The organism is Duganella sp. AC917 (genome assembly GCF_979258245.1).
The window spans coordinates 6,691,508-6,745,082 of sequence record NZ_OZ409848.1 but is presented as its reverse complement, the minus strand read 5'-3'; the positions used below and the strand labels follow the sequence as shown (position 1 = coordinate 6,745,082).

At 65.1% G+C, this 53,575-nt stretch carries 51 protein-coding genes; 22 read left to right on the top strand and 29 right to left on the bottom strand.

All coding sequences use genetic code 11. The features are described 5' to 3' along the window. Positions 1-400: DJ-1/PfpI family protein (locus ACZ0BA_RS29495; RefSeq protein ID WP_463454680.1), on the bottom strand; the 400-nt coding region annotated here is incomplete at its 3' end. A gap of 96 nt (positions 401-496) precedes the next feature. Between ACZ0BA_RS29495 and ACZ0BA_RS29490 the strand changes: the two genes are divergently transcribed. The 3 genes from ACZ0BA_RS29490 (at position 497) to ACZ0BA_RS29480 (ending at position 1,830) form a co-directional block, all read left to right on the top strand. Then, the gene (locus tag ACZ0BA_RS29490) at positions 497-1,123 is read left to right on the top strand and encodes a cysteine hydrolase family protein (protein ID WP_463454679.1); all 627 of its coding nucleotides are present in this window, start codon (positions 497-499) and stop codon (positions 1,121-1,123) included. Positions 1,124-1,209: 86 nt separating this feature from the next. Beyond that, a complete protein-coding gene (locus ACZ0BA_RS29485) occupies positions 1,210-1,389 on the top strand; it encodes a type II toxin-antitoxin system HicA family toxin (RefSeq protein ID WP_315218649.1) in 180 nt (59 codons plus the stop codon). Positions 1,390-1,413: 24 nt separating this feature from the next. Next, entirely contained in the window at positions 1,414-1,830 is a 417-nt protein-coding gene (locus ACZ0BA_RS29480; RefSeq protein ID WP_463454678.1) for a type II toxin-antitoxin system HicB family antitoxin, read from the top strand. A gap of 12 nt (positions 1,831-1,842) precedes the next feature. Here the strand turns inward: ACZ0BA_RS29480 and fliE are convergent, their stop codons facing one another. Further along, positions 1,843-2,187, bottom strand: coding sequence for a flagellar hook-basal body complex protein FliE (gene fliE / locus ACZ0BA_RS29475; RefSeq protein WP_463454677.1), 345 nt, complete (start codon positions 2,185-2,187; stop codon positions 1,843-1,845). A 235-nt stretch (positions 2,188-2,422) separates the two neighbouring features. Here fliE and fliF point away from each other — a divergent pair, with 235 nt between their 5' ends. From fliF to ACZ0BA_RS29400, 15 genes are all read left to right on the top strand, one after another. Beyond that, positions 2,423-4,171, top strand: a complete 1,749-nt coding sequence (gene fliF, locus ACZ0BA_RS29470; protein ID WP_463454676.1) for a flagellar basal-body MS-ring/collar protein FliF — start codon at positions 2,423-2,425, stop codon at positions 4,169-4,171. After that, positions 4,164-5,162 carry a flagellar motor switch protein FliG gene (fliG, locus tag ACZ0BA_RS29465; RefSeq protein WP_090322347.1) on the top strand — a complete coding sequence of 333 codons (999 nt, stop codon included), beginning with the start codon at positions 4,164-4,166 and terminating at the stop codon, positions 5,160-5,162. Before fliF ends, fliG begins: the two co-directional genes overlap by 8 nt. After that, a complete protein-coding gene (locus tag ACZ0BA_RS29460; protein ID WP_463454675.1) occupies positions 5,155-5,910 on the top strand; it encodes a flagellar assembly protein FliH in 756 nt (251 codons plus the stop codon). Before fliG ends, ACZ0BA_RS29460 begins: the two co-directional genes overlap by 8 nt. Before the next feature lies 1 nt (position 5,911). After that, entirely contained in the window at positions 5,912-7,351 is a 1,440-nt protein-coding gene (gene fliI, locus ACZ0BA_RS29455) for a flagellar protein export ATPase FliI (protein WP_463454674.1), read from the top strand. Between the two features lie 36 nt (positions 7,352-7,387). Continuing rightward, complete coding sequence (gene fliJ / locus ACZ0BA_RS29450; protein ID WP_090322363.1) at positions 7,388-7,828, top strand: flagellar export protein FliJ; 441 nt, start codon at positions 7,388-7,390, stop codon at positions 7,826-7,828. 36 nt (positions 7,829-7,864) lie between these two features. Beyond that, a complete protein-coding gene (locus tag ACZ0BA_RS29445; RefSeq protein ID WP_463454673.1) occupies positions 7,865-9,529 on the top strand; it encodes a flagellar hook-length control protein FliK in 1,665 nt (554 codons plus the stop codon). A 194-nt stretch (positions 9,530-9,723) separates the two neighbouring features. Further along, positions 9,724-10,239 carry a flagellar basal body-associated protein FliL gene (fliL, locus tag ACZ0BA_RS29440; protein WP_463454672.1) on the top strand — a complete coding sequence of 172 codons (516 nt, stop codon included), beginning with the start codon at positions 9,724-9,726 and terminating at the stop codon, positions 10,237-10,239. Positions 10,240-10,267: 28 nt separating this feature from the next. Next, positions 10,268-11,248, top strand: coding sequence for a flagellar motor switch protein FliM (gene fliM / locus ACZ0BA_RS29435; RefSeq protein WP_209726591.1), 981 nt, complete (start codon positions 10,268-10,270; stop codon positions 11,246-11,248). A 44-nt stretch (positions 11,249-11,292) separates the two neighbouring features. Continuing rightward, positions 11,293-11,724: a flagellar motor switch protein FliN gene (fliN, locus tag ACZ0BA_RS29430; protein ID WP_090322382.1), complete on the top strand. Its 432-nt coding sequence runs from the start codon at positions 11,293-11,295 to the stop codon at positions 11,722-11,724. Then, the gene (gene fliO, locus ACZ0BA_RS29425) at positions 11,721-12,374 is read left to right on the top strand and encodes a flagellar biosynthetic protein FliO (RefSeq protein WP_463454671.1); all 654 of its coding nucleotides are present in this window, start codon (positions 11,721-11,723) and stop codon (positions 12,372-12,374) included. The genes fliN and fliO overlap by 4 nt, the downstream gene beginning before the upstream one ends. Positions 12,375-12,399: 25 nt before the next feature. Continuing rightward, positions 12,400-13,155, top strand: coding sequence for a flagellar type III secretion system pore protein FliP (gene fliP, locus ACZ0BA_RS29420; protein ID WP_463454854.1), 756 nt, complete (start codon positions 12,400-12,402; stop codon positions 13,153-13,155). 9 nt (positions 13,156-13,164) lie between these two features. Then, positions 13,165-13,434 carry a flagellar biosynthetic protein FliQ gene (gene fliQ, locus ACZ0BA_RS29415; RefSeq protein ID WP_463454670.1) on the top strand — a complete coding sequence of 90 codons (270 nt, stop codon included), beginning with the start codon at positions 13,165-13,167 and terminating at the stop codon, positions 13,432-13,434. A gap of 47 nt (positions 13,435-13,481) precedes the next feature. Then, complete coding sequence (gene fliR / locus ACZ0BA_RS29410; protein WP_463454669.1) at positions 13,482-14,324, top strand: flagellar biosynthetic protein FliR; 843 nt, start codon at positions 13,482-13,484, stop codon at positions 14,322-14,324. 85 nt (positions 14,325-14,409) lie between these two features. Next, entirely contained in the window at positions 14,410-23,241 is an 8,832-nt protein-coding gene (locus ACZ0BA_RS29405) for a beta strand repeat-containing protein (protein WP_463454668.1), read from the top strand. 133 nt (positions 23,242-23,374) lie between these two features. Then, positions 23,375-25,459: a C1 family peptidase gene (locus tag ACZ0BA_RS29400; protein WP_463454667.1), complete on the top strand. Its 2,085-nt coding sequence runs from the start codon at positions 23,375-23,377 to the stop codon at positions 25,457-25,459. Positions 25,460-25,468: 9 nt separating this feature from the next. On the opposite strand, the gene flgL is transcribed toward ACZ0BA_RS29400, so the two are convergent. The 11 genes from flgL to flgB all read right to left on the bottom strand — a co-directional run bounded on the left by flgL (position 25,469) and on the right by flgB (position 36,463). Beyond that, positions 25,469-26,725 (bottom strand): flagellar hook-associated protein FlgL, encoded by a 1,257-nt coding sequence (gene flgL / locus ACZ0BA_RS29395; protein ID WP_463454666.1) that lies wholly within the window; start codon positions 26,723-26,725, stop codon positions 25,469-25,471. Between the two features lie 48 nt (positions 26,726-26,773). Next, a complete protein-coding gene (flgK, locus tag ACZ0BA_RS29390; RefSeq protein ID WP_463454665.1) occupies positions 26,774-28,732 on the bottom strand; it encodes a flagellar hook-associated protein FlgK in 1,959 nt (652 codons plus the stop codon). A gap of 76 nt (positions 28,733-28,808) precedes the next feature. Next, positions 28,809-29,813, bottom strand: a complete 1,005-nt coding sequence (gene flgJ / locus ACZ0BA_RS29385; RefSeq protein ID WP_463454664.1) for a flagellar assembly peptidoglycan hydrolase FlgJ — start codon at positions 29,811-29,813, stop codon at positions 28,809-28,811. Positions 29,814-29,825: 12 nt separating this feature from the next. Beyond that, positions 29,826-30,893, bottom strand: a complete 1,068-nt coding sequence (locus tag ACZ0BA_RS29380; RefSeq protein WP_463454853.1) for a flagellar basal body P-ring protein FlgI — start codon at positions 30,891-30,893, stop codon at positions 29,826-29,828. Positions 30,894-31,002: 109 nt separating this feature from the next. Continuing rightward, positions 31,003-31,668, bottom strand: coding sequence for a flagellar basal body L-ring protein FlgH (locus ACZ0BA_RS29375; RefSeq protein WP_463454663.1), 666 nt, complete (start codon positions 31,666-31,668; stop codon positions 31,003-31,005). A 10-nt stretch (positions 31,669-31,678) separates the two neighbouring features. Then, positions 31,679-32,461, bottom strand: a complete 783-nt coding sequence (gene flgG / locus ACZ0BA_RS29370) for a flagellar basal-body rod protein FlgG (RefSeq protein ID WP_090322427.1) — start codon at positions 32,459-32,461, stop codon at positions 31,679-31,681. A gap of 81 nt (positions 32,462-32,542) precedes the next feature. Then, positions 32,543-33,283 (bottom strand): flagellar basal-body rod protein FlgF, encoded by a 741-nt coding sequence (flgF, locus tag ACZ0BA_RS29365; protein WP_463454662.1) that lies wholly within the window; start codon positions 33,281-33,283, stop codon positions 32,543-32,545. A 29-nt stretch (positions 33,284-33,312) separates the two neighbouring features. Next, the gene (locus ACZ0BA_RS29360) at positions 33,313-34,872 is read right to left on the bottom strand and encodes a flagellar hook protein FlgE (RefSeq protein WP_463454661.1); all 1,560 of its coding nucleotides are present in this window, start codon (positions 34,870-34,872) and stop codon (positions 33,313-33,315) included. A 23-nt stretch (positions 34,873-34,895) separates the two neighbouring features. Further along, complete coding sequence (locus ACZ0BA_RS29355; protein ID WP_463454660.1) at positions 34,896-35,606, bottom strand: flagellar hook assembly protein FlgD; 711 nt, start codon at positions 35,604-35,606, stop codon at positions 34,896-34,898. Between the two features lie 21 nt (positions 35,607-35,627). After that, a complete protein-coding gene (gene flgC / locus ACZ0BA_RS29350; RefSeq protein WP_363501042.1) occupies positions 35,628-36,035 on the bottom strand; it encodes a flagellar basal body rod protein FlgC in 408 nt (135 codons plus the stop codon). A 2-nt stretch (positions 36,036-36,037) separates the two neighbouring features. Beyond that, the gene (flgB, locus tag ACZ0BA_RS29345) at positions 36,038-36,463 is read right to left on the bottom strand and encodes a flagellar basal body rod protein FlgB (protein ID WP_463454659.1); all 426 of its coding nucleotides are present in this window, start codon (positions 36,461-36,463) and stop codon (positions 36,038-36,040) included. 173 nt (positions 36,464-36,636) lie between these two features. On the opposite strand from flgB, the gene flgA reads away from it, so the two are divergent. From flgA to ACZ0BA_RS29330, 3 genes are all read left to right on the top strand, one after another. Further along, the gene (flgA, locus tag ACZ0BA_RS29340; RefSeq protein ID WP_463454658.1) at positions 36,637-37,404 is read left to right on the top strand and encodes a flagellar basal body P-ring formation chaperone FlgA; all 768 of its coding nucleotides are present in this window, start codon (positions 36,637-36,639) and stop codon (positions 37,402-37,404) included. Positions 37,405-37,510: 106 nt separating this feature from the next. After that, entirely contained in the window at positions 37,511-37,825 is a 315-nt protein-coding gene (gene flgM / locus ACZ0BA_RS29335; RefSeq protein ID WP_463454657.1) for a flagellar biosynthesis anti-sigma factor FlgM, read from the top strand. Positions 37,826-37,832: 7 nt separating this feature from the next. Further along, complete coding sequence (locus ACZ0BA_RS29330; RefSeq protein WP_463454656.1) at positions 37,833-38,303, top strand: flagella synthesis protein FlgN; 471 nt, start codon at positions 37,833-37,835, stop codon at positions 38,301-38,303. Between the two features lie 117 nt (positions 38,304-38,420). Here ACZ0BA_RS29330 and motD read toward each other — a convergent pair whose 3' ends face one another. The 11 genes from motD to ACZ0BA_RS29275 form a co-directional block, all read right to left on the bottom strand. Further along, positions 38,421-39,224: a flagellar motor protein MotD gene (motD, locus tag ACZ0BA_RS29325; RefSeq protein ID WP_463454655.1), complete on the bottom strand. Its 804-nt coding sequence runs from the start codon at positions 39,222-39,224 to the stop codon at positions 38,421-38,423. A 1-nt stretch (position 39,225) separates the two neighbouring features. After that, the gene (locus tag ACZ0BA_RS29320) at positions 39,226-39,972 is read right to left on the bottom strand and encodes a flagellar motor protein (protein WP_463454654.1); all 747 of its coding nucleotides are present in this window, start codon (positions 39,970-39,972) and stop codon (positions 39,226-39,228) included. Then, a complete protein-coding gene (locus ACZ0BA_RS29315; RefSeq protein WP_463454653.1) occupies positions 39,954-40,685 on the bottom strand; it encodes an RNA polymerase sigma factor FliA in 732 nt (243 codons plus the stop codon). The genes ACZ0BA_RS29320 and ACZ0BA_RS29315 overlap by 19 nt, the downstream gene beginning before the upstream one ends. Before the next feature lie 79 nt (positions 40,686-40,764). Next, the gene (locus ACZ0BA_RS29310) at positions 40,765-41,571 is read right to left on the bottom strand and encodes a MinD/ParA family ATP-binding protein (protein ID WP_463454652.1); all 807 of its coding nucleotides are present in this window, start codon (positions 41,569-41,571) and stop codon (positions 40,765-40,767) included. Beyond that, positions 41,564-42,967 carry a flagellar biosynthesis protein FlhF gene (gene flhF, locus ACZ0BA_RS29305; protein ID WP_463454651.1) on the bottom strand — a complete coding sequence of 468 codons (1,404 nt, stop codon included), beginning with the start codon at positions 42,965-42,967 and terminating at the stop codon, positions 41,564-41,566. The genes ACZ0BA_RS29310 and flhF overlap by 8 nt, the downstream gene beginning before the upstream one ends. Before the next feature lie 199 nt (positions 42,968-43,166). After that, positions 43,167-43,574 (bottom strand): hypothetical protein, encoded by a 408-nt coding sequence (locus ACZ0BA_RS29300; protein ID WP_463454650.1) that lies wholly within the window; start codon positions 43,572-43,574, stop codon positions 43,167-43,169. Next, entirely contained in the window at positions 43,571-43,927 is a 357-nt protein-coding gene (locus tag ACZ0BA_RS29295; protein ID WP_463454649.1) for a hypothetical protein, read from the bottom strand. The genes ACZ0BA_RS29300 and ACZ0BA_RS29295 overlap by 4 nt, the downstream gene beginning before the upstream one ends. A gap of 56 nt (positions 43,928-43,983) precedes the next feature. Continuing rightward, on the bottom strand, positions 43,984-46,098 hold the full coding sequence (gene flhA / locus ACZ0BA_RS29290) for a flagellar biosynthesis protein FlhA (RefSeq protein ID WP_463454648.1): 2,115 nt from the start codon (positions 46,096-46,098) through the stop codon (positions 43,984-43,986). Beyond that, a complete protein-coding gene (flhB, locus tag ACZ0BA_RS29285; protein WP_463454647.1) occupies positions 46,095-47,285 on the bottom strand; it encodes a flagellar biosynthesis protein FlhB in 1,191 nt (396 codons plus the stop codon). Before flhB ends, flhA begins: the two co-directional genes overlap by 4 nt. 126 nt (positions 47,286-47,411) lie before the next feature. Then, on the bottom strand, positions 47,412-48,398 hold the full coding sequence (locus ACZ0BA_RS29280) for a fumarylacetoacetate hydrolase family protein (protein WP_463454646.1): 987 nt from the start codon (positions 48,396-48,398) through the stop codon (positions 47,412-47,414). Continuing rightward, the gene (locus ACZ0BA_RS29275) at positions 48,395-49,126 is read right to left on the bottom strand and encodes a pseudouridine synthase (RefSeq protein ID WP_463454645.1); all 732 of its coding nucleotides are present in this window, start codon (positions 49,124-49,126) and stop codon (positions 48,395-48,397) included. Before ACZ0BA_RS29275 ends, ACZ0BA_RS29280 begins: the two co-directional genes overlap by 4 nt. A 189-nt stretch (positions 49,127-49,315) precedes the next feature. On the opposite strand from ACZ0BA_RS29275, the gene ACZ0BA_RS29270 reads away from it, so the two are divergent. Further along, entirely contained in the window at positions 49,316-49,618 is a 303-nt protein-coding gene (locus ACZ0BA_RS29270) for a hypothetical protein (protein ID WP_463454644.1), read from the top strand. A gap of 274 nt (positions 49,619-49,892) precedes the next feature. Here the strand turns inward: ACZ0BA_RS29270 and ACZ0BA_RS29265 are convergent, their stop codons facing one another. The 5 genes from ACZ0BA_RS29265 to ACZ0BA_RS29245 form a co-directional block, all read right to left on the bottom strand. Continuing rightward, positions 49,893-50,900: a S49 family peptidase gene (locus tag ACZ0BA_RS29265; protein WP_463454643.1), complete on the bottom strand. Its 1,008-nt coding sequence runs from the start codon at positions 50,898-50,900 to the stop codon at positions 49,893-49,895. Between the two features lie 3 nt (positions 50,901-50,903). After that, positions 50,904-51,299, bottom strand: a complete 396-nt coding sequence (locus ACZ0BA_RS29260; RefSeq protein WP_463454642.1) for a Rieske (2Fe-2S) protein — start codon at positions 51,297-51,299, stop codon at positions 50,904-50,906. Next, the gene (locus tag ACZ0BA_RS29255; RefSeq protein WP_463454641.1) at positions 51,299-51,958 is read right to left on the bottom strand and encodes an HAD-IIIA family hydrolase; all 660 of its coding nucleotides are present in this window, start codon (positions 51,956-51,958) and stop codon (positions 51,299-51,301) included. The genes ACZ0BA_RS29260 and ACZ0BA_RS29255 overlap by 1 nt, the downstream gene beginning before the upstream one ends. A 46-nt stretch (positions 51,959-52,004) precedes the next feature. Next, complete coding sequence (locus tag ACZ0BA_RS29250; RefSeq protein WP_463454640.1) at positions 52,005-52,988, bottom strand: RluA family pseudouridine synthase; 984 nt, start codon at positions 52,986-52,988, stop codon at positions 52,005-52,007. Positions 52,989-53,130: 142 nt separating this feature from the next. Next, the gene (locus tag ACZ0BA_RS29245) at positions 53,131-53,535 is read right to left on the bottom strand and encodes a hypothetical protein (RefSeq protein WP_463454639.1); all 405 of its coding nucleotides are present in this window, start codon (positions 53,533-53,535) and stop codon (positions 53,131-53,133) included. Positions 53,536-53,575: the final 40 nt, after the last annotated feature.

Genomic DNA, 53,575 nt, shown 5'->3' with positions numbered 1-53,575 from the left:
CGGATTGCCAGTGGGTGGAGGCGGTTTTACCGTCCAGCAGGCCGGCCTCCGCCAACGGAAACGCGCTTAGGCACAGCCCCACTACCCGGGCGCCGCGTGCATGGGCGGCGCGCAAGGCGGCCAGCAGCGCGAGTGGCGCGGGCCGGCAATCGCTGTGCCACGACGGCATGATGACGATATCGGCGTCGTCGAGCGCCCGCAGGTCGAAATCGGTGGCGATGGCGAAGCCGGCGGAGGTGCGCAGCGGCGTGCCATCGGCCGCGCAGACGCGCACGTCGAAGCCCGCCTGCCCCGCTTCCTGGCCCGCTTCGAACACCAGGCACGGCACGGACAGATGGAAAGGCGTGATGCCGTCGAAGGCGATCACGGCGACGCTGATGGGACGGTCTGAAGTAGTCATGGCCCGATTATATCGTAACAGTGCCTTCGGGCCACTGGCTACTCGCGCGGCATGGGCCGACAATGGACCCATCATCCACCACCCAAGGAAGCCACCATGTCCACCTCCCCGCGCCGCGCCCTGCTCGTCATCGACGTGCAAAACGAATACTTCACCGGCCAGTTGCCGATCGAGTTCCCGCCCGTATCGACGTCGCTGCCCAACATCACGCTGGCGATGGACAGCGCCACGGCGGCGGGCATCCCGGTAATCACGGTCCAGCATGACGCGCCCGCCGAGTCCCCGGTGTTCGCGGTCGGCTCCCCGGCATGGCAATTGCACCCGGATGTGGCAGGCCGCCGCGCCGACCATCACATCCACAAGCAAGCCTCGAGCGTGTTCGCCGGCACTGATCTGGCGCAATGGCTCAAAGACAAGCAAATCGACACCCTGACCATCGCCGGCTACATGACGCACAACTGCGACGCGGCAACGATCTACCACGCGGCGCACGACGGTCTGACGGTGGAGTTTTTGGCCGATGCGACCGGCTCGCTGCCGTACCAAAACGCGGCGGGCAGGGCCAGTGCTGAGGAGATCCACCGGGTCTACAGCACGGTGTTTCATTCGAACTTCGCGGCGGTGACCTGCACCGCCGACTGGGTAAAGGCCGTGCAAGAGGGCAAAACCATCGAGCGCGACAACATCTACCTCTCCAACCAGCGCGCCCGAAACCAGCATTAACATTAGCCGAGATTTTTTAAACACATCTGTTATTTAAAAACAGATGTGTTGTATGATGATCTCCGTGGCCAACGCCCGGAGGGCTCATGAAATACAGCGAATTCCGACGTTGGCTGGAACGGCAGGGAGCGAAGTTTACGCCTGGCCGAGGCAGTCACTACAAGGTTACGTTGAATGATCGAATCTCTACCTTCCCAGACCACGGAGCAAAGGAAATCAGCAAGGGATTGGTTGAGCGGATCAAAAAAGACCTTGGCTTAAAGTGACCCCCATAGCGAACAGGAGAAAACATGTTGAATTACCCCATCACTGTGGCGCGCGACGAGGCGAGTTTTCTGGTCGACTTCGCCGACTTCCCGGAGGCGCATTCGGTGGGCGAGACCATGGAGGAAGCCCACCGCGAAGCCGTGGACGGTCTCATTACCGCCGTGGAGCTCTACATGGACGACCGGCGGATAGTGCCGATGCCATCGGCTGCGGGTGAAGGACAGCACACTGTGCCGCTACCCGCGCTGGAAACCGCTAAGGTGCTGTTGTGGAATGAAATGCTGCAGCAAAAGATGCGCAAAGCGGACCTGGCCCGCAAGATGCAAGTGCATCAGCCACAAATTGACCGCCTGTTCGATTTGCGTCACGCGACCAAACTGGACTTTGTAGAACAAACAGCCGCCGCGTTGGGCCGCCGCCTGACGGTCGAACTGGTGTAACGAAACTTACTCTTACACCTGCATATTCATGATCTCGTGATATGACGAGACCAGCTTGTTGCGCACCTGGATCGTTGCCTGGAAGTTAATGCTGGCCTTTTGCATGGCGATCATCGTGTCCGACAGGCTCACGCTGTCGTCGCCCATGGCAAAGCGCTTGCCCATGTCGGCCGCCTGCACCTGGCTGGCGTTGACCGCCTCCAGCGACTTTTGCAGCGCGTCCGAGAACTGCGCCTTCGGTACCGCCGGCGCCTCGGTCTGGATCACCGGCGGCGTCAGGCTCGGGCGCGTGGCGTGCGCCTTCAACTGGGCGATCATGGCCTGGATCTGGCTGCTGTCGATGCCACCTGTTTTCATCTCAAACTCCTATCTGTTGCTGTCGCGAAACAAATTTCTCGACATGTCCGAGCCCGGCGTTACAATACGGAACGGCTCTATCAGTCCTGCCAGAATACCAAGCGCGGCGCAATAGCACACCCACGAGCAAGGCGGTAAAGGGCGCTCTATTCCAAGCATTAAATTTCCCGGCAACAAGCAATAATCTGTTCTGCACTCCCCCATTTCAGACCCAGTTACCCGGAACCCAACCATCATGGCCGCAGCCGAAGCAATCGACAACGACATAGCAGCTCCGCCAGCACCCGGCGACGACGGTGCGGAACGGCTGCCTTTCATCCGGACCCCAATGGGCCGCAACTTCATGCGCGCGGCCGCCGCCGCCGCCATCGTTGCGGTAGTAATCGGCCTGTACCTGTGGAATAAACCGCCCGATTACGGCGTGCTGTTCTCCAATTTCACCGACCGCGACGGCGGCGCCATCACGGCCGAGCTGGACAAGCTGAACATCAAGCACAAGTTCTCGGACAACGGCGGCGCCATCCTGGTGCCAACTGAGCAAGTCCACGACGCCCGCCTGAAACTGGCCGCGCAGGGCTTGCCCAAGGGCGGCAACGTCGGCTTCGAGCTGATGGAAAACCAGAAACTGGGCGTGTCGCAGTTCCTCGAACAGGTCAACTACCAGCGCGCGCTCGAAGGCGAGCTGGCGCGTTCGATCCAGTCGCTGGCCGCCGTCGAGAACGCCCGCGTCCACCTGGCGCTGCCGAAACCGTCCGTGTTCGTGCGCGATCAGCAAAAACCGACCGCGTCCGTGCTGCTGACCTTGCATCCGAACCGCATGCTCGACCCGGCCCAGACCGCCGCCATCGTCCACCTGGTCGCCTCCAGCGTGCCGGAACTGATGCCGGCCAACGTTACCGTGGTCGACCAGGCCGGCAACCTGATCTCGGACCAGAACAAGAATGGCAACGGCGGCCTGAACGCCAAGAACATGGATGAAACCCAGCTCAAGTATGTCAAGGACATGCAGCTGCAGGTCATCAAGCAGGTCGAGTCGATCATCATCCCTATCGTCGGCGAAGGCAATGTGCGCGCCGAAGCGACCGCCGACGTCGATTTCTCGAAGATCGAGCAGGCCGCCGAGACCTACAAGCCGAACTCGCCGCCGGCCGCTTCGGCCATCCGCAGCCAGCAAAGCAGCGAAACCAGCGGCGACGGCAACGTCAATTCGGGCGGCATTCCGGGCGCGCTGTCTAACCAGCCGCCGGGCACCGCCACCGCCCCGCTCGACCAGGCTGTCGCCAACGGCGCCAACGCGCCGGCGCCGGGCACGCCGCCAGGCGGCGTCAACGCCAACGCGGCCGGTCCGAAACACAAGGAATCGACGACCAATTATGAAGTCGACAAGACCGTGCGCTACGAGACGCGCGGCATGGGCGGCCTGCGCCGCATGACGGTTGCCGTTGTGGTCAATTACAAACGCATCATCGACAAGGACGGCAAAGTCACCATTAAAGCCTATACTCCTGAAGAGATGTCCAAGATCAACGATCTGGTCAAGCAGGCCATGGGCTACAACCAGGACCGGGGCGACGCCGTCAGCGTCGCCAACTCGCCGTTCGACGGCGTCGACCGGCCGTTCGAGCCGGCCCTGGACTGGTGGCGCGATCCGGCCAACCTGCCGATGGCCAAGGACCTGGCCAAGTTCCTGATCACCGCGCTGATCCTGCTGTACATCGTGCTGCGCATCGTGCGTCCGATGATGCGTCCGGTCTTCAAGAAGATCGACGAGATCAATGCGCCGGAGCCGGAACCGGAAGAGCCGGAGGAAGTCGTCGAGGAAGGTCCCGACGAGGCCCTCATCGCCGAGGAAGAACTGCGCAAGATGGAAGAGAACACCGTCAAGACTTACCGCGAAAACCTGGCGATGGCGAAAAAACTCGCCGTCGAGGACCCACGCATCGTTGCCAACGTGATCAAGGAATGGATAGGCGCAAATGACTGAGAATACCGGACTCCAGAAGGCCGCCATCCTGATGCTGGCGATGGGCGAGAGCGAAGCGGCCGAAGTGATGAAATACCTCGGCCCGCGCGAAGTGCTCAAGCTCGGCGCGGCCATGGCGACGATGAAAAACGTGCCGCACGAGGAAGTCGTCGGCACCCTCGACAACTTCCGCGAGATGGTCGCGGCCGCCTCCACCGTGGGCCTCGACTCCGACGAGTACATCCGCCAGGTGCTGACCAAGGCGCTGGGCGACGACAAGGCCTCGGTGCTGCTGTCGCGCATTTTGGGCGGCAAGGACGCTTCCGGCATCGAGTCGCTCAAGTGGATGGATTCGCAATCCGTCGCCGAGCTGATCCGCAACGAGCACCCGCAGATCATCGCCACCATCCTGGTCCACCTCGAGCGCGACCAGGCCTGCGAAATCCTCAGCCACTTCACCGACCGCCTGCGCAACGACGCCGTGCTGCGTATCGCCACGCTCGACGGCGTGCAGCCGGCCGCGCTGCGCGAGCTGAACGACGTGCTCACCAAACTGTTGTCCGGTAACGAGAACATCAAGAAATCGTCGCTGGGCGGCGTGCGCACGGCCGCCGAGATCCTCAACTTCATGAGCGGCGAGCAGGAAGGTTCTGTGATGGACAACATCAAGAACTACGACAACGACATGGCGCAGAAGATCATGGACGAGATGTTCGTGTTCGACAACCTGATCGATATCGACGACCGCGGCATCCAGTTGCTGCTGCGCGAAGTGCAGTCGGAAATGCTGATCATCGCGCTCAAGGGCGCGTCGCAGGAGTTGCGCGACAAGATTTTCAAGAACATGTCGGCGCGCGCCAGCGAGATGATGCGCGAAGACCTCGAATCGAAAGGACCGGTGCGCCTGTCCGAAGTGGAAACCCAGCAGAAGCAGATCCTGCAAATCGTCCGCCGCCTGGCCGACGAAGGCCAGATCGTGTTAGGCGGCAAAGGCGAGGATTCGTTTGTCTAATTTGCCAAAAGAGCAGCAAACCGCATTCCAGCGCTGGGAAATGCGCTCGTTCGGCGACGAGCGCCCCAGCGTGGTGGCGCTGCGCGACGCCGAACAGCGCGAACGCGACGCCGAGGACGCCCGTGTCGAAGCCGAGCAGCGCGTGCACGAGGCACTGCTGGAGCATCAGGAACTGCTGGAAATCGGCCCGCCATTGCCGCCGCCGCTCGACTACCCAACCGTCGAGGAACTCGAACAGATCCGCGAAGAGGCGCGCCAGTCCGGCTACGAGGAAGGCCACGCGGCCGGCCACGCCGACGCCCTTGCCGCCGGCGAAGTCGCCACCAAGGAAGAACTGCAACAGATGCGTGCGCTGGCCGACGGCTTCAGCGGCGCGCTGCGCGACGCCGACCAATTGATCGCCAACGACGTGCTGGACCTGGCGCTGCAGCTGGCCAAGGGCATGCTCAAGAACGCGCTGCAGGTCAAGCCGGAACTGGTGCTGCCGATCGTGCGCGACGCCATCGACTACCTGCCGGCGCTGCAACAGCCGGCGCAACTGCACCTGCATCCGGACGACGCCGTCATCGTGCGCGCCGCCATCGGCGAGGAGCTCGACAAGGGTGGCTGGCGCGTCATCGAGGATGCCAACGTCGGCCGTGGCGGCTGCAAGGTCGACACCGCCAGCAACCAGATCGACGCCACCGCCGGCGCCCGCTGGCAACGCCTGAGCCACGCGCTCGGCAAAGAAGTGGATTGGCTGGACTGACATGAGCGCCGCCCGCGACAAAAACCCCAACGACGCGGATGCCGCCGCCAGCCCGTCCACGCATGCCGGCCGCTGGAAATCGTACCTGGGCGACTGCGGCGCGCTGGTCGGCTTCGTCGAACCGATGCAAATCTCCGGCCGCGTCACGCGCGTTGCGGGCCTGGTGATGGAAGCGGTCGGGCTGCGCCTGGCCGTCGGCGCCGCCTGCACCGTGCCGCTGCCCGGCGGCGGCAAGATCGAGGCCGAAGTGGTCGGCTTCGAAGGCGACCGCCTGTTCCTGATGCCGCAAAGCGATGTCGAAGGCGTGGTGCCCGGCACCCGGGTGTTCCCGGTCGAGCCGGCCATTCCGAAACCGGGCACCGTGGCCCATCCGCGCCGCCGTCCCAGCGACCGCGCGCGCCACCTGCCGGTCGGCCCGGAACTGCTGGGCCGCGTGCTCGACGGCGCCGGCCGCGTGCTCGACAACCTCGGCCCGCTCAACGCCTCCGACAGCGCGCCGATCAACACCCGCCCCGCCAACCCGCTCGGCCGCGCGCCCATCGTCGACACGCTCGACGTCGGCGTGCGCTCGATCAACGCCATGCTGACGGTCGGGCGCGGCCAGCGCATGGGCCTGTTCGCCGGCTCCGGCGTCGGTAAATCCGTTTTACTCGGCATGATGGCGCGCTACACCGAGGCCGACGTCATCGTCGTCGGCCTGATCGGCGAACGCGGACGCGAGGTGAAAGAATTCATCGAGCAAATCCTCGGGCCCGAGGGCCTGGCGCGCTCGGTGGTCGTGGCCGCGCCGGCCGACACGCCGCCGCTGATGCGCCTGCAAGGCGCGGCCTACGCCACCGCCATCGCCGAACACTTCCGCGACAAGGGCCAGAACGTGCTGTTGATCATGGACTCGCTGACCCGCTACGCCATGGCGCAACGCGAAATCGCGCTGGCCATCGGCGAGCCGCCGGCCACCAAGGGTTATCCGCCATCGGTGTTCGCCAAGCTGCCGGTGCTGGTCGAACGGGCCGGCAACGGCGAGGTCGGCGGCGGCTCGATCACCGCCTTCTATACCGTGCTGACCGAGGGCGACGATCAACAGGATCCGATCGCCGACTCGGCGCGCGCGATTCTGGACGGCCACATCGTGCTCAACCGTCGCCTGGCCGAGTCCGGCCACTACCCGGCCATCGACATCGAACAGTCGATCAGCCGGGCCATGCACTCGATCACCACGCACGAGCACCAGCAGCGCGCCCGCCACCTCAAACAGCTGTTTTCGCGCTACGAGCGCAGCCGCGACCTGATCAGCGTGGGCGCCTACGCCCCCGGCACCGATCCGGTATTGGACCAGGCTATCGTCCTGCACGATCGGATAGAGAACTTCCTGCAACAGCAGATCACCGAACGGGTCACCATGGACGAGAGTTTGGGCCAACTTACCTCTCTGTTCGACTGATGGACGCGGCACGCCGCCACCTATAATTGATTCACTATGGCATCTAAAGCGCAACTTGAAACATTGATCGACCTGGCCCGCCGGGAGACCGACGATGCGGCCAAGCGGCTGGGCGCGTCCCTCAAGGCGGTCGACGAGGCCACGCAAAAGCACCAGATGCTGGTCGGCTACCGCGACGAATACGTCAAACGCTTCGAGGAGGCGCAGGCGGCCGGCATCACGCCCATGGCCTACCGCAATTTCCAGGCCTTCATGGAAAAGCTGGACGTGGCCGTCAAAGGCCAGCTGGAGATGATACGGCACGCCGAATACCGCGCCGACCAGGAAAAAGCCGCGTGGCAGACCGCCGAGCGCAAGCGCATGTCCTACTCCACCTTGAACGAGCGGGCGGACGCCGAGGCGCTCAAGCTGGAGAACAAGCGCGACCAGAAGCAGATGGACGAACACGCAGCACGACAGGCTTATTACAAGCGTTGACCCCAATTAGTTGAACCCTACCGACACGGCGCGATCATGCAAACCTCCAATCTCCAACTCCCGACGCTGAACGCCAACGCGGTCTCGGCGCCCAAGGCCAATCTGAACCTGGGCGCGGGCGGCGACAACAACGCTTTCAAGCAGGCGCTGTCGCGCGAGATGGGTCAACGCCAGTCCAGCAACGGCAACATGATCGCCAAGACGCCGGACCGTCCGGCGCCGGCGTCGCGGCCATCGGCGCCGAAGCCGACCGCGCCAGGCAAACCGGCACAGCCACAGAACCAGCACGCGGACGCGGCCGACAAAGCCGCCCAGCCAGCCACGCGCGCGGACGCTGCGGTCGTTACCTCAGCGTCGGCCTCAACTAAAACCAACGCCGGCGACAGCGGCACCGATGGCGCCACCGACAGCGCCGCCAGCGATGCCCAGGCCGCCAAATCGGCCGATCCGGTGGCCGATATGCTGGCCCTGGTGGCAGCGTTCAATCAACCGCCTGCGGCGGCCGCCAGCGCCAGCACCGACGCCTCGGCCGCGATCAGCGGCAACACCGGCGCCAGTGCGGCAGCCCTCGCCGCCGAAGCGGCCGCGCTGGCCGCCGAGCTGGCCGCCGCCAAAGCAGGCGATGCGGCCACTGGCGCGGATGCGGACGCCTTGTCGACCGCCCCGACCGACACCGCTGACGTCGCCGCGCTCGACGACGCCGCGCTGCTGGCCGCCAAGGCCGGCGCCAGCGCCGACGCCGCCGCCGACTTCAAGGCCGCGCTGACCAACGCCGGCGCCACCGCGCAGGCAGCGGCCGACGCCGCCGCAGCGGCAGCGGGTGCCAAGGTCGCCGCCGATGCCACCAAGGCCGCCGGCAAGCTGATACCGATACCGGCCGACGCCGTCCGCGGCGGCATCGCCGCCGGCACCACCGCGGACGCGGTTGGCCTGGACGACAAGGCCGGCGCCACCGCCGTGTTGAAGGATAGCGCCGCGACGAGCGCCGATACCGGCGCCGCAGCCTCCAACAAGGCCGCGCCCGCCGCCGACTTCCAACAACAACTGACCCAATCACAGCAGGCACAAGAGCATCAGGCCGACGCCGCCCTGGCTGCCGCAGCGCCACGCGCGGCCGCCGCCAACGCCGAAGCCTTGAGCGTGCCGAAGGAAACCGCCGCCGCCATCGCGCCAACCGCGCAGGCCGCGCTGGAGACCGCCAAGGCGGCCGTCGCCGCGCCGACGGACAAGCTCACCAGCCGCGTCGGCACCCAGGCCTGGGACCAGCAACTGGGGCAGAAAGTCATCTTCATGGCCGCCGGCGGCGAGCAGAGCGCCACGATGGAACTGAATCCGCCGGACCTCGGCCCGCTGCAGGTCGTGCTGAGCGTGAACAAGGACCAGGCCACCGCCGCCTTCAGCTCGGCACAGCCGGAAGTCCGCCAGGCGCTCGAGGCGGCCTTGCCGAAACTGCGCGAAATGATGAGCGAGGCCGGCATCCAGCTCGGCAGCGCGACGGTATCGGCCGGAATGTCGGACCAGAACAACGGTTTCAATCAGCAAGCCGCTTCTATGCAAAACGACAACGGTAGCCAGCGCGGCGGTCGCGCCGGCGGCAGCGGTCTTGCCGGTCGCGGCAACGGCGACGACGGCGGCAATGCCGCGCGCGCCAGCGCCCCGGCGCGTCGGCTGCCGGCCGGCGCGGTCGACACCTTCGCCTGAGCGGCGGGGGACGGCGGCGCGGTGCCGCCGGTTTAGTTGTCGGTTCAACTATGGAAGCGTCGAGCAGCCACTGGATCACCATTCTTTTCGGCATTTCCAACCGCGCAGGCACAACCGATAATGACATAATGCAGGAATGATCCATTCGTCCCGTACGGGCAAAGGCAAGGGTAATTTTGAAAGCGAATCCAAAAATGAAAGCTGATCAGAAAGTTGAAGCGCCGGCAGGTGGCGGCAGCAAAAAACTGATCATCATCATCGTCGCGGTGGTGCTGCTGCTCGGCGCCGCCGGCGGTGGCGCGGCCTGGTTCTTCATGCACGGCAAGGAAGACGCGCACGAGGAAGAAGACAAGCCGGTCAAGAAGAAATCGGCCAAGAAGGCCGGCCCGTCCGAGTACATTCCGGTCGAGCCGTTCACCGTCAACCTGCAACCGGGCGAATCGGGCGTCAGCGACCAGTATCTGCAACTGGCGTTCACGCTGGAAGTGGCGAGCCTGGAAGAGGCGGACAACGTCAAGAAGAACATGGCCAAGGTGCGCAACCGCGTGCTGCTGCTGCTGTCGAGCAAAAAAGCCGCCGACATCAATACGCCCGAGGGCAAGGTCCAGCTGTCCAAGGATATCGCCGAGCAGTTGTCGGAACCGTTCGAACACCGCGGCGACAAGCAGGACATCATCGATGTGCTGTTCACGTCGTTTATCATCCAGTAAGCAGCAGTTGACAGGCAAGTAATCCACCATGGCCGATAATTTTCTCTCCCAGGAAGAAGTCGATGCCCTTTTGAAGGGCGTCAACGGCGACCAGGACGACGCCCAGCAGCAAGAGGACGTGGCCGGCGTACGGACCTACAACCTGGCCACGCAGGAACGCATCGTCCGTGGCCGGATGCCGACCTTGGAGATCATCAACGAGCGTTTCGCGCGCTTGCTGCGCGTGGGCCTGTTCAACTTCCTGCGCCGCAGCGCCGAGGTCTCGGTGGGCTCGGTGCGGGTCTCCAAGTACAGCGAATTCATCCGCAACCTGGTGGTGCCGACCAACCTGAATCTGGTGCACATGAAGCCGCTGCGCGGCACCGCGCTGATGGTGTTCGATCCGGGCCTGGTGTTCCTGCTGGTGGATAACCTGTTCGGCGGCGACGGCCGTTTCCACACCCGCGTCGAGGGCCGCGACTTCACCCAGACCGAGCAGCGCATCATCCTGCGCATCCTCGATATCGTGTTCGAGGCCTACACCAAGTCGTGGGAACCGGTCTATCCGGTCGAGTTCGAGTACATCCGCTCGGAGATGAACACCCAGTTCGCCAACATCGCCACCCCGAACGAGGTGGTGGTGGCGTCGACCTTCACGGTGGAGCTGGGATCGGTCTCCGGCCAGATCCACTTCTGCATGCCGTATTCGATGATCGAGCCGATCCGCGATTCGCTCACGTCGAGCCTGCAGGGCGAGGCGCTGGAAGTCGACAAGCGCTGGATCCGCCTGATGACGCAGCAAATCCAGATCGCCGAGGTCGAAGTGGTGGCCTCGCTGGGCACGGCCAAGGTCAATTTCGACGAGATCCTCAACATGCGGGTGGGCGACATCATCCCGCTGACGATCCCGGAACTGATCTCGGCCACCGTCGACGGCGTGCCGGTGATGGACTGCAGCTATGGCGTGATGAACGGACAATACGCGTTAAAGGTCGAGAAACTGCTCGCCAATACCGATAACCTTAAATAAGACCGGCGCGTTGGCCGCCGGTGACCGCAACACAGGAGAGAAACATGTCGGACAATCAAGACGACGATCAAAGCATGGACGACCCTTGGGGCGCCGCGATCGCCGAGCAAGCCCAGGCCGAGGCCGAGGCGCTGCAGGCGCAGCAAGCGCAGCAGGCGGCCAGCGCGGCCGTCTTCAAGGACTTTTCCGGCACGCCGAGCAAGACCGAGACCCACAACGATATCGACTTCATCCTCGACATCCCGGTCCAGCTGACGGTCGAACTGGGCCGCACCAAGATCGCCATCAAGAACCTGCTGCAACTGGCGCAGGGTTCCGTGGTCGAGCTCGACGGCATGGCCGGCGAACCGATGGACGTGCTGGTCAACGGCTGCCTGATCGCCCAGGGCGAGGTGGTGGTGGTCAACGACAAGTTCGGTATCCGCCTGACCGACATCATCACGCCTTCCGAACGTATCCGAAAACTGAATAAATGAAGCACGGACCGACCCTTACCCTGATCCTCGCGGCGGCCCTGGCCGCCGCGCCAGCAATGGCCCCGGCCGCGACGGCACAGACCGCCGCAGCACCCGCTCCGGTCGTCGCGCCCGCCGCCGACAAGGCGCCCGCCAGCGCCGCGCCGGTTGTCGTCACGCCGGCGGGCAGCGAGACGCCGGTGGTGCCGGCGGCCGAACCGGCCCCCGCCCCCTCCGCTGCCGCCGCACCGGCCGCGCCGGCTACCGCACCGGCGGCCACCCGGCCCGGCGCGCTGGCGATGACGATTCCGACGCCGCCACCGGCGGCCGCCGGCGCGGGCAGCCTGATGCAAACAACCTTCGCGCTGCTGTTCGTGCTGGCGCTGCTGCTGGGCGGCGCCTGGTTCCTCAAACGCTTCGGCCCGAAGAACCTGGGCGGCGCCGGCGGCACCGTCAAGCTGGTCGGCTCGCTGAGCCTGGGCACGCGCGAGCGCATCCTGGTGGTCGAAGTGGGCGATCAATGGATCGTCGTGGGCGCCTCGCCGGGCCGCATGAACGCGCTGGCGACGATGCCGCGCCAGGAAAGCGCGGAAGCGGTCCCGGCCACACTGCAGTCGGCCAACTTCGCCGAATGGTTCAAACAAACAATCGACAAGCGCAATGCCAAATAAACAGCAGTGCAACAAGCCGGGCGCGATGTCGCGCGCGGGCGCCCTCAAATCGCTGCTGCTGATCGGCGCGCTGGCGCTGCCGCTGCTGGCGGCGGCGCAGTCGAACATCGGCATCCCGGCCCTGAACGCGACGCCGGCGCCGGGCGGCGGCACCAACTACACCCTGCCGCTGCAGACCATGCTGTTGATGACGGCGCTGTCGTTCATTCCGGCGGCGTTGTTGCTGATGACCTGTTTTACCCGCATCATCATCGTGCTGTCGCTGCTGCGCCAGGCGCTGGGCACGCAGTCGGCGCCGCCGAACCAGGTGATGGTCGGCCTGGCGCTGTTCCTGACCCTGTTCGTCATGGGACCGACCTTCGACAAGATCTACAACGAAGCCTACCTGCCGCTGCAGGAAAACAAGATCACTATGACCGACGCCATGGACAAGGGCGCCGCCCCGCTCAAGACCTTCATGATGAAACAGACGCGCCAGGCCGACCTGGCGCTGTTCGTCAAGCTGTCGCGCAGCCCGGCGCTGCAGGGGCCCGAGGACGTGCCGCTGCGCATCCTGGTGCCGGCGTTCGTCACCAGCGAACTGAAAACCGCGTTCCAGATCGGCTTTGCCATCTTCATCCCGTTCCTGATCATCGACATGGTGGTGGCGTCGGTGCTGATGTCGATGGGGATGATGATGATGTCGCCGGCGGTGATCTCGCTGCCGTTCAAGCTGATGCTGTTCGTGCTGGTCGACGGCTGGCAGTTGCTGCTCGGCTCGCTGGCACAGAGTTTCTACTAGGAGGCCGCGATGACACCCGAAAGCGTCATGACCCTGGGCCGCCACGCGATGGAGGTCACCCTGATGATCGCCGCGCCGATGTTGCTGGTGGCGCTGATCATCGGCCTGGTCGTCAGCATCTTCCAGGCCGCCACGCAGATCAACGAGGCCACGCTGTCGTTCATCCCCAAGCTGGTCGGCATCTTCGTGGCGCTGGTCGTGGCCGGCCCGTGGATGTTGTCGGTCATGCTCGACTATATGCGCGAAGTATTCGGCGGCATCCCCAATCTCGTTGGCTAAATGATATTAGTTCCGCAGAGAAATGTAACGGTCGGTAACAACCCCTCATGATTACCATCGCCAGTGCCGATATCAACATGTGGATCGCAGGATTGCTGTGGCCGCTCACGCGCATCCTCGGCCTGCTGGCGGCCTCCCCGCTGTTCGGCAACAAAGCGGTGCCCGCCAGCGTCAAGGTGATGCTGGGGGTGATGCTGGCGGCGATCGTGGCGCCGGCCGTGCCGGCGCTGCCGGCGACCGACCCGATGTCGCTGGCCGGGCTGCTGATCCTGGCGCAGGAGATGCTGATCGGGCTGGCGATGGGTTTCAGCATCCGCATCATCTTCGCCGCCGTGGAAATGGCGGGGGAAATCTCCAGCCTGACGATGGGCCTGGGCTTCGCGACGTTCTTCGACCCGAACACGCAGGGTCGTTCGTCGGCGATCAGCCAGTTCCTGGCGCTGGTGGCGACGCTGGGTTTCCTTTCCGTCAACGCCCATCTGGTGCTGCTGTCGGCGCTGGTGGAGAGTTTTTCGTCGTTGCCGGTGTCGGCCACGCCGATCTACAGCGGCGGCTTCAAGCAGCTGGCCGACTGGGGGGCGCGAATCTTCAGCACCGGTGTCCAGTTGTCGCTGCCGATCGTGGCGGCGTTGTTGATCACCAACGTCGCGCTCGGGATTTTGACGCGCGCGGCGCCGGCCCTGAATTTGTTTGGTATCGGTTTTCCGATCACATTAGGTGTGGGTTTGCTGGTGGTCGCCATGACACTGCCGTATCTGGCGACGCCAATACAGAACCTGTTTTTGGATGGCATTGAACGCGCGCGGCTGATGCCGCGGACATGGTCCCAGCGGCCCCCTCCTGTTGCCCCGGCAAGCTTGCCGAACCGACAACCGGGCCCGGCGCCATAGCGAGGTTCAATCGCCTTTCGGTTGTTTTTGATTTCCATGTGGCAATTTAGTGCGTATCATGGAAGTTCCCCGGGAGAAAGCTGCAATGACTTCGATTATCATAGGCTATACAACAGACACGATCGCCAGCCTGACCACGGCCCAGATCGCAAGCCTGACGACCGAAGACATGGCCGCCATCAGCTCCGACCAGTTCGGCGTGCTCAGCACGTCGCAGCTGCGCGCCATCGGCACCCGCCAATTGAGTTTCCTCAGCGCCGACGGCCTCGCCGGCCTGACCACCGACCACGTGCCGGCGCTGACGCAGCCCCAGGTGGCCGCGCTGACCACCTTGCAAATCGCCCTGCTGAGCACCGACCAGGTGGTCGCGCTGAGCACCCGCGAAATGACCGCCCTCACCAGCCGCCAGCTCAACGCCCTCAACGGCCTGCAAATCGCCGCGCTCGAGACCGACGACCTGCGCGCGCTGCAAACCAGCCAGATCGCCACGCTCGGCTCGGACCACGTGGCCGCGCTGACCACCGACCAGCTCAACGCGCTGGCCACGCGCCAGTTGGTGGCGCTGAGCACCGGCGCCATCCAGGCGCTGGGCGCCAGCCAGTTGATATCGCTGGCGACGGCCGCCATCGCGCGCCTGGCCAGCCAGCAGATCAACGCCTTGACGGCCGACCAACTGGCGGTGATTTCCACCGACCAGATCGCCGCGCTGAGCACCACCCAGGTCGACGCACTGGCAACGGCCTCGCTGGCCGTGCTCACCAGCGACCAGATCGCCGCCATTGAAACGCGCGACCTGATCTGGCTCAACGGCGCCCAGATCGCCGTGCTCAACGGCGATCAACTGGCCGGCCTCACCACCGACCAGATGCACGCGCTGCGCAGCAACGCCATCGCCGCCCTGACCGTCGACCAGTTGCCGGTGCTCACTACCGACCAGATCGTCGCGCTGGCCTCGCTGGCCACGCTGAACTCGGCGCAGATGGCCGCGCTCACCACCGCCCAACTGGCCTCGCTGACGACCAAGACCATCTCCGTGCTCGCCAGCGCCCAGCTGGCCGCGCTGCTGCCCGAGCAGGTGCAGGCGCTCACGACCGACCAGATCGCCGGCCTGACCACCGCCCAGGTGATGGCGCTGGCCACCGCCACCCTGACGCAGTTGACCACCGACCAGGTGGCCGCGCTGGAAACGCGCGACCTGGCACGCCTGACCAGCGGCCAGATCCGCGTGCTCAACAACGATCAACTGGCGGCGCTGACCACCGACCAGATGGCCGCGCTCAGCAGCGACAACCTGGCCGCGCTGCTGCCCGAGCAACTGGCCGTGCTCAGCACCGACCAGATCGCCGCGCTCAAGAGCCTGGCGCCGTTGGGTACCTTGCAGATGACCGCGCTCACCACCGACCAGATCGTGTCGCTGGAGACGCGCGACCTGGTCGACCTGACCAGCACGCAACTGGCGGCGCTGACCGCCGAACAGGCGCAGGCGCTGACAGCGGCCCAGATCGTCGACCTGACCGCCGCCCAGTACCGCGCGCTGAGCACGGCCATGCTCAACGCCCTGACCAGCACCCAGATCGGCCAGATCGAAACGCGCGACATCGCCGCGCTGCAATCGGCGCAGGCCGCGCGCCTGTCGACCGACCAGATCGTCGCGCTGCACTCGGACCAGTTCGGCGCGCTGGCCAGCGCCGCCGTCGCCGCCCTCAATACCGACCAGATCGGCGTGCTCACGAGCGACCAGGTCAACGCGCTGCCGACCCTGGCCATGCTGTCGAGCGCCCAGATCACCGGCGTGACCACCGGGCAACTGGCATCGCTGACCACCCGCAACCTGGCCTCGCTGTCGAGCGGCCAGCTGCGCGCGCTGTCGCTCGAGCAGGCGCAATCCCTGACCACCGACCAGATCGTCGCGCTGAGCGCGGCGCAGCTGCGCGGCCTCGGCTCGGCCACGCTGGCCGCGCTGTCGACCGACCAGGTCGCCGCCATCGAAACACGCGACATCGCCGGCCTCGACACGATTCAGATCGCCAACCTCACCAGCGACCAGATCGCCGCGCTGGGCACCGCCCAGGTGGCCGCGCTCGACACCGCCGGCACCGTCGCGCTGTCCAGCGACCAGATCGTGGTGCTCAGCACCGACCAGATCGACGCGCTGCGCTTCATCGCAGTGCTGAGCACGCTGCAGGTGCGCGCGCTCACCACCGCCCAGGTCGCTAGCATCACGACCCAGGACTTGAGCGCGCTGGCCACCCGCCAGCTCGGCGCCTTCGGCAACGACCAGGCCGCCGCGCTGACCACCGACCAGATCGTCGCGCTCGGCAGCGCGCAACTGGCGGCGCTGGGCACCGACGCCATCGCCGCGCTCACCACCGACGCCATCGCCGCGATCGAAACGCGCGACTTCCGCGCGCTGCGCACGGCGCAACTGGCGCACCTCAGTACCGCCCAGATCGTCGCGCTGACCACCGCCCAGCTGGCCGTGCTGGGCACGGCGGGCATCCGCGCGCTCGACGCCGACCAGTTGGCCGTGCTCAACAGCGACCAGATCGCCGCCCTCAGCGGACTGACACCGCTGACCTCGCGCCAGGTGGCGTCGCTGACGACCGACCAGATCGCCCAGATGGGCACGGCAGACTTCGCCTCGCTGCAAACGGCCCAGATCGCCGCGCTCAGCGTCGACCAGGCCACCGCCATCACCAGCGACCAGGTGCAGGCGATGACGACGGCGCAGTTGCGCGCGCTGGGCACCGACCGCATCGCCGCGCTCGGCACGGACCGCATCGCCGCGCTGCGCCTCGACGAAATCATGGCGCTGAGCACGCGCCAGGTCACAGCGCTCGGCAGCGACCAGCTCGACGCGTTGAGCAGCCGCCAGTTGCGGGCGCTGACGACTGCCGAGGTGGCCGCGCTGACGGCAACCCAGATCGCCAGCCTGGACGACGCCCAGCTCGACGCGCTGGCCACCTTGAGCGCGCTGACCTCCAAGCAACTGGGCGTGCTCAGCACCGACCAGCTGTCGCACCTGAACCAGGCCGACCTGGGCAGCCTGCGCTCGAACCAGATCGCCGCCCTCAACAGCGACCAGCTGATCGCGCTCACCACCGACCAGATCGCCGGCCTGGCCACCGCACAGGTGCGCGGCGTGTCGACCGCCAACATCGGTGTGCTGACGACCGACCAGATCGCCGCGCTGGGCTACACGGTGCTGGCCAGCCTGTCCACGCGCCAGGTGGCCGCGCTGTCGACCGACCAGGTGGCGGCGTTGACCACCAACCAGATCACCGTGCTGACGACCCAGGAGATCGCCGCGCTGACGGCCGATCAAAAAGCCGCCCTCACCACCAACCAGATCGGCGCGCTGTCGTCGCTGGCGAGCTTCTCGACGGCGGCCATCGCCGCGCTCACCACCAACCAGATCGCCTCGCTGTCGCTGGGCATTGTGGCCAGCCTGACCACGCGCCAGATCGCCGCCCTCACCACCGACCAGATCGGCGCGCTGAGCACCACCGCCGTGGTCGCGCTGAGCACCGCGCAGATCCGCGCGCTCGGCACGGCACAGATCGCCGCGCTGACCAGCGACCAGGTGCCGGCCATCGAACTGGCCGACGTGCAGGCGCTGTCGACGCGGCAGATCGCCGCGCTGACCACCGACCAGCTGGGCCGGCTGACCAACGCCCAGTTCGCCACTTTGAGCACGCAGCACATCGCCGCGCTGGCCACGCGCCAGATCGCCGCGCTCACGACCGACCAGGTGGCCAGCTTCGCCAACCTGGCGCCGTTGACCAGCGCCCAGATCGGCGCGCTCACCACCGACCAGATCGCCAGCCTGGCGCTCGACAAGATCACCACCCTGCGCACCAACCAGATCGCCGGCCTGACCAGCGTGCAGGTCGGCGCGCTGACCACCAACCAGATCGTCGCGCTGAGCACGGCGCAGGTGCGCAGCCTCAACGCCGCCACCTTGGCCGCGCTGTCGACCGACCAGGTGGCCGCAATCGAAGCGATCGACATCGCCGCGCTGGGCACCAACCAGATCACCCGGCTCAACAGCGACCAGCTGGCAGCGCTCACCGCCGGCCAGTTCGCCGCGCTGAGCACCCGCACCATGGCCAGCCTGGCCAGCGCGCAAGTGGCCGCGCTGTCGACCGCCCAGCTGGGCAGCCTGGCCTCGCTGGCGCCGCTGACCAGCACCCAGGTCCGCGCGTTGACCAGCACCCAGATCGACAGCCTGAGCCTGGGCCTGATCACCACGCTGAGCACGCGCCAGCTCAACGCGCTGGGCAGCGCCCAGCTGCAGGCCATCAACACCAGCCAGATCGTCGCGCTGGAGACGCGCCAGGTGCGCGGCCTGTCCACGGTCGCGCTGGCGGCCTTCACGACCGACCAGATCGCCGCGATCGAACTGGCCGACCTGGTCGTGCTCAGGACCGACCAGGTCGCCTCGCTGACGACCGACCAGGTCGCCTCGCTGACGCTGACGCAACTGGCCAGCCTGACCAGCCAGGAAATCGGCGCGCTGACGCCGCGCCAGATCGCCGCGCTGAGCAACGCCCAGTTCGCCGCGCTGGGCAGCCTGGCCAGCCTGAGCACGCGCCAGGTGGCCGGCCTGTCGAGCGACCAGATCCTCGCGCTGACGCCGGAGCAGTTTGCCGCGCTGCGCACTGCCCAGATCGCCGCGTTCAGCACCAGCCAGATCCAGTATTTCACCACCGACCAGATCCCGGCGCTGACCACCGCGCAAATACGGGCCCTGTCGAACGCGGTCATCGCCGCGCTCTCCACCGACCAGATCGCCGCGCTGGCCGGCGACGACCTCGCCGCGCTCAAGACCAGCCAGCTGGTGGTGCTGGGCAGCGACCAGCTGGCGGCGCTGTCGGCCGACCAGTACAACGCCCTCACCAGCGCCGAAATCGCCGCGCTGACGACCAGCCAGATCGGCTACCTGACGTCGAGCCAGCTGGCCGCGCTGTCGAGCCTGAAGCCGCTGACCAGCACGCAGATCGCCGCCCTCAACACCGACCAGCTCGGCGCGATGGCGGTCGACCGCTTCGCCACGCTGGGCACGAAACAGCTGGCCGCGCTGACCAAGAACCAGGCCGGCGGCCTGACCGCCGCCCAGCTGATCATCCTGTCGACCGGGCAGATCCGCGCGCTCGCCACCGCCCTGCTGTCGCGCCTGGACCCGACCTTGATCGCGCAGATCGAGGTCGAGGACCTGGCCGCGTTCACCACCGCGCAGCTGCGCTCGCTCACGACCGACCAGGTCGTCGCGCTGACGCTGGACCAGTTGCACGCGCTCAGCAGCGCCGACATCGCCGCCTTCTCGCAGACCCAGCTGGGGGCCATGACGCCCGAGCAGGCCGCCGCGCTGGGCAACCTGGCCGATTACACGACCGCGCAGATCGCCGCCATGTCGCTGGCGCGCATCGCCGCGCTGACCGCGTCCGACATCGAACTGCTCAATTCGCGCCAGATCGGCGCGCTGCAGACCGCGCAAATCGCCGTGTTCAGCGCCGACCAGATCATCGCGCTGAGCGCGGCGCAGGTAGGCGCGTTGAGCCTGCCGGCGCTGCGCGCGCTCACGCTCGAGCAGATCGCCGCCATCGAGGCGGCCGACATCCCCGGCATGAAGACGGCGCAGATCCAGGCGCTGTCGACCGATCAGTTGCTGGCGTTCACCGCCGACCAGATCGGCGCGCTGACCAGCCAGGAAGTGGCCAGCCTCAAAGTGAACCAAGTGAGCGTGCTCAGCGCAGATCAGCTGCACGCGCTGACCAACATCCGCGCGCTGACCACGGCCCAGGTGCGGGCGCTGACGGGCGACCAGCTGCAGGCGCTGCTGCCCGATCAGATCGCCAACCTGCGCACCGCGCAGATCGCCGCTCTGAGCAACGCGCAGGCGGCCTTGCTGACGACCGACCAGATCGTCGCGCTGACCACCGGCGAGCTGCTGGCGCTGAGCACGCGCGCGCTGGCGGCCCTGACCGCCGAGCAGATCGCCGCGATCGAGCTGGGCGACATCGCCGCGCTGCGCTCGACCCAGCTGATGTCGCTGACGACCGACCAGATCGTCGCCCTCACCCTCGACCAGATCGCCGCCATTTCCACCGGCGCGATCTCGGCGCTGACGGCCAACCAGGTGCGCGCGCTGAGCGCCGGCCAGATCACCGGCCTGAACGGGCAACAGGCGGCCGCGCTGTCGACCCGTTCGATCGCCACGCTCAGCCTCGACCAGTTCGCCGCGCTCGAGCCGGGCGACCTGGCCATGCTCAAGACGGCGCAGATCCGCGCGCTGACCTCGGCCGAGGTCAGCAGCATGACCAGCGACCAGTTGCTCGCGCTCACAGCGCCACAGGTGGCCGCGCTCAGTCCGGCCCAGCTGGGCTATCTGACGCCCGAGCAGTTCGCGCTGCTCGACGTCCTCGGCTCGTTCAGCACCGCGCAGGTGGCCGCGCTGAGCACCGACCGCATCCAGGCGCTCAGCGACACCCAGCTGGCCGGGCTGAGCACCCGCCAGGTCGGCGCGCTGACCAGCAAACAGGTGCAGGCGCTGACCACGCACCAGATCCAGGCGCTGTCGGCCGGTCAATGGCGCGCGCTCGCCACCACCGCGCTGCGCGGCCTGTCGGGCGAGCAGATCGCCGCGATGGAAATCGAGGACCTGGCCGGCCTCGGCGCCGGGCAGTTCTCGAGCTTGTCCACGCTACAAATTTCGCAGTTGGGCGTCGACCAGTTCGGCGCGCTGTCGACCGCCGAACTGGCGTCGCTGACGGCGGCCCAGATCAAGGCCGTGAGCAACGAGCAACTGGCCGGACTGGCGACGCTGTCGGCCTTCGGCAGCGCGCAGATCGGCGCGCTGGGCACGACCCAGCTGGTCGCGCTGGGCATGGACCAGCTCACCACATTGCGCACCGCCCAGGTGGCCGCGCTGACGTTGACGCAGGTGCGCGCCCTGACCACCGGACAACTGGTGGCGCTGAGCGGCGCCCAGGTGCGGGCCATCAACCTTGTCGCGCTTGCCGGCCTCAACAGCGAGCAGATCGCCAGCATCGAGGTCGACGACATCGCCGCGCTCACCAATGCGCAGGTCGAGGCGCTGACCCAGGCCCAGATGAAGGCGCTGACGTTGGCGCAAGTCGGCGGCCTGAACACGTCGCAGATCAAGGCCGTCACCGCCAGCGATATCGGCGCGCTCTCGAGCGCCCAGATCAACAGCCTGCGCACGCTGGCCGCGCTCAGCGCCGACCAGGTGGCGGCGCTGAGCACGCAGCAGGTCGGCGCGATCGATATCGAGCACTTCGGCACGCTGCTGTCGTCGCAGATCAACAAGCTGGGACTGAGCCAGGTGGCGCAGCTGAGCGTCGACCAGCTCGGAGCGCTGAGCTCGCGCCAGGTGCCGGGCCTGAATCTGGCGGCGCTCAGCACCCTGCAGGTGGGCGCGCTGAACGTGGCCTCGGTGGCCAGCTTCGGCTCGGCCCAGCTCAACGCGCTCAAGACCAACCAGTTGGGCGCGCTCACGGTCGAGCAGTTCGGCGCGCTGTCGACCCGTACGCTGTCCGGCCTCGACCAGGCCAAGATCCGCGGCCTCAGCACGGCCCAGTTGGCCTCGCTCGGTTCGCTCAACACCTTCACCGTGGGCCAGGTCCAGGGCTTTACGTCGGCCCAGATCGCCAGCATGGGAGCCGAAATGATCGGCAACATGCGCACCGCCCAGCTCAAGGCGCTGGGCGCGGCCCAGGCGTTGGGCCTGACGACCGCCCAGATCGCCACATTCGACGCGCCGCAGGTGGTCGCGCTCGAGGCGGTGGTGTTCAACGCGCTGAACTCGGACCAGATCCAGATGCTCGACGCCAACGATATCGTGGCGCTGCGCACGGCGCAGGTGGCCGCGCTGTCGGCCGCCACCATCACCAACCTCAGCGCGCAGCAGGTGGCCGCCTTCACCACGGCACAGGTGCGCTCGCTCAAGGCGGTGCAGATCGCCGCAATGACGTCCGACCAGGTCGCCGCGCTGACGGTGGCCGAACTGTCGACCTTCACGATGGCGCAGGCCGGCGCGTTCACCGCCGACCAGTTGTCCGCGCTGAGCGACGAGCAGCGCGCGGCGCTGTTGACCAGTCCGCTGATCCTGGACCTCGACGGCAACGGTATCCGCACCTTGGGCCTGGAGGCCGGCGTGCGCTTCGACCTGCACGCCGACGGCAGCCAGGTCGCCACCGGCTGGGTCGGCCAGGGCGACGGCCTGCTCGCGCTGGACCGCAACCATGACGGCACCATCAACGACGGCGGCGAACTGTTCGGCACATCGACCGCCACCGCCGCCGGCGGCAAGGCGCGCGACGGTTTCGCCGCGCTGGCCGCGCTCGACACCAACGGCGACGGCGTCGTCGACGCAAAGGACGCGCAATTCGGCGAGCTGCGCGTGTGGGTCGACGCCAACGCGGACGGCATCAGCCAGGGCGCCGAGCTGCGCACGCTGGACGCGCTGGGCATCGCCAGCATGAACGTCGGCGCCGTCAAGGCGAGCGAGCTCGACAACGGAAACTGGATCGGGCTGCGCTCGAGCTACACCAGCACCGACGGCGGCGTGCACCAAGTGGCCGATGTCTGGTTCCGGGCCGAACACGCGACCGTCAGCACCCGGGTCAGCGCGCTGGCGCAGGCGCTGGGCGGTTACGCCCAGGCCTCAGCCGACTCTGCCGCCGGCCGCTTGACGATGCCGGGCGCCGGCGCAGGCGCTGGTGCGGAGGCGGCCGCAACGGCGGCGGCCGCAGGCACGCTCGGCGACAGCGTCGCCGCGCTGGGCGATCAGTTGCGGCAATATCACGCCGGCACCGCCCTGAGCAGTGGCGCGACGGCGCACGCCGACGAGTGGTTCCGCAAGCCGGCGCCGGCCGGCATCCTGGCCGCCAGATAAACGGCCGGGCGTCCCCAAAAGCGGCGAGCTGCATGCTTGCCGCTTTTTTTTGCCCGATTCATTTGCATTTTGTAATGTACACAATGTCAATTCCTTCGTAGACTAGCGTGGAGACCTCCATCCGTCGACCAGCATGCCCACGCGAAAAATCAAGATCGGCGCCAAAACCGTCCAGCTCGATGCGCGGCCGGACCGGCTCGACCCGCGCGACCGTCCGTACGCGCCGCCGATCGTCGCGCTGCCGCCGCGCTGGCCCGACGACGCCGCGCTGCGCAAGCTGCTGCCCCCTTATATCCGGCAAGGCCTGGTGCCGGACCAGAAAAAGGACGGCGCGTGCACCGGCCACGGGCTGGCCGCCACCATCAATTTCATGTTGTGGTCGCGGGCGAAAAACAAAAAAGATTTCACCGGCGTCAGTCCCTATATGTTGTACGACCTGGCGCGTTTCTACGACGAATGGCCGGGCGAGCATTACGACGGGTCGAGCTGCCGTGGCGCCATGAAGGGTTGGAGCAAGCACGGCTGCTGCGCGGCCGCGCTGTGGACCCGCAGCGTGCATGCGGCCGGCGGCAGGGCCTACCGCCCCGACTCGTCGTGGGCGCGGGACGCGCTGGCGCGTCCGCTGGGCACCTATTACCGCGTCGACAGCGCCTCGGTGTCCGACATGCAGGCCGCCATCCATGAGATCGGCGCCATCTACGTGTCGGCCGCCTTGCACGACGGCTGGGCGCTCGAGTCCGTCCCGCACAGCCGGCTCGCCAGCGGCCACGACGGCTTGCCGGCCATCGGCTGGACCGACGGCGCCATGGCGGCCGGCGGCCACGCGTTCGCGCTGGTCGGCTACAACGAGCGCGGCTTCGTGGTGCACAACTGCTGGGGCGCGGACTGGGGCGCCGGCGGCTTTGCCGTGCTGGGCTATGCGGACTGGCTTGCCAACGGCATCGACGCCTGGGTCGCCGCGCTCGGTGTGCCGCAGCTGACGCAGGCGGCCGCGCCGTCGCGCGTGCGGCGCATCGGCCACTCGCTGGTCTCGGGGGAAGCCGCGCTGCACATCGGCCCGCACGCCGCGCCGGCCACGGCGGCGGCCCATCCATGGAGCACCGAGGCCGCCTACGAGCATGCCGTGGTGGCCGGCAACAACGGCGCGGTGCGCATCGGCCGTCCCGACATCGGCCGCGCGGCCGATCTGGTCGAACAGGTGGTGCTGGAAAATATCGGCCGCTGGCTGCGCGACGAGGGCGCGGCCAGCGGCAAGGTCGTCATCTACGCCCACGGCGGCCTCAATGCGGAGGAAGAGTCGATCCGGCGCATCCGCGTCATGGGCCCCTACTTCAAGGCCAACGGCGTCTATCCGCTGTTCTACACCTGGCGCACCGGCATCCTCGACACCGTGGCCAGCGCGCTGGACGACGCCTTCGGGTTCGCGCCCGGCCAGGCCCTGGTCGGCGGCCTGATCGACGAGGCCAGGGACAAGCTGCTGGAGGCGGCCGCCCACAACATCAGATGGGCGTGGAACGAGATCAAGGCCAACGCCGCCCAGGCCGCGCTGGCCGGCGGCGCGCTGCACCTGCTGGCCGCCGCGCTGGTTCGGCTGCGCGCCGCGCATCCCGGGCTGGAGCTGCATCTGGCGGGCCATTCGGCCGGCGCCTTCGTCCATGGCCACTTGCTGGACCTGTGCCAGGCCGCCGGCCTGCCGGTCGCGTCGGTGACGCTGTACGCGCCGGCCTGCTCGCTCGACTTCGCGGCGCGCCACTACCAGGCCAGGGTGGCCGACCAGTTCCTCGCCGCCGACCGCTTCTGGCTGCACCTGCTGTCGGACGTGAGCGAGCGCGCCGACAAGGTCGGGCCGTATGGCAAGTCCTTGTTATATCTGGTGAGCCGGGGCTTTGAAAATGTACGCAAGACGCCGCTGGCGGGCCTGCAGCGCTTGCTGTACCCGGGCGCCCGCCAGCGCGACGACGATCTGTGGACGCCGGCCGACTGGCCGCAAGTCAACGCGTGGCGCGCGTGGGTGGCGGCGCTGCCCCGGCAAGCAGACGGCGCGGCCGCGTGCGAGGTTACGAGCGACCGCATCAGGGTGTCGACGACGCGCACCGAGCAGGCCAGCCACGGCGGCTTCGACAACGATATCCGCGTGCTCGGCCGCACCATCAACCGGGTGCTGGGCCGCTCGCCGGCCGCGCCGCTGGCGGTGCCGGTCGAGGACCTGGGATATTGAATCGACCGCTCAGCTGATGTAGTTGAACAGCGACAGGCCGGACATGGTCTTGAACGATTTCTGCGCCGCGTCCAGATTGGTCTGCTGCTGCGTGAACAACGAGATCGCCTTGACCACGTCGACGTCCTGCAGCCCCGACAAGGTGGTCGCGTATTGCAGGTTCAAGTCGTCGCCCGAGCTGTCCAGATAGTCGAGTTCCTTGAGCCGCGAACCGACCGCCGACTCGATCGACAGCATATTGTCGTAGGCGTTGTCGACGTTCAGGTGCGCCTGGTTGAGTTTGTTGCTCAGGCTGGCCTGGCCGGCCGAACCGTCGCCGGGCGCGCGCAACGCGCTGATGATGTCGGTGATGGTCGTAAACACCGATTGCTTGGTGCTGGGCTCGACATTGAAGCTGTCGAGATCGGCCGGGTCGCCCTTGATATCGAATTGCAGGCCGTCAAAGGTGATGTTCTGGCCGCTGACATAGGGCTGCGGCACGGCCGGCACCGGCGTGGCGGGCACCGGCTGGTTCAGGGTCAGGTCGGTGACCGTGTAGGTGGTGACCTTGGGCACGCCGGGCGTGGCCGGCACCACCTGGAAGTCGATCTGGTAGCGGTTGCCGGTCAACTGGGTGGCGTCCTTGACCGAGCCGCCACTGATGATGCCGCTGCCGCCACGGTCGAAATTACTGGCCGCCGCGCCGGTGACGAAGGTGCCGTTGCCGGTGGCGTTGTTCTCGTACACCGATGCGCCCGAATCGCTGATCGGCAAAGTGCGCGTCGAGCCCACCTGCAGCGAGCGCTGGCCCTGGTCGCCCTGGTAGGCGGCGCCGGTGGCCGTTTGCGTGAACGGCAAGGTGGTCGATTTATAGCCGGAGAACACGAAACCGCCGACCCCGTCCGAACTGTTGGCCTGGCCCAGCAGATCCTGCAGCCGGCCCTCGAGTTCGACCGCCAGCGATTCGCGGTCTTTTTGCGCCATGCTCCCGTTGCCGGCGTTGACCAGCAGGCTTTTGATGTCCTGCATGATCGTGCCCGAGCTGTGCAGCGCCACCGTCTCCAGCGACAGCATGCTCTTGGCGTTGGCGCGGTTGGTCACCAGTTGCGTATTGATGCCCTGCGACTGGGTCACTTCCAGCGCCCGCGCGGTGGCGATCGGATCGTCGGCGGCGGTCAGGTTCTTGCGCCCGGTCGACAACTGCGACTGGGTGCGCGCGAGCGCCGACTGCAGCGAGCTGATCTGCCCGACGCCGACGTCGTAGATGGTCTTGGAACTGATGCGCATGGTCATGATGCTACCCCGTTAATATTACTCATCCGTGATGTACCCGGCTTAATTGCCCAAACTGAGCAATGTGTCGAACAACTGGCTGGCCACCTGCATCACCTTGCCGGCCGCCTGGTAGGCCTGCTGGTAGCGTAACAGATTGGCCGCTTCCTCATCCAGATTCACGCCCGACACGCTTTGCTGGGCGTTGGTGGCCTGGGCCACGGCGGCGTCGGCGGCGGCGCCGCCGATCTGCGACTCGCGCGCCTTGTTGCCGACATAGTTGACCATCTGCGCGTAAGTGGTCTGGAAGTTGGCGTTGCCGTTATCCATGGTGTTCTTGGTCTGCAGCGCCGCCAGCAAGGCGCCGTTGCGGCTGTCGCCCACGCCGCTGGTGTTGGGGCCGACCGTGAACTTGTCCAGGTTGGCCGGCGTGCCGCTGATCGCCAGGCTGATCCCGCCAAAGCTGATCGACGCGCCGTCGGTGTACGGAATGCTTGGCGTACCGGCCGGATACACGGTGGCCACGCCATTGACCTTCACCGTCACGTCCTGCCCGGCCGGGAAGCCCGACAGCGAACCGGTGGCCTTGTCGAAGGTCAGGGTCACCGGTGCCGTCAGCGCGTTGCCCGGCGTCAGGTAGTTGGCGTCGACGGTGCCGTCCGTGATTTTGGCGTTGCCGGCGTTGGTGGTCGGCGCGGCGGTGCTGATCGGCGCAGCCAGCGCGATCTTGGTGCGGTCGGAGATGAGGACGGTGAAATCCTTGGCCGCGTTGTAGGTCGGGCGCACCAGGAAGTTGTCGTTGGCGGCCGGCGTGCCGGTGATCGTATAGGCGACGCCGTCGATCACTTGCGGCTCGGTCTGCGGGAACGGATTGATCTGCGTGACCTGGCCGTCGCTGAGGCGCTTGACGCTGAAATTGGTGCCGTCGAAGTCGACGCTGTAGTCGCTTGCCGTCAAGGCGCTGGCGTCCTTCACCACGGCGGTCACGTCGGCGGTGCTGGTCGACAGGTTGTGCGTATTGGTGCCGACATAGGCGTTGATCGGGCCGAAGAAGGCAGTGCCGAGCGCACCGTTCTGGTCCTGGCCCAGCTCGTGCTGGGCGTTGAAGGTGACGGCAATGGCGGCAGCGACCTGGCCCAGCGAATTTTGCGCGCGGTCCATGGCGCCGTTGCGGAACTCCAGCAGGCCGCCCAATTGGCCGCCGGTCAGCACGCGGTCCGGCAGCGGGCTGAAGCCGCCGTTATCGGACAGATAACCGACTGTGACGCGCGAGACATCGGTCGGCGAGGTCGAGGTGCCCAGGGTGAAGGCCTTGTTGCCCACCACCAGCGGCTGGCCGGTGCCCATCTGCACCGTCAGCGTATTGTTGTCGCCCGGTATGACGCTGGTCTTGACCAGCTTGTTCAGTTCCGTCAGCAGCGCGTCGCGGTGGTCCAGCAGATCGTTGGGCGCCTTGCCGTCGGTGCTCAGCCCCGCGATGGTGTTGTTGAGTTCGGCAATCTGGCGGGCGAAAGAATTGATCTCGCCGACGTTGGAGACGATCTGGCCGTTCACGCCCGAGGCGATCTCCGACAAGCGCGCGCTCATGCCCTGGAAGCGCGCCGCCAGCGACTCGGCGCTCGACAGCATGGCCTGGCGCGACGCCGCCGACGCGGGATTGGAGGTGGCGTCCTGGACACCGTTGAAAAAGTCCTGCATCGCCGGCGACAACCCGGCGGTCGGATCGGCCAGCAGGTTGTCGATCTGGCTGATCTGCTTGTTGTAGACGTCCAGCGAAGCCTGGTTCGACTCGGCATTGCGCAGCTGGGTGGCGAGGAAATTGTCGTAGTACCGGCGCACGGCAGCCACTTCGGTGCCGGTGCCGACAAATCCGAAGCCCTTGTCCTGGGTTGGCGTATCGACCTGGATCGCCACCTGACGGCTGTAACCCGTCACGCCAGCGTTGGTGATGTTATTGCCGGTGGTCGCCAACCCCACCTGCGCTGCCAACAGACCGCTTTTGCCGATGCTGAGAAGACTCATGATGTTTCACTCTATGTTGTTATTGTTAACGGCGGCGCGGCCGGAAACTTGAATCGCGCCCCGGCGCGCCGGTCCGTCAACCCGCCAGCGAACGCTTGATGATGCTGGTCAATTTGGCAGCGTACTGCGGGTCGGTGGCGTAGCCGGCCTTCTGCAGGCCCTGGGCGAAGCTGCTGGCGTCGCCGGCGCTGGCCAGCACTTTTTCATAACGTGGGTTGCTGGCCAATAACTTCGCGTAATCCTTGAAGCTGTCGGCGTAGCTGTCGTAGGCGCGGAACTTCTCGACCCGGGTCTGGGCCTTGCCGTTGACGTACTCGGTGGTGGTGGCGTCGACCGTCTTGCCCTTCCAGTCGCCGCCGGCCTTGATGCCGAACAGGTTGTTGCTGTTGGTGCCGTCGCGGCCCTTGATCTCGCGCTTGCCCCAGCCGCTCTCGAGCGCCGCCTGACCCAGCATGAACTTGGCCGGAATGCCGGTGGCCAGGCTGGCCTCCTCGGCGTGGGACGACAGTTTTTCCTGGAAGCTGCGCACGTGCGGCGCCTGCGAGCCGCGGTTGCCGATCACCGTGGCAGGCACGGCACTATTGTCGTCGACCGAGCCCGCCGATTTTGGCGCAGCGGCCGTGCCGGCGCCGCCGGCCGCCGCGATGGCTTTTTGCAGCTTGGCGTCCATCAGGCTGGCCACGCCGCTGAAGCTGCCCGCGTTGGCGCCGCTGGCGCCGTCCGCCGCGCCGCCGGCCGCCAGCGCCTGGGCTTGCGCGTCGGCGGTCTTGGTCAGCTGACGGATCAGCACGTCGGACAGGCCGATGCCCTTCTTGGCGATGTTCTGGCTGGTCTGCTGGTCGAGCATGGTGGTGAACATCTTGGTCTGCTCGCTGTTCATCATGCCGTCCTGCGGCGAGGCGTCGCGCATGCTCTTCATCATCATGTTGACGAACATCGCCTCGAACTGGGTCGATGCGGTTTTGAGCGCCTCCGGGCTGCCGGCCTTGGCCGACTGGCGCAGGCTGCCCATGTCCTTGACGTCAAGCGCGAACTTGTTGCCGAGATTACTGCCGAGATCGTTGGTTTTGGGACTGGTCATGGCGATCTCCGCTTAGATGATTTCGAGCTCGGCGCGCAACGAGCCGGCGGCCTTCATGGCCTGCAGAATGGACAGCAGGTCCTGCGGCGTGGCGCCGATGGCGTTGAGCGCCTTGACCACCTCGGCCAGCGAGGCGCCGCCCTTGACCATCATGACCTTGCCGCTATCCTTCTTGATATCGACGGTCTGGTTGGGCGTGACCACGGTGCGCCCGCCGGCCAGCGCGTTGGGCTGGCTGACCTGCGGATCGGCTGTCACCGAGACTGACATATTCCCGTGGGAAATGGCGCACGTCTCAAGCGTCACCGCGCGGTTCATCACCACCGAACCGGTGCGGGCGTTCATGATGACTTTGGCGGGCTGCTCGGCCGGATTGACTTGCATGTCCTGCAGGGTGCCGATGAAGGTCACGCGCTGGTCGCTGCCGCTGGGCGACTGCACGCGGATCACGCGGCTGTCGAGCGCATACGCGATGCCGGCGCCGTATTTTTCGTTGATGGCCTCGACCACGCGGCTGGCCGTGGCGAAGTCGGCGGTATTGAGTTCCAGCTTGATCTGGTTGCCCTCGCCCAGGTTGGAGGCGACGGCGCGCTCGACCGTTGCGCCGGCGGAAATCTTGCCCACACTAAGGTGGTTGACGGTCAGTGAGCTGCCGCCGGCGCCACCGGCGGCGACGCCAACGCCACCGACCAGCACGTTACCCTGCGCCATGCCGTAGACCTGGCCGTCGGCGCCCTTGAGCGGCGTCATCAGCAAAGTGCCGCCGCGCAGGCTCTTGGCGTTACCCATCGACGACACGGTGATGTCCAAGGTCTGACCCGGCTGGGCGAACGGCGGCAGGGAGGCGGTGACCATGACGGCGGCGACGTTCTTCAATTGCAGCTGGGTACCCTGCGGCAGGTTCACGCCCAGTTGCTGCAGCATCGACACCACGCTTTGCACCGTGAACGGGGTTTGCGTGGTCTGGTCGCCACTGCCGTCGAGGCCGACGACGATGCCGTAGCCGATCAGCTGGTTCTGGCGCACGCCGGCGATGCTGGCCAGGTCGCGCAGGCGCTCGGCGTGGGCGGTCTGCACCATCGACGCCAGCAGAACGAACGCGAGCACGATCGACACCAGCTTGGCGAACTTGACCAGGCGCGGGGCGTGGATCAGGGCGGAAGTCTTCAAGGGGGTGTTCATCTCAGCCTCAGAACGGCAGCAGGCTTTGGAAGAAGCGCGAGGCCATCGAGGCCATTTCCGCGCGGTCGACCTGGCTGCTGGTGCGGTATTCGACCTTGGCGTCGGCGACGGCGGTCGAGGCCACGGTGTTGCCGGTGGCGATATTGTCGGGATTGATCATGCCGGAGAAGCGGATGAATTCGACGCCCTTGTTCATCGCCACTTGCTTTTCGCCAGCCACGATCAGGTTGCCGTTCGACAGCACCTCGACCACGGTCACGCCCATGGTGCCGGTGAAGGCGTTGCTGGCGGTCTGGTTGTCGCCGTCGGAATACTTGCTTTCGTTGGTCACCGCCAGCGGGTTGCCGAAGGTCGACTGCAGCGGCTTGGGCAGCGCCACGCTGACATTGCCGGACTTGTTGCCCGAGCTGGTGCCGGCCTTGTTGGCGGTGGTGCGTTCGGTGATGACCAGGGTCAGCACGTCGCCCACCTGGCGCGCGCGGCGGTCCTCGAAGATCGGGCGGAAGGCCGAGCCCTGGTAGATGGCGCCGTTGTTCGGCTTGGCGGCCAGTTGTTCGGCGTTGAGCGGGCGGGCCGACATCGGCGTGTTGACGATCGACGTCGGCGTGCTCATGCAGCCGCTTAACGTGGAGGCGACGGCGGCAGCGAAGATGATGGCGATGACGTGTTTCATGGTACTCCCCCTACAGCTGCGCCAGCTTGGCGAGCATCTGGTCGGACGTGGTGATGGCCTTGGAATTGATCTCATAGGCGCGCTGGTTCTGGATCATGTTGACCATCTCCTCGACCACGTTGACGTTGGACGTCTCGACAAAGCCCTGCAGGATCACGCCGGTGCCGTTGGTGCCCGGGGTGTTGGTCTGCGGATTGCCCGAGGCGCCGGTTTCGACGTACAGATTCTCGCCCTTCGACTCCAACCCGGTCGGGTTGATGAAGGTCGACAACTGGATGCTACCGATCTGCTGCGGCGCCACCTGGCCCGGCAGCGTCACCGAGACGGTGCCGTCGCGGCCGACGGTGATGCTTTGCGCGGTGATCGGGATGGTGATGGCCGGCTGCAGCACGAAGCCGCTGGAGGTGACCATCTGGCCGTTGTTGTCGCGCTGGAAGGAGCCGTCGCGGGTGTAGGCGGTGGTGCCGTCGGGCAGCAGCACGTTGAAGAAGCCGTTGCCGTTGACCATCAGGTCCTTGTCGTTGCCGGTCGACTGTGGATTGCCCTGGGTGTGGACGCGCTCGATCGCGACCGGACGCACACCGGTACCGAGCTGCATGCCGGACGGCAGGTTGGTCTGTTGCGACGATTGGCCGCCGGGCTGGCGGATGTTCTGGTACAGCAGGTCTTCAAAGACGGCGCGCGACTTCTTGAACCCGTTGGTGCTGACGTTGGCCAGATTGTTGGATGTGACGTCGAGCGCGGTCTGCTGCGCTTCCATGCCCGTCTTGGCGATCCAAAGTGAACGTATCATTTTCCTTCTCCCGTAGCATGGATGGGAGCGGCCAGAAGCGACAGCTACTCATCCCACACCACCATTATGCGGGAGAGGCGATCAACCCAAAGCGAGGATCTGGGTGGCTTTTGCTGCGTTATTCTCGGCGTTCTTCAGCAGGCTCATTTGCATCTCGAACTGCCTTGCCAAGCTGATCATATTGACCATGGAATCGACCGGATTGACGTTGCTGCCCTCGACCGCGCCGTCGACCACCCGCACCAGCGGATCGTTCTGCGCCGGCGTGCCGTCCTTCTGGCGGAACAGGCCGTCGTTGCCGCGCACCAGGCCCTTGGGGTCCGGATTGACCAGCTTGATGCGCCCGAGCGTGTTGGACGGCCCAGGCTGGTAATCGGTCGAGACGGTGCTGACGGTGCCGTCGCCGGCGATCATCACCGTCACGTCCGGCGGAATGGCGATCGGGCCGCCGTCGCCGATCAGCGTTTGGCCGCTGGTCGTTTGCAGCAGGCCGTTTTCGCTGACCTTCAGGCTGCCATTGCGGGTGTAGGCCTCGGAGCCGTCCGGCGACTGCACGGCGATCCAGCCCTGGTCGCGGATGGCGATGTCAAGCGGACGGCCGGTGGTCTGGATCGGCCCGGCGCGCATGTCGGCGCCGACCGTCGAATCGACCACGAAGGCACGCGTTTGCAAGCCCTCCGACACCACCGGCACGGCGCGGAAGCTGTCGAGCTGCGCCCGAAAGCCGGTGGTGTTGACGTTGGCCAGGTTGTTGGACGTGGTGGCTTGTTGCTCCAGCACGTGCCGCGCCCCGGTCATCGCGGTATAGATCAGACGGTCCATGGCTTGTTCCCTTTATTGCATCTTCAACATTAACGCAGATTGACCAAGGTCTGCATGATGCCGTCCTGGGTCTTGATGGTCTGCGCGTTGGCCTGATAGACGCGTTGCGCGGTGATCATGTTGACCAGTTCGGCCGTCAGGTCGACGTTCGACGTTTCCACCGAACTGGCGCGCAGCGAACCCATCGAACCGGCGTTGGGCACGCCCACTTGTGGAGGACCTGAGTTCGAGCTTTCCGCCCAGGCGTTGTTGCCCAGCGGGGTCAGGCCGTCGACGCTGGCGAAGTTGGCCATGGCGATCTGGCCCATGGCGCGCGACTTGCCGTTGCTGTACTGGCCCAGGATCACGCCGTTCTCGTCGATCGCGTAACGCTGCCAGGAACCGGCCGAGTAGCCGTCCTGGGTCGAGCCGAGGTCGTTGGTCACGCTGCCGTATTGGGTGGTCTTGTCGAACGTAGTGCTCACCACCATCGGCTGCTGTGCGCCGGTGTCCGGGAAGATCGGCAGGCTGATCGAGAATGGCAGGGTTTGCGGCGTCGGCTGCAGCGCGGCCATCGCGCCAGGGCTGAGCGCACCATTGCGATCGAAGATCAAGGTGCCTGCTTTAACGGCTGGAACGGTGATGGCGGCCGCCAGCTTGGCGGCGATGTCGTCCGGCGATTTGTCAAGAATCGAACCGGGGGTGCCCACGTCAAGCGCAGCGAAGGCGGCGTCCAGCGCGGCCAGTTGCTCCGGAGAAGCGGCGGCAGGCGGCGTCGTGGCGGCGGCCGTCATAACCTGATAAGCGACCGACGCGTAGTTATAGGCGGCCGCGCTTACTGCGGCTGGATCCGCCGGCGCGAGGCGCACTGCGTCATTGTAGGCGGTGCGGGCGTCAGCGACGCCTTGGTCGCCGTTGATGGCGGCGGCGACACCGGCCGAGACGACTTCCTTGTTATCGGCGGAAGCGTACACATCCCAAGTGTTGGCGTCGGTCTTGACATAGTACGTGGTCATGATGTGTGACGTTCCCAGGCTGTCATACACATTGAGCACGGTCTGCTTGTTGTAGCTGTCCGGGTCGTTCGCATTGAACGGGATCGTTTTCGGCACTTTTTCAGCCGAACTCAGGTTCATCTGGAAGTTGGCCTTGGTGGTCTGCACCGGGGTCAGGTCGGACTTGTCCAGCGTCAACGGCACCGGAGCGCCGAGCTGGATCACGCCGGCCGTGTTCGACAGGTAGCCCGTCAGCTGCGCGCCCTGGGCGTTGACCAGCGTATGGGTATTATCTTCATGGAACTGGCCGTTGCGCGAGTACTGCACCGCGCCGTTGACCACCAGGCGGAAGAAGCCGCCGCCGTTGATCGATACATCCAGCGGGTTGTTGCTGGTTTCGATATTACCCTGCGTGAATTGCTGGGCAATTTTGGAGGTCGTCACACCGATACCCGGGTTGTTGCCGGAGACGCCGTTGAGCGAGTTGGCGTACAGGTCCGCAAACTGGGCTTGCGAACCCTTGAACCCGACCGTGCTGGCATTGGCGATGTTGTTGCCGATGACGTCCAGCGATTTGGATGCGGCGTTCAGGCCGCTCAGTCCTTGTTGGAACATGGTATTCCCCTATGGTGTGAGACTTACAAAACTTCCTTGATTTCAGCCATCGTGAAATGGCCAAGCGAGGTATTCAATTTGACGCCGGCAGCGCCGGTCGACACGCTGGCGACGGCCGCCAGCTGCAACTGGGTGGCGTCGGTCAGCGTCTTGCCGTTGGTGACGGCCTTGACGCTGAAGGTGTAGCTGCCGGCGGCCGCCGCCGTCTTGGCGTCGGTGGTGCCGTCCCACGTGATCGGGTAGGTGCCGACGTCGGCGTTTTTCATCGACATCGTGCGCACCACCGTGCCGGTCTTGTCCATGATGCTGATGTCGACCGTCTCGGCCGGCGAGGCCAGGTCGACGCCGAACACGCTGCTGCTGGTCTTGACGCCGGCCGCGTCGGTGCTGGTGCTCAGTTCGATGCCCTTGCCGGCCACCAGCACGCCCTTGCCGATCAGGCTGACCGCGTTCATCGACTGGGCGCTGGCCTGGTCGGTGCGCAGCGATTCCAGGGTGGCGTTGACCTTGTTGATGCCGGTCACGGTCGACAGCTGGGCCAGCTGGCTGGTCATGGCCGCGTTGTCCATCGGATTAAGCGGGTCCTGGTTCTTCAGCTGCGTGATCAGCAGCTTCATGAACTTGTCCTGGTCGGCGCCGATGTCGTTGCTCGCCGCAGTGTTGCTGGTGGCGGTGTTGGTGGTGTTGAAGGTCGACGCCTTGGGCGTGTCGATGATGCCGCTGGTGGTGGCCATGGTTGGACTCTCTTGATCTTGTTAGTTCTGACCGATGGTCAGCGTTTTCGCCAGCAGCGACTTGGCCGCGTTCATCGTCTCGACGTTGGTCTGGTACGAGCGCGACGCCGACAACATATTGACCATCTCGTCGACCACATTCACGTTGGGCATGGTGACGTAGCCCTTGTCGTCGGCCATCGGATGCTTGGGGTCGTACATCTGCTTCATCGGCGACTGGTCCTCGACCACCTTGCGCACGCGCACGCCGGTCGAATCGCCTGCGGCCGTCGGCGTGGCTTCGAATACCACCTGGCGGGCGCGGTAGGCTTCGCCGCTGGCGCTGGTGGCGCTGTCGGCGTTGGCCAGGTTGGAGGCGACCACGTTGAGGCGCTGCGCCTGGGCGCTCATGGCCGAACCGGAGACATCGAAGATTTTAAATAGTGACATGATTAGTTCCCTGACTGGATCGCCGCCATCATCCCTTTGATCTGGGCGTTGATCATGGTGACGCCGGCCTCGTAGCGGATGGCGTTGTCGGCGAACTGGTTGCGCTCGACATCCATGTCGACCGTGTTGCCGTCGACGGCGCCCTGCACCACGCCGCGATACAACAACGGCGTGCCGTCGGCCAGCGTTCCACCTGTTTGCTGGGGGTTGGGGAAATGCTTGGTGGCCGTGGTCTTGAGCGTGGCGCTCGCGCTTGGGCTGGCCTTGTCCAGCGCCGCCTTGAGCGCGCTGCCGAAGTCGACGTCGCGGGCCTTGTAATTAGGCGTGTCGGCGTTGGCGATGTTGGACGCCAATACCGTCTGCCGCTGCGAGCGCAGGCTCAGCGCGGCTTCGTTAAAACGCATGTACTCGTCGAGTTTACCAAGCATGACAACCTCCGGATACCGCCCAAACAGTGGACGAACTTGTTATGACAGGATTCATCATACGGAGTTGCCTCAGTGAACCATCGACAGAGAAGCACCCGCTTTTCCGCGCTATTCAAGGTTTCAAGTCGGGCCCGCGGGACTATGATGGCAATATTGAAGGGGAAACCTACGCCATGACATCGCGCCATACACAACTTGCACAATCCGCCATCCGGCTTGCCGCCATCGCCCTGTTGTCGGCGACCGCCGCGACCGCGCAGGCCCGGCAAAACCAGCTTGCCCAGCCCGGCCAACAGGCCCAGCCGCGCCAGGCCGCCTATCACGACCGCGCCGCGCTCAAGCGCACCGTGGAAGAGTTCCTGCAGGTGCAAACCGGCGGCCTGCCCGGCCAGGTGAGCGTGACCGTGGGCGCCATCGACCCGCGCATGAGCCTGGCCCCCTGCCCGGCGCCGCAAGCCTTTTTCATGCCCGGCGCGCGCGCCTGGGGCAAGACCACCGTCGGCGTGCGCTGTGCGACACCGTCGGCCTGGACGGTATATATTCAAGCCAGCGTGACGGTCATTGGCGAATACGTCGCCAGCGCCGCGCCGCTGGCGCAGGGCCAGACCATCGAAGCGGGCCAGTTGGTGATGTTGCAAGGCGATTTGACAATGTTGCCGGCAGGTATAGCCACCGACATCAGCCAGGTGGTCGGCCGCAGCAGCAACAGCTCCTTGCCGCCCGGCACGCCGATGCGGATCGACACATTGCGCACCAAGCCGGTGGTGCAATCCGGACAACTGGTGCGGCTGGTGTCGAACGGTTCCGGTTTCAGCGTCTCGGCCGAGGCGCGCGCCATGGGCACGGCGGGCGACGGTCAGGTGGTTCAGGTTAAAACTTCCGGTGGGCAACAAATCACCGGAATCGCCAAGGCAGGCGGACTGGTGGAGGTGGCGTTTTGATCGAACGCAGGGTTCTGATGACGCGCGAGGCTAAAGTTTTTCGAGCAGGCGCCGTTAAATACTCAGATCCCGGGGCTTTAGGTCCCAACCAGAGAAGGATGATGCTGTGAAAATCAACGATACATTAAAGAACACGACCGGCTTGCCGGCGTCGAACGCGGCTCCCGCCTCGACCGCGCGCGGCGCGGACAAGGCTGCGCCGGCGCCGACCGCCGCCAGCTCGGAAAGTGTGCGCCTGTCGCCCCAGGGCCAGGCCATGGCGGCCAGTGCGGCCGGCGGCAGCAGCGGCGTGTTCGACACCAAAAAAGTCGAGCGCATCAAGCTGGCAATCGCCGATGGCCAGTTCCAGGTCAACTCGGAAAAAGTAGCGGATGGCTTGCTGGATACAGTCAAGGATCTGCTGCACTCAAGGAAACGATAGGATAGCCATGTCAACCGTCACCCCGCTCAACAATCTGCGTGAAGAAGCGCAGATCATGGCCACGCTGCTCGAGCTGCTCAAACAGGAGCAGCAATTGCTGGTGACTGCGGAAATCGACGGTTTGCCAGCGGTCACGGCGAAAAAAACCGCGCTCATCGCGCAAATGACGCTGTTGTCGGCCCAGCGCCATCGCGCCTTGGGCAAGGCAGGTTTTCCCGCGCAGGAATCGGGCATGGAGGCGTGGATCGCCGCCAGCGCCGACGAGCAGATCGGCCAGTCGTGGAAACAGCTGCTCGAGCACACGCGCGAGGCCAAGGAACTGAACCGGGTCAACGGCATGTTGATCAACAAACAGATGGGCCATACCCAGGGCGCGTTGCAGGCGTTGCAACCTTTGTCTTCCGGCGCGAATAACTTCTACAGCGCCAGCGGGATGTCGAGCACGATTCCGCGTAGCCGCGGCTTTTTGGCCGGCTGATCACTTTCCCTTGGTAAATTGCGAAGCGCCTTTGTTGGCGCTGCGTGCGCTGCGTTGGCGCGGGCATGGCGGATTACGCTTCGCTAATCCGCCCTACCTGGTTTAGCGTGTTTTTGATTATCGGGCCGGGGTGGCCGCGGGTGCTGTCGGCGCCGGCGTCGTCGGCAGTTCGGTGACCGTATCGGGGATGCCCGACAGGATGGTGACGGCGACGCGGCGGTTGCGCGCGCGGCCGATCGGGTTGTCGTTGGGCGCCACCGGTACGTTGGAGCTGAAGCCGACCGCCGTGAGGCGCCCGGGCGCCACGCCCGAGTCGATGAACAGGCGCACCACGCTGCTGGCGCGCACCGCCGACAATTCCCAGTTCGATGGATACAGCGATGTGCTGATCGGCAGATTGTCGGTGTGGCCCTCGACCTGCACGTTGTGGCTGTCGTCCTTGAGCAGCGCGGCGACCGCGCGCAGCGCTTCGACCGAATCGGCCGTCAGGCGCGAATCGGCCGGATCGAACAGCACACTGGCGTTGATCTCGACGCTCACGCCACGGCTGTTCTGCGTCACCCGCACCTTGCCCTCCTTGACCAGCGGCGCCAACGTGGACAACAAGTCCTGCGCCAGCTTGGTCATCTGCTCCTTTTCCTTGCGCAGCATTTCGGTGCGGCGCTTCAGGCCGGGATTGGGGATGGGCAGGTTTTGCACCTGCGTGTTAATCGGCTCGGCCGAACCGGCGCCGCCGAAGGCATCGCCCAAGGCGTCGGAGAACACCTTGTACTTGCCGATATTGACCGAGGAGATGGCGTACATCACGACGAAGAACGCGAACAGCAAGGTGATGAAGTCCGAGTAGGAAATCAGCCATCGCTCGTGGTTCTCCACTTCCTCGTCGAACTTCCTGCGCGCGCGCCGGTACTGGTACTGCATGTCAGTGCTCCCGCAGCAGCGTTGCGATGCGCTCGTCGATGACGCGCGAGTGGTCGCCGGTGGCGATGTCGTAGAACACGGCGGCGGCGATCTCCTGCTGGTGCACGGCCTGCGTGACGATGGCCTTGAGTTTATTGGCCACCGGGTAGAAGAACAGGTTGGCCAGGCCCACGCCGTAGATCGTCGAGACGAAAGCGACGGCGATGCCGGCGCCAAGCTTGCTCGGATCGGTGAGGTTTTCCATCACGTGGATCAGGCCCAGGACGGCGCCGAGGATGCCGATCGTTGGCGAGTAGCCGGCGGCCGATTCCCAGATCCGCACCGCCTGGCGCTCCTCGGTTTCGTAGGCGGTGATCTCGGTGTCGAGCAGGTGGCGCAGCTTGTCGGGATTGATGCCGTCGACGATCAGGCGCAGGCCCTTGGTGTTGAACTTGTCCTTGGAGGCGAGCATGTAGCGCTCCAGCGACAGCAGGCCGTCGCGGCGCGCCGCCAGGTTCCAGGCGTTGATGTCGCGCGCGAGCACGGCGCGCGTGTCCTTGGGCGGCGCGAACACCAGCCGCAGCATCTTCAGGCCGCGCACGAAGGTGCGGAATTTGGTCTGCAGCAGCACGGCGCCGAAGGTGCCGATGACGACGATGGCAAAGGCGGCCGGCTGCAGCAGCGACGATAGCTTGCCGCCCTCCAGCGTCTGGCCGACGGCGATGCCGGCCAGCGCCAGCAATACACCGATTACACTGGCCCAGTCCACGACTTCTCCCTGAGCGAGGCGCGCAGGCGCGCGACGGCCTGCGTATGCAATTGCGATACGCGCGATTCCGATACGCCCATCACGGCGCCGATTTCTTTCAAGTTGAGCTCCTCTTCATAGTACAGCCCCATCAAAATTTTCTCGCGCGGCGGCAGCGCGTCGATGGCGTCGATCACGGCCTGGCGGAAGTCGCCGTCGAGCAGCGAGCGCAGTGGATCGCTCTCCTCGTCCGAGCAGTAGCGGTCGAGGAAGCTGTCGTTGCCGTCGTCGGCGTGGAAATCCTCGTAATACACCAGCTGGTGGCCGCCGCCGTCGGACAGCATCTCCTGGTAGTCGGCCAGCGACAGCTTGAGCATCTTGGCCACTTCCGACTCGGTCGGCGGATGGCCCAGGCGCTGCTGCAAAGTGCTCATCGCCGTTTCGATCTTGCGCATGTTCTGGCGCATGGAGCGCGGCAGCCAGTCGCTGTTGCGCAGTTCATCGAGCATGGCGCCGCGGATGCGCAGCACGGCATAGGTCTCGAACTGGGCGCCGTGGGTGTCCTCGTAACGGCTGATGGCGTCGAGCAGGCCGATCATCCCGGCTTGCACCAGATCGTCGACTTCGACGCTGGGCGGCAGTTTCGCCTTCATGTGATGGGCAAGGCGCTTGACCAACGGCATATGCTCCGTCAGCAAAGAATTCTTGTCCGCTTTCCCTTTGACCGTGTACATAGCCTGATGTTTATATTCTTATTGATGGTTCATTGATAATTAGCTATGCGCCAGGATCTTCGCCGCCCGCCCTTTCCGCTCACAGTGAACGTGCGACCGACGGCGAACCGGCCAGCGCGAGGCGCCCCGCCAGTTGACGGAAAGCGACCGACGCGCCGGCCAGCGGGAAGGCGTCGACCACCGCGCGACCCAGACGCGCGGCGCGCTGCAGGTATTCGTCGGCCGGCACGGATCCCATCGAGACCAGGTTCACGGCCAGATAGCGGCTTGCCGCTTGCGCCATATTATCGTATACCACTTTTGCTTCCGATTCGGAAGCCCCGGTGACCAGAATTCCAAACGGGCGGCGGCCCAATTCCTGGTTCAGGCGCTTGATCATGCTGTAGGCGGCCTTGATCGAGGTGGCGCTGTTCGACACCTGCACCACGATCTCGGAACTGGCCATGACCGGCACCGGGAAAGCCTCGCCGTCGAATTCGCCGTCGACGATGACGATGCCGGTCTGCTTGACCAGGACGTCGAAAGCCTTGGCCAGGCGGCGCGTTTCATCCGGGCCGCTGCGCAGCGCGCCGCGTGTCATTGACGCCACAGCGAAACCCTGCGGCACCTGGTGGATCACCTGATTGAGCGCGCACTCCTGGCGCGCGACGTTCAGCAAACTGGCGCCGCCGTCGACGCCGAGGCGCGTGGCCACGCCGTGCGCGCTGGCGCAGGCATCCATCATCAACACGTCGTTGCCGGCGCGCGCCAGCGAAGCGCCCAGGTTGACTAGCATGGCGCCCTTGTCGTCCTGCGGCGTGGCCGACAGGAAGGTGACGATGCGGGGCTTGGGCCCCGCCAGCATGCGGCGCAGTCCCTCCGCCTGGTCGAAATCGAAATTAGCCAAGGTGCACCTCGCGCATCGCCAGGTCGTTGGCGGCGTTGGACATCAGCATCGGCAGCTCCGCATCGAGGTATTGGGTGTTGACGGCGTCGCGTTTCAGTTTGAAAGCACGGTCGATCAGGTAGGCCGGATCGGCCAGGTGCAGGTCTTCCGGCACGCGCTGGCCGTTCGATACGTAGAACAGGTTGAGCTTCTGGCGGATGACGACATCGAGCACGTTGCCGATCGCCGCCGCTTCGTCAAGCTTGGTCATGATGCAGCCGGCCAGGCCGCTGCCCTGGTAGGCGCGCACCACTTCGTTGAGCGTCTCCTGGGTGGCGGTGGCGTTGAGGCACAGCAGGCGCTTGACGTCGGAGCCGGCGCCTTGCAGCATCAAGACCTGCTCGGTGACCATCTGGTCGCGCTGGCTGACGCCGACGGTGTCGATCAACACGGTGTGCTTGTTGCGCAGTTCCTTGAGGGCGATGCGCAGGTCGGCTTCGTCCTTCACCGAGTGCACCATCACGCCCAGGATCTTGCCGTAGATGCGCAGTTGTTCGTGGGCGCCGATACGATAGGCGTCGGTGGTGATCAGTGCCAGCTTGTCCGGGCCGTGGCGCATCACGCAGCGCGCGGCCAGCTTGGCGGTGCTGGTGGTCTTGCCAACGCCGGTCGGGCCGACCAGCGCGAACACGCCGCCCTGGTCGATCAGCGCATCCTCGTTGGCCATGGCCGACAGGTTGCGGGTCAGGACCGTTTTAATCCAGCGCATGCTGTCGGCGGCGTCGCGGTCGGCCGGCAGCTTTTCGATCAGGTAGCGCGCCAGGCTGGCCGAGAAACCGGCGGCCAGCATCTCGCGCAGCACGGCGGCCTTCTGCGGCTCGCGCGCCTGGGTGCTGCCCCAGGAAATTTCGGCCAGCTGGGTTTCCATCATGCCGCGCATGGCGCGGATTTCGCCCATCATCACTTGCATTTCGGCGGCGGCGTTCTGCTTGGCGCTGGCGACGGCCGAGGCGACCATCGCGGTGATCTGGTCGACGTCGAGCGACGGTGCGCGCGGCTGCACTGGAGCCGCGGCGGCAGCTGCGGCGGTCTTGCTGGCGTACGACGATGGCGAGGCGACGACGCGGCGCACCGGCTCGGCCGGGATCTCGGCAGCGCGGTTGTCGAAGCGTGGCTCCATGCGTTGCTCGACGCGGCGCTGCGGCAGGTTCAGGTCGAGCGACGGCATCGGATCGGCCATCGGCGAATGGGGCGCCGGCGACGACAGCGACGCGGCGTCGTCGTTGGCCAGCGCGAGGATTTCGACGCCGCCATCGCACTGGCGGTTCGACAGGATCACGGCGTCCGGGCCGAGCGATTCGCGCACCTTGCGCAACGCCTCGCGCGAAGTCGGCGCGCTGAATTTTTTGACGTTCATGGCTGGCTCCCCAGGAACTGGGCGGCGCGTGCTTGCGAGGTAGGTTTGGCCATCATCGACTCCTGTAGCTTGAGTAGCGCGTCTACCGGATGAGACGCTTTTCTACTCGGACAGTGCCATTATTGACGATGCACTTAGGAAACGATCCGATGAACAGGGCCGGAAAGGGGCCGCATTTCACCTTGGCGGTGAAGCTTGTCTATTTGTTAGCGAAAACCTCTGGCAAGCTGGGGGCGGCGAGGACGTTTTTGGTCCAGGCGGCGAGCTGATCTGCGGTGGCCGCTTTCAGCCGGCCGCTGACCACCGCATCGGGTTCGCCGAAACGTTGGCTTAACAACAAAGCCAGGGTTTCGGCAAGCGCTTCCCGGCGGCCTTCCTGCAGCCCTTCTTGCAGTCCTTCTTTTAGCCCTTGTCTCCGGCCGATCTCCATGCCAATGCGCTCGATGGAAGACATATAAGCCATGGTGTTTCTCCTTTCGAAATACAAGATATCGTCGCGCAGCCGCGCATCCATTTCCGGTGGCAAGGACATGATCCAATCGATCACGCGATAGAGGTTGATGATACGCCGACGATCCCAATCCCGCTCATACAGTAGCTTGGTCAATCGCCATTTGGCTGTGCGTCGCCGATGCACGTCGCCTTTGGTTGCCTGCGTGAGCAAATGCGCCAGTAGACGAAAATGCGTTCGGCGAAATCCGTGTCGTGGCGGCCCTGGATTTCCAGATGCACCAGCACCCACTGTTCGTCGCCAGTGAGCAAATGGACACGCACCAGCTTGTCGAGGATGCGCTTGCCGAGCTCAGCGTCTCGAGTCAACGCGGCAAATTCCTGATCCAGAAAATCATGCGGCCGCGACCAGTCGATCGCGGCGTGCGCCTGCGGAAAATAGAAGGCCATGAACTCGGGAAAGTGATGCGTGACCACTTCCTTCCACGGCGAGTCGAAATCGTCATCCATGCGGCCAGTCTAGGCCGCCCGGATGAACGACGAGCGCGAACCGCTCAACCTTCCCGTTACTGCTGCCCCACCAGCGCCGTCACGCGGATCGTTTTGGTTTCCGGGATCTCCGCATGCGACAACACCTTCAATTGCGGCAAGGCGCGGCGCAGGAAGCGCGACAGCAAGGCGCGCAGCGGACCCGGCACCAGCAGCACCGGCGTCAGCCCCAGCGCCTCCTGCTGCTGCGCCGCCTGCTGGGCTTGCTGGGCGATGGTGTCGGCCAGGCCCGGCTCGATGCCCGCGCCGTCCGGCCCGCTGGCCGCCAGCGCCTGCATCAGCAAGCGTTCCAGACGGTTATCCAGGGTCATCACCGACAACTCGGCCGCTCCAGGGAACAGCTGCTGCACGATGGCCCGGCCCAGCGAGATGCGCACCAGCGCCGTCAGGTCGTTCGGGTCCTGCGTGTGCACCGCATGCTCGGCCAAGGTCTCGATCACCGACCGCATGTCACGGATGTGCACGCCTTCCATCAGCAAATTCTGCAGCACTTTCTGCAAGGTCGACAGCGACACCATCTTCGGCACCAGATCCTCCACCAGCTTGGGCGCTTCCTTGCCCAGGTGGTCCAGCAGCGACTGCACCTCGGCGCGGCCCAGCAGCTCCGACGCATGGGTCGTGATCAAATGGTTCAGGTGGGTAGCCACCACGGTGCCGGCGTCGACCACCGTGTAGCCCATGCCTTGCGCCTGGTCACGCAGACCGGCGTCGATCCACGTGGCCGGCAGGCCGAAGGCCGGATCGGTGGTCACCAAACCTTGCAAGGTGCCGCTGGCCATGCCCGGATTGATCGCCAGGAACTGGCCGTTGAAGGCCTCGCCCGAACCGACCTCGACGCCTTTGAGCGTGATGCGGTAGGCCGACGGCTTGAGTTCCAGGTTGTCGCGGATGTGCACCGGCGGCGCCAGGAAACCGACCTCCTGCGCGAACTTCTTGCGGATGCCCTTGATACGCTTGAGCAGCTCGCCGCCTTGGGTCTTGTCGACCAGCGGAATCAGGCGGTAGCCCACCTCCAGGCCCAGGGTGTCGACCGGCATGATGTCCTGCCAGCTGGCCTCCTCCTGCTCGGGCGCGGCGGCCGGCTCGGCGGCCTCGGCCGCTGCGGTGGCCGCTTCGGCGCCGCCCGCCTTGGCGCGCTTGCTCATCAGGTAGGCCGAGCCGGCCAGCACGCTGGCCAGCAGCAGGAACACCAGGTTAGGCATGCCGGGAATGATGCCCATGCCGCCGATGATGGCGGCGGTGATGTACAGCACCTGCGGTTTGGCGAACAGCTGCCCCACCATCTGGGTGCCGATGTCCTCGTCGCTGGCGACGCGCGAGACCACGATACCGGCCGCCACCGAAATGATCAGCGACGGGATCTGCGCCACCAGGCCGTCACCGATGGCCAGCAGCGTGTACAGCTTGATCGCCTCGCCGAACGCCAGCTCGTGCTGGATCACGCCGACCAGCAAGCCGCCGATGACGTTGATCACGGTGACCAGGATACCGGCGATCGCATCGCCGCGCACATATTTACTGGCGCCGTCCATCGCGCCGTAGAATTCGGCTTCCTGCGACACTTCGCTGCGGCGCTTGCGCGCCTCGGCCTCGCCGATCAGGCCGGCATTAAGGTCGGCGTCGATCGCCATCTGCTTACCCGGCATCGCGTCCAGCGCGAAACGGGCGCCCACTTCGGCGATCCGGCCGGCACCCTTGGTCACCACGGTGAAGTTGATGATGGTCAGGATGATAAACACCACCAGGCCCACCGTGTAGTTACCGCCGATCAGGAAGTGGCCGAAGGCCTCGATGACCTTGCCGGCCGCGTCCGGACCGGTGTGGCCCTCGGTCAGCACCACGCGGGTCGACGCCACGTTCAGCGACAGCCGCAACATGGTCGACACCAGCAGGATGGTCGGGAAGGCCATGAAGTCGAGCGGCTTGACCGTGTACAGGCTGGTCAGCAGCACGATCACCGCCAGCGCGATGTTGAAGCTGAAAAAGATGTCGAGCACAAACGCCGGCAGCGGCAGCACCATCATCCCCAGCAGCATGATGATCAGGATAGGCGCGGCCAGGCTCGCCTTGTTCTTGCTGTTGGCGATGCCCTGCAACCATGGCGGCAGTTTGATGTTGCTTATTGCGTTCATGCGGAAGCTCCGTTATTCGAATCTGGTTTCTTGCCGTGCTTGGGGATATAGGCCGGGTTCAGTGGATCGAGCTCTGGCGGCACATCGAGGGTCTTCGGCACGTCCGGACGGTTGCCGCTGCCCTTGCTGAACAGGCGCAGCTGGAAGACATAGGCCAGCACCTCGGCCACGGCCGCGTACAGCTGCTCCGGAATCTCGTCGCCGATCTCGGTGTGCTTGTACAGCGCACGCGCCAGCGCCGGCGCCTCGAGCAAGGTGACCTTGCTGTCCTTGGCGATCTCGCGGATCTTGGCGGCCACCTCGTCGGTGCCCTTGGCCACCACCTTCGGCGCGCCGCGCATGCCGTCGCTGTACTTGAGCGCCACCGCGTAGTGGGTCGGGTTGGTCACCACCACGTCGGCGGTCGGCACGTCGGCCATCATGCGGCGGCGCGCCATCTCGCGCTGCAGCTGGCGGATCTTGGCCTTGATCTGCGGATTGCCGTCGGACTCCTTCGATTCCTGGATCATCTCCTGGCGCGTCATCTTCAGCTTGTTCGCGTAATGCCACATCTGGTAGGGACCGTCGATGGCGGCGATCAGGCCGAGCGCGCCGACGATGAACAGGAAGCTGCTGCCGAGCATATTCAGCAGGTGCACGGTGCCCAGCTTGAGCGGCTCGACCGCCAGGCCGATCACCGCGTCTTTCTGCTTCATGATCACCAGGTACGCGACCACGCCGACCACCAGCGCCTTGCCGATGGCCTTGAACAGCTCGACCAGCGCGTTCTTGGAGAACATATTGCCGATGCCGGTGATGGGATTGAGCTTGCTGAACTTGGGCATGAAGGCCTTGCCGCTAAACAGCCAGCCGCCCACCAGCAGCGGCGACGCCAGCGCGACCAGCATCACCGCCACGCCCAGCGGCAGGCAGGCGATCATCACCCGCACCACGTCGGTCAGGATGCGGTTGACCAGCACATCGGCATTGAAGATTTGCTCCTGGGTCAAGGTTAGTCCGGACACCAGGGCGGAATTGAGTTGTCGTACCAGACCGTCGCCGGTCAGCCACAGGCCGGCGCCGGCGGCCATCAGCACGGTAAATGTGGCCACTTCCCGCGATCGGGGAACGTCGCCTTCCTCGCGCGCCTGCTCGAGGCGCTTCGCTGACGCGGGTTCGGTCTTTTCTGCGTCGCTATCTTCTGACATGGTCGGCCTGGCGCGTGATGGATTTCGATGTTGCCATTATCGAGTGCGGCAGGACACGACCATCGGTCGAATACGGCGGTATTTCAGTGCTTGCTCACTGATTCCGCACGGCAATTATCAGTTTGGCTAGCTTGTCTTTTGGACGACCTTCTGGTCGATCGCGCCAAACACCGACTTGCCGTCGCTGTTGAGCATCTCGATGTGGATAGTGTCGCCGAAGGCCATGAACGGCGTGACCGGTTCGCCGCCGGCGATCATTTCCAGCGCGCGCTGCTCGGCGATGCAGGAATAGCCCCGCTTGGCGTCCTTGTTGGACACCGTGCCCGAGCCGACGATGGTGCCGGCGCGCACGTTGCGCGTCGCCGCCAGGTGGGCGATCAGCTTGGGGAAATTGAACACCATATCGACGCCGGCGTGCGGCTGGCCGACCAGCTTGCCGTTCCACGTCGAGCGCAGCGGCAAATGCACCTTGCCGCCCTTCCAGGCATCGTCCAGCTCGTCCGGCGTAACCGCCACCGGCGAGAAGCTGGTGGCCGGCTTGCTTTGCAAAAAGCCGAAGCCCTTGGCCAGTTCCGCCGGAATCAGGTTGCGCAGCGACACGTCGTTGGCCAGCATCAGCAGCCGGATGCGCTGGTGCGCCTGGTCCGGTGTCGCGCCCATGGGCACATCGTCTGTGATCACGGCCACTTCCGCTTCGAAATCGATGCCCCACTGCTCGTGGAACAGTTCGATATCGTCGGTCGGGCCCAGCAGATCGTCGCTGCCGCCCTGGTACATCAGCGGCTCGTCCCAGAACGAATCGGGCATGTCCGCGCCGCGCGCCTTGCGCACCAGCTCGACATGATTGACGTAAGCCGAGCCGTCGGCCCACTGGAAGGCGCGCGGCAGCGGCGCCATGCAGTTGGCCGGTTCGAAATCGAAGCCGCGGCGCGCCCGTCCCTGGTTCAGGTCCTGGTAGATCGCCTCCAGTTGCGGGGCGATGAAGCTCCAGTCGTCGAGCGCGCGCTGCAGGCTGCGCGCCACGCCGTCGGCCAGTTGCGCCGTTTTGAGGTCGCGCGAGACGACGGCCAGCTGGCCGTCGCGGGTGCCGTCCTTCAACGTGGCCAGTTTCATGGCGCGGACGCTGCCGCCGGCGCCAGCAAGGCCAGTTGCTCGGCCGTCAGATAGCACCACTCGCCCTCGGCGATGCCCAGCGACTCCAGGGTCAGCCCGCCGATCGCCGACCGGTGCAGCGCGCTGCAATGGTTGCCGGCGGCGGCCAGCATGCGCTTGACCTGGTGGTATTTACCCTGCTCGAGCACGATCTCGAGCAGATGCTCGCCACGGCGCACGCAGGTTTGCGCCGCCAGTGGCGCCGGCTCGTCGTGCAACTGCACGCCGGCCAGCAACTGCGCGACCAGCTCATCGGTGACCGGTTCTTGCGTGGTGGCCTGGTAGATCTTCGGCACATGGCGCTTGGGCGACGACTGCGCATGGATGAAGGGGCCATCGTCGGACATCAGCAGCATGCCGGTGGTGTCGTGGTCGAGCCGGCCGACCGGCTGCACGTCGCGCCAGGTGAACTGCTCCGGCAGCAAGGTCAGCACGCCGGGGTGGTGGCTGGGCTTGCGCGAACACTCGAAGTTGGCCGGTTTGTGCAGGGCAATGTACAAATGCTCACGATATACCCACTCTTCGTCGAAGATGGTCATCACCAGGCCATCGGTCTCGATGCCGGCTTTATAGTTGTCGTGCACCACGCCGTTGATGCTCACTTCGCCATCCTCGATGAGGGAGCGGCAGTACTTGCGGGTGCCATAACCCTGCGATTGCAGGATGCGGTCCAGGGATAATTTACTCATGGCCGGATTTTACAGGATGCGCAGAAACGCGGGAAGCTAGCGGAAAGGTAGTTTCCATGCCAAAGTGCAATGTCCTGGACAGCGCATTTTATTGATCCACATCAAGTTCCGCAGAGATCGAATCGGTAGACTCAACAACTCATTAGGAATCCGCCTAGTGGACTAGGAAATACTCAGCAGGACGACACCATGACCACCGTACTCAACACGAATCCGGCTGCACAGGAACAGGCCGCCATGCACCGCACCGAACTGCTGCTGGCGCGCTGCCGCAACTGCATCCCTTGCGGCACGCCGGGGGCGAACGGCCAGACGCGCTGGCATGCGCAGCGCCAAACCGATTTTCTCGCCTGGCTCGACGCCGGCGGCTTCGCGCAATCCGCGCCGGAGCGCCAGGAACCGGAGCCGGCCGGCCACGCGCCGCGCGACGGCGCCACAGTGCCGGACGCGCCCGCCGATGTCGTCCCCGCGATGCTACGCTGCGCGCAATAGAAAACAGCGGCATTGCGCCGCTGTTTTCAGTCCCATGAAGAGACTCTGACGAGGAATCGAAATTCTCTCAAATCCGCATCCATGATGCGGCTTAAGTAGTTCAATCACACTGAATCAAGATCTGCTGACAACGAGATAAACTGTTTATATCGGCCTCCCTTGGAAAGAACTACCCCCTTACTATAGTCCACCAAGTCGGATATGCAAGCCGAAATAAGACCGGATTGTTAATGTTTATCGCCACGCCAGAAACAGGGGCGTGGCGACTAACGCGTCAGCGCAAGCTCGGCGTCACGGTCTGGACCGCCGACTTCATCGCGCCCGCGCCCATCGCCGCGCCGAATTTCTTCAGCACGCGCTCGGGCAGGCCTTCATGCTGGGTGTAGTCGACGATATCTTCGGCGCGGATAACGTCGCGCGCGACGCTGTCTACCGTGCCCAGCGCGTCTGCCAGTCCCATGTCGATCGACTTGGCGCCGGTCCAGAACAGGCCGGAGAACATTTCCGGGCTTTCCTTGAGCCGCTTGCCGCGGCCGTTGCGCACCACCTGGATGAACTGCTGGTGGATCTCGTCGAGCATGGACTGCGCATACTGCCGGTGCTTGTCCGTCAGCGGCGTGAACGGGTCCATGAAACCCTTGTTCTCGCCGGCCGTCAGCAGGCGGCGCTCGACGCCGACCTTGTCCATGAAGCCGGTGAAGCCGAAGCCATCCATCAGCACGCCGATGGAACCGACGATGCTGGCCTTGTTGACATAAATGCGGTCGGCGCCGGCGGCGATGTAATAGCAGCCGGACGCGCAGATCTCGTCCACCACCACATACAGCGGCTTGCCCGGATAGCCTTTGCGCAAGCGGTTCATCTCGTCGACGATCATGCCGGCCTGGACGGGACTGCCGCCCGGGCTGTTGATGTGCATGACGATGGCGACCGAGCCGGAATCGGCAAACGCCTTGTTCAGCGCGGGGATCACCACCGAGGCCGCGCCGCTGCCTTCCGATTCGATGGCGCCGTCGATTTCGATCAGCGCCGTGTGGCGGCCCAGCGTTTCCTCTGAACCGGTCCAGTTGAAGTCGAAATAACTACCCAGCGCGACAATAATGACCAGCAAGGTAGCAAACTTGAAAAAGATTCCCCACCGGCGCGACGACTTCTGCTCTTTCAATGTGGCAAACACCAGTTTTTCCAGCACCTCGCGTTCCCAGTTGGAAGCGGGTACCGCCGGGGTGGCGGGCTGCGCCGGCGTCGGAGGAAGGTGGTGGCTATCGAGGTTATCGCTCATGGATTACTTTGGTTGTGGGTTTTCAGGCGTTTTGGGGACAAGCGGGCGCACATAATCGTCGGGTTGCCAGAAGATGCCGTCATCGTGTTCGACCACGCCGATCGGGCGCAAGCGCCCGCCACGGCAAGGGCCGCCGGCGCACAGGCCGCTGTCCGGGACATAAATCGCCCCGTGCGTCGCGCACATCAGATACAGGCCACTGGACTCGAAAAACTCGCCTTCCGCCCAGTCCAGCTCGATCGGCACGTGCGCACAGCGATTCAGGTAGGCGTACGGTTTGCCGCCATAGCGCACCACGAAACCGGTGCCGTCGGCGCCGCCGGCGGTGACGGCAAAGCGCACGCCCTTGCCGCCCTCCAGCACCGCGTCCGACGCACACACCAGTATTTGTTCGCTCATCAAGCGTTCTCGCTCAACCATTGATGCAATTCGGCCACGGTCGCCGCCGAGTACAGCGGATTGCAGGCCGCCAGCTGATCCACTGGATGGGCGCCGTACTGGACCGCGATCGCCGACGCTCCGGCGTTGTTTGCCATCAGCAAATCGTGCGAAGTGTCGCCGATCATCACCGTACGCCTCATATCCTGGCCCAACTCCCGCGTCAACTCCTGCAACATGGCCGGGTGCGGCTTGGAAAAAGTCTCATCGGCGCAGCGCGTCGCATCGAACATCGACAACAGCTTAACGTCGTTCATCGCCCGGTTCAAGCCGACTCGGCTTTTGCCGGTAGCCACGGCCAGAAAATAGCCGCTTTGCGACAAGTCGACCAGCATGTCCTGCACGCCCGGGAACAGCACCAGTTCATGGTCGCGCGACAGGAAATGGTAGCGGTAGCGCTCCACCATGCGTGGATAGTAGGACGGATCGATCTCCGGCAGCACCGCCTGCATCGCTTCGTGCAAACCGAGGCCGATCACGTGGGCGGCGACATCGTCGCGTGGAATCGGCAGGGACAGGTCGCGCGCCGACGCCTGGATGCACTTCACGATCGTTGACGTGGAATCCATCAACGTTCCGTCCCAATCGAAGACGATCAGATCAAATAGCTTTCTTGCCATGTGTTCCGGCCACGCACAGCGGCCGGCTCCTTCAGAATATTTGCGATTAGTTAAGAGGTTTTCCCAAGCTTACCAAGAATCGTTCACATTCGGCGGCCAATGGCGCGTTCAACGTCATGATTTTTCCGGAATCAGGGTGGGTGAACGTAATTTGATGCGCGTGTAGGAACATCCGCTTGAGCGCGCCACGGGTGGCGTCGGCCTTGAGCAGGACTCGGTTCAGGGCGAAATCGCCGTATTTGTCGTCACCAAGGATGGCGAAGCCGGACGATGACAGATGAACGCGGATCTGGTGCGTGCGCCCGGTCTTCAGCTCGGCTTCCAGCAGCGCGAAATCCTTGAATTTCTTCAGCAACGTGAACACCGTGTGCGACGGCAGGCCATCGGCCTGCACGGCCACGCGGCGCTCGCCGTCGGCGGTCGTGTACTTATGCAGCGGCAGCTTGACGTGCTGGCGCGCATTCTTCCAGTCGCCTGCGACCATGGTCAGGTAACGCTTGTCGGTATGGCCGTCGCGCATCTGCTCGTGCAGGTTGGTCAGCGCCGAACGTTTCTTCGCCAACAATAGAAGTCCCGACGTGTCGCGGTCGAGCCGGTGCACCAGCTCGAGGAATTTGGCGTCCGGCCGCGACGCGCGCAGCTGTTCAATGACGCCAAACGACACGCCGGAGCCGCCATGAACGGCCACGCCGGCCGGTTTGTCGATGACTAATAAGTGGGCGTCTTCGAAAATCACCTTGAATTCGGCGGCCGGCACATGCGTGGTGTCGGCTTTTTCCGCGATGCGCACCGGCGGAATCCGGACCACGTCGCCCTGCACGAGACGGTACAGCTGGTCGATACGGCCCTTGTTGACGCGCACTTCGCCCGAGCGCAGGATGCGGTAAACGTGGCTTTTCGGCACGCCTTTGCAAATACGCAACAAGTAGTTATCGATGCGTTGACCGGCTTCTTCTTCAGTGATGGTGACGAATTGTGCTTGCAGCGGCAGCGGTGTTGAAGGGGGAACAACATCATTTTGCATCTTCATTTGCTCTGTCTTCCCAGAAATCTCTCTAAGTCCTTCATTTTGAATATATAATTGTTTCGCTGCGGTTTGAACTGCGGCAAGTGTAAGAATAAAAGCACATTTTACACAGGGGCGTCTCCACTGGCCTCGCCAAATTGCAAATTCAGAGGAAAATATGTATACGCACCAGCCATGCGGGAATCAAGGTTGCACCGTTGTTGTAATCGGATGCCGGCATGGATGCAGAATTAAAATGATTGGATTGTAAGGATAAAGTCCGGCCAGCCTGGTTTCGAACCAGGCTGGCCGGTTGATGAAGTTGATAACGCTTGCCGTTTTCGCCAGACCCCATGCTTTGCTGCAAGCGACGGAAGGCTAAAACCAGCCTGGTTACATTGCAACTTCGCGAAGTTGTAATATCGAAGTTGTAATACTTGTAGTACGTAAGCGTGGCCAGGATTTGGCTTTCAACGACGCTGCTCACCGCCTGCATTTCTCTGCCTCCCTTACGGGCCGCATGGAAGAGTTGCAGGTGATGCGGGCACTCGGCATGTCGATCGACTTTCATGCGCCCAGTTGCGGCCGCAACGCTGGCCTCCCGCCCGCGT

Coding starts and splice junctions, on each gene's coding strand:
- fliG (WP_090322347.1), top strand. CDS start 4,164: ATGACTGAGAATACCGGACTCCAGAAGGCCGCCATCCTGATGCTGGCG.
- flgA (WP_463454658.1), top strand. CDS start 36,637: ATGACATCGCGCCATACACAACTTGCACAATCCGCCATCCGGCTTGCC.
- fliI (WP_463454674.1), top strand. CDS start 5,912: ATGAGCGCCGCCCGCGACAAAAACCCCAACGACGCGGATGCCGCCGCC.
- fliL (WP_463454672.1), top strand. CDS start 9,724: ATGAAAGCTGATCAGAAAGTTGAAGCGCCGGCAGGTGGCGGCAGCAAA.
- fliP (WP_463454854.1), top strand. CDS start 12,400: ATGTCGCGCGCGGGCGCCCTCAAATCGCTGCTGCTGATCGGCGCGCTG.
- flgC (WP_363501042.1), bottom strand. CDS start 36,035: ATGTCACTATTTAAAATCTTCGATGTCTCCGGTTCGGCCATGAGCGCC.
- ACZ0BA_RS29315 (WP_463454653.1), bottom strand. CDS start 40,685: ATGTACACGGTCAAAGGGAAAGCGGACAAGAATTCTTTGCTGACGGAG.
- flhB (WP_463454647.1), bottom strand. CDS start 47,285: ATGTCAGAAGATAGCGACGCAGAAAAGACCGAACCCGCGTCAGCGAAG.
- fliN (WP_090322382.1), top strand. CDS start 11,293: ATGTCGGACAATCAAGACGACGATCAAAGCATGGACGACCCTTGGGGC.
- fliM (WP_209726591.1), top strand. CDS start 10,268: ATGGCCGATAATTTTCTCTCCCAGGAAGAAGTCGATGCCCTTTTGAAG.
- flgF (WP_463454662.1), bottom strand. CDS start 33,283: ATGGACCGTCTGATCTATACCGCGATGACCGGGGCGCGGCACGTGCTG.
- ACZ0BA_RS29265 (WP_463454643.1), bottom strand. CDS start 50,900: ATGAGCGATAACCTCGATAGCCACCACCTTCCTCCGACGCCGGCGCAG.
- ACZ0BA_RS29405 (WP_463454668.1), top strand. CDS start 14,410: ATGACTTCGATTATCATAGGCTATACAACAGACACGATCGCCAGCCTG.
- ACZ0BA_RS29295 (WP_463454649.1), bottom strand. CDS start 43,927: ATGGATGACGATTTCGACTCGCCGTGGAAGGAAGTGGTCACGCATCAC.
- ACZ0BA_RS29490 (WP_463454679.1), top strand. CDS start 497: ATGTCCACCTCCCCGCGCCGCGCCCTGCTCGTCATCGACGTGCAAAAC.
- ACZ0BA_RS29280 (WP_463454646.1), bottom strand. CDS start 48,398: ATGAAACTGGCCACGTTGAAGGACGGCACCCGCGACGGCCAGCTGGCC.
- ACZ0BA_RS29485 (WP_315218649.1), top strand. CDS start 1,210: ATGAAATACAGCGAATTCCGACGTTGGCTGGAACGGCAGGGAGCGAAG.
- ACZ0BA_RS29445 (WP_463454673.1), top strand. CDS start 7,865: ATGCAAACCTCCAATCTCCAACTCCCGACGCTGAACGCCAACGCGGTC.
- ACZ0BA_RS29355 (WP_463454660.1), bottom strand. CDS start 35,606: ATGGCCACCACCAGCGGCATCATCGACACGCCCAAGGCGTCGACCTTC.
- flhA (WP_463454648.1), bottom strand. CDS start 46,098: ATGAACGCAATAAGCAACATCAAACTGCCGCCATGGTTGCAGGGCATC.
- ACZ0BA_RS29270 (WP_463454644.1), top strand. CDS start 49,316: ATGACCACCGTACTCAACACGAATCCGGCTGCACAGGAACAGGCCGCC.
- flgK (WP_463454665.1), bottom strand. CDS start 28,732: ATGAGTCTTCTCAGCATCGGCAAAAGCGGTCTGTTGGCAGCGCAGGTG.
- fliE (WP_463454677.1), bottom strand. CDS start 2,187: ATGAAAACAGGTGGCATCGACAGCAGCCAGATCCAGGCCATGATCGCC.
- ACZ0BA_RS29245 (WP_463454639.1), bottom strand. CDS start 53,535: ATGAAAGTCGATCGACATGCCGAGTGCCCGCATCACCTGCAACTCTTC.
- fliF (WP_463454676.1), top strand. CDS start 2,423: ATGGCCGCAGCCGAAGCAATCGACAACGACATAGCAGCTCCGCCAGCA.
- ACZ0BA_RS29250 (WP_463454640.1), bottom strand. CDS start 52,988: ATGAAGATGCAAAATGATGTTGTTCCCCCTTCAACACCGCTGCCGCTG.
- ACZ0BA_RS29275 (WP_463454645.1), bottom strand. CDS start 49,126: ATGAGTAAATTATCCCTGGACCGCATCCTGCAATCGCAGGGTTATGGC.
- flgJ (WP_463454664.1), bottom strand. CDS start 29,813: ATGACCAGTCCCAAAACCAACGATCTCGGCAGTAATCTCGGCAACAAG.
- fliJ (WP_090322363.1), top strand. CDS start 7,388: ATGGCATCTAAAGCGCAACTTGAAACATTGATCGACCTGGCCCGCCGG.
- ACZ0BA_RS29400 (WP_463454667.1), top strand. CDS start 23,375: ATGCCCACGCGAAAAATCAAGATCGGCGCCAAAACCGTCCAGCTCGAT.
- fliO (WP_463454671.1), top strand. CDS start 11,721: ATGAAGCACGGACCGACCCTTACCCTGATCCTCGCGGCGGCCCTGGCC.
- ACZ0BA_RS29480 (WP_463454678.1), top strand. CDS start 1,414: ATGTTGAATTACCCCATCACTGTGGCGCGCGACGAGGCGAGTTTTCTG.
- flgB (WP_463454659.1), bottom strand. CDS start 36,463: ATGCTTGGTAAACTCGACGAGTACATGCGTTTTAACGAAGCCGCGCTG.
- motD (WP_463454655.1), bottom strand. CDS start 39,224: ATGCAGTACCAGTACCGGCGCGCGCGCAGGAAGTTCGACGAGGAAGTG.
- ACZ0BA_RS29360 (WP_463454661.1), bottom strand. CDS start 34,872: ATGTTCCAACAAGGACTGAGCGGCCTGAACGCCGCATCCAAATCGCTG.
- ACZ0BA_RS29380 (WP_463454853.1), bottom strand. CDS start 30,893: ATGGTGCAGACCGCCCACGCCGAGCGCCTGCGCGACCTGGCCAGCATC.
- fliQ (WP_463454670.1), top strand. CDS start 13,165: ATGACACCCGAAAGCGTCATGACCCTGGGCCGCCACGCGATGGAGGTC.
- ACZ0BA_RS29330 (WP_463454656.1), top strand. CDS start 37,833: ATGTCAACCGTCACCCCGCTCAACAATCTGCGTGAAGAAGCGCAGATC.
- ACZ0BA_RS29375 (WP_463454663.1), bottom strand. CDS start 31,668: ATGAAACACGTCATCGCCATCATCTTCGCTGCCGCCGTCGCCTCCACG.
- ACZ0BA_RS29260 (WP_463454642.1), bottom strand. CDS start 51,299: ATGAGCGAACAAATACTGGTGTGTGCGTCGGACGCGGTGCTGGAGGGC.
- flhF (WP_463454651.1), bottom strand. CDS start 42,967: ATGAACGTCAAAAAATTCAGCGCGCCGACTTCGCGCGAGGCGTTGCGC.
- flgG (WP_090322427.1), bottom strand. CDS start 32,461: ATGATACGTTCACTTTGGATCGCCAAGACGGGCATGGAAGCGCAGCAG.
- flgL (WP_463454666.1), bottom strand. CDS start 26,725: ATGCGCATCAGTTCCAAGACCATCTACGACGTCGGCGTCGGGCAGATC.
- fliR (WP_463454669.1), top strand. CDS start 13,482: ATGATTACCATCGCCAGTGCCGATATCAACATGTGGATCGCAGGATTG.
- ACZ0BA_RS29255 (WP_463454641.1), bottom strand. CDS start 51,958: ATGGCAAGAAAGCTATTTGATCTGATCGTCTTCGATTGGGACGGAACG.